Source organism: Gallibacterium genomosp. 3, from assembly GCF_001678475.1.
Classification (GTDB): Bacteria; Pseudomonadota; Gammaproteobacteria; order Enterobacterales; family Pasteurellaceae; genus Gallibacterium; species Gallibacterium faecale.
Genome location: NZ_JTJR01000017.1, coordinates 1 through 57,671 on the forward strand (window position 1 = coordinate 1; position 57,671 = coordinate 57,671).

60 protein-coding genes, 2 tRNA genes and 1 pseudogene (1 of these 63 running past the window's edge) are annotated in these 57,671 nt (G+C 35.3%); 36 read left to right on the top strand and 27 right to left on the bottom strand.

Going from position 1 to position 57,671, the window contains the following annotated elements; genetic code table 11:
- The 6 genes and pseudogenes from QV06_RS04435 to rplM all read right to left on the bottom strand — a co-directional run.
- Positions 1–334: HNH endonuclease (locus tag QV06_RS04435; RefSeq protein ID WP_245174247.1), on the bottom strand; the 334-nt coding region annotated here is incomplete at its 3' end.
- Between the two features lie 245 nt (positions 335–579).
- The gene (locus QV06_RS04440) at positions 580–1,062 is read right to left on the bottom strand and encodes a hypothetical protein (RefSeq protein WP_065237116.1); all 483 of its coding nucleotides are present in this window, start codon (positions 1,060–1,062) and stop codon (positions 580–582) included.
- A gap of 201 nt (positions 1,063–1,263) precedes the next feature.
- Positions 1,264–2,232: pseudogene (gene ltrA, locus QV06_RS04445) on the bottom strand (group II intron reverse transcriptase/maturase); the annotation flags it as partial.
- Between the two features lie 33 nt (positions 2,233–2,265).
- Positions 2,266–2,538 carry a reverse transcriptase N-terminal domain-containing protein gene (locus tag QV06_RS11940; RefSeq protein ID WP_245174248.1) on the bottom strand — a complete coding sequence of 91 codons (273 nt, stop codon included), beginning with the start codon at positions 2,536–2,538 and terminating at the stop codon, positions 2,266–2,268.
- 1,825 nt (positions 2,539–4,363) lie between these two features.
- Entirely contained in the window at positions 4,364–4,753 is a 390-nt protein-coding gene (gene rpsI, locus QV06_RS04450) for a 30S ribosomal protein S9 (RefSeq protein WP_065237117.1), read from the bottom strand.
- 16 nt (positions 4,754–4,769) lie between these two features.
- Positions 4,770–5,198, bottom strand: coding sequence for a 50S ribosomal protein L13 (gene rplM / locus QV06_RS04455; protein WP_065237164.1), 429 nt, complete (start codon positions 5,196–5,198; stop codon positions 4,770–4,772).
- Positions 5,199–5,462: 264 nt separating this feature from the next.
- Between rplM and arsC the strand changes: the two genes are divergently transcribed.
- The 5 genes from arsC (at position 5,463) to QV06_RS04480 (ending at position 7,996) form a co-directional block, all read left to right on the top strand.
- Entirely contained in the window at positions 5,463–5,825 is a 363-nt protein-coding gene (gene arsC / locus QV06_RS04460; protein ID WP_065237118.1) for an arsenate reductase (glutaredoxin), read from the top strand.
- A 79-nt stretch (positions 5,826–5,904) separates the two neighbouring features.
- Positions 5,905–6,087 carry an alternative ribosome-rescue factor A gene (locus tag QV06_RS04465; protein ID WP_065234836.1) on the top strand — a complete coding sequence of 61 codons (183 nt, stop codon included), beginning with the start codon at positions 5,905–5,907 and terminating at the stop codon, positions 6,085–6,087.
- A gap of 147 nt (positions 6,088–6,234) precedes the next feature.
- Positions 6,235–7,344: a transglutaminase-like domain-containing protein gene (locus QV06_RS04470; protein WP_065237119.1), complete on the top strand. Its 1,110-nt coding sequence runs from the start codon at positions 6,235–6,237 to the stop codon at positions 7,342–7,344.
- The gene (locus QV06_RS04475) at positions 7,316–7,669 is read left to right on the top strand and encodes a mercuric transporter MerT family protein (protein WP_065237120.1); all 354 of its coding nucleotides are present in this window, start codon (positions 7,316–7,318) and stop codon (positions 7,667–7,669) included. Before QV06_RS04470 ends, QV06_RS04475 begins: the two co-directional genes overlap by 29 nt.
- A 15-nt stretch (positions 7,670–7,684) precedes the next feature.
- Positions 7,685–7,996 carry a heavy-metal-associated domain-containing protein gene (locus QV06_RS04480; RefSeq protein ID WP_065237165.1) on the top strand — a complete coding sequence of 104 codons (312 nt, stop codon included), beginning with the start codon at positions 7,685–7,687 and terminating at the stop codon, positions 7,994–7,996.
- 71 nt (positions 7,997–8,067) lie between these two features.
- On the opposite strand, the gene QV06_RS04485 is transcribed toward QV06_RS04480, so the two are convergent.
- The 3 genes from QV06_RS04485 to grcA all read right to left on the bottom strand — a co-directional run bounded on the left by QV06_RS04485 (position 8,068) and on the right by grcA (position 11,513).
- Positions 8,068–9,384: a surface lipoprotein assembly modifier gene (locus tag QV06_RS04485; protein WP_065237121.1), complete on the bottom strand. Its 1,317-nt coding sequence runs from the start codon at positions 9,382–9,384 to the stop codon at positions 8,068–8,070.
- A gap of 64 nt (positions 9,385–9,448) precedes the next feature.
- Entirely contained in the window at positions 9,449–10,906 is a 1,458-nt protein-coding gene (locus QV06_RS04490) for a transferrin-binding protein-like solute binding protein (protein ID WP_065237122.1), read from the bottom strand.
- A 223-nt stretch (positions 10,907–11,129) separates the two neighbouring features.
- Complete coding sequence (gene grcA, locus QV06_RS04495; RefSeq protein ID WP_065237123.1) at positions 11,130–11,513, bottom strand: autonomous glycyl radical cofactor GrcA; 384 nt, start codon at positions 11,511–11,513, stop codon at positions 11,130–11,132.
- Between the two features lie 294 nt (positions 11,514–11,807).
- On the opposite strand from grcA, the gene ung reads away from it, so the two are divergent.
- The 12 genes from ung to QV06_RS04555 all read left to right on the top strand — a co-directional run bounded on the left by ung (position 11,808) and on the right by QV06_RS04555 (position 23,624).
- Positions 11,808–12,476: a uracil-DNA glycosylase gene (gene ung, locus QV06_RS04500; RefSeq protein ID WP_065237124.1), complete on the top strand. Its 669-nt coding sequence runs from the start codon at positions 11,808–11,810 to the stop codon at positions 12,474–12,476.
- 12 nt (positions 12,477–12,488) lie between these two features.
- On the top strand, positions 12,489–13,268 hold the full coding sequence (yaaA, locus tag QV06_RS04505) for a peroxide stress protein YaaA (RefSeq protein WP_065237125.1): 780 nt from the start codon (positions 12,489–12,491) through the stop codon (positions 13,266–13,268).
- Entirely contained in the window at positions 13,261–13,833 is a 573-nt protein-coding gene (locus QV06_RS04510; protein WP_065237126.1) for a hypothetical protein, read from the top strand. The genes yaaA and QV06_RS04510 overlap by 8 nt, the downstream gene beginning before the upstream one ends.
- Positions 13,823–14,728, top strand: a complete 906-nt coding sequence (locus QV06_RS04515) for a cation diffusion facilitator family transporter (protein WP_065237127.1) — start codon at positions 13,823–13,825, stop codon at positions 14,726–14,728. Before QV06_RS04510 ends, QV06_RS04515 begins: the two co-directional genes overlap by 11 nt.
- Positions 14,729–14,849: 121 nt before the next feature.
- Positions 14,850–15,815: a 6-phosphofructokinase gene (gene pfkA / locus QV06_RS04520; RefSeq protein WP_065237128.1), complete on the top strand. Its 966-nt coding sequence runs from the start codon at positions 14,850–14,852 to the stop codon at positions 15,813–15,815.
- A gap of 213 nt (positions 15,816–16,028) precedes the next feature.
- Complete coding sequence (locus tag QV06_RS04525) at positions 16,029–17,363, top strand: NAD(P)/FAD-dependent oxidoreductase (RefSeq protein WP_065237129.1); 1,335 nt, start codon at positions 16,029–16,031, stop codon at positions 17,361–17,363.
- A 115-nt stretch (positions 17,364–17,478) separates the two neighbouring features.
- Positions 17,479–18,465, top strand: coding sequence for a 3-oxoacyl-[acyl-carrier-protein] synthase III C-terminal domain-containing protein (locus tag QV06_RS04530; RefSeq protein ID WP_065237130.1), 987 nt, complete (start codon positions 17,479–17,481; stop codon positions 18,463–18,465).
- On the top strand, positions 18,450–19,421 hold the full coding sequence (locus QV06_RS04535) for an NAD-dependent epimerase/dehydratase family protein (RefSeq protein ID WP_209435879.1): 972 nt from the start codon (positions 18,450–18,452) through the stop codon (positions 19,419–19,421). Before QV06_RS04530 ends, QV06_RS04535 begins: the two co-directional genes overlap by 16 nt.
- Positions 19,399–20,217, top strand: a complete 819-nt coding sequence (locus QV06_RS04540; RefSeq protein ID WP_065237132.1) for an MBL fold metallo-hydrolase — start codon at positions 19,399–19,401, stop codon at positions 20,215–20,217. Before QV06_RS04535 ends, QV06_RS04540 begins: the two co-directional genes overlap by 23 nt.
- Positions 20,192–21,436 (top strand): F390 synthetase-related protein, encoded by a 1,245-nt coding sequence (locus QV06_RS04545; protein ID WP_065237133.1) that lies wholly within the window; start codon positions 20,192–20,194, stop codon positions 21,434–21,436. Before QV06_RS04540 ends, QV06_RS04545 begins: the two co-directional genes overlap by 26 nt.
- The gene (locus tag QV06_RS04550; protein ID WP_065237134.1) at positions 21,433–22,536 is read left to right on the top strand and encodes an ATP-grasp domain-containing protein; all 1,104 of its coding nucleotides are present in this window, start codon (positions 21,433–21,435) and stop codon (positions 22,534–22,536) included. The genes QV06_RS04545 and QV06_RS04550 overlap by 4 nt, the downstream gene beginning before the upstream one ends.
- Entirely contained in the window at positions 22,536–23,624 is a 1,089-nt protein-coding gene (locus tag QV06_RS04555) for a hypothetical protein (RefSeq protein WP_065237135.1), read from the top strand. Before QV06_RS04550 ends, QV06_RS04555 begins: the two co-directional genes overlap by 1 nt.
- A 63-nt stretch (positions 23,625–23,687) precedes the next feature.
- Here the strand turns inward: QV06_RS04555 and QV06_RS04560 are convergent, their stop codons facing one another.
- Positions 23,688–24,350 (bottom strand): NAD(P)H-dependent oxidoreductase, encoded by a 663-nt coding sequence (locus tag QV06_RS04560; RefSeq protein WP_065237136.1) that lies wholly within the window; start codon positions 24,348–24,350, stop codon positions 23,688–23,690.
- A 171-nt stretch (positions 24,351–24,521) separates the two neighbouring features.
- Between QV06_RS04560 and QV06_RS04565 the strand changes: the two genes are divergently transcribed.
- Positions 24,522–24,896 (top strand): winged helix-turn-helix transcriptional regulator, encoded by a 375-nt coding sequence (locus QV06_RS04565; protein ID WP_348536857.1) that lies wholly within the window; start codon positions 24,522–24,524, stop codon positions 24,894–24,896.
- A gap of 31 nt (positions 24,897–24,927) precedes the next feature.
- On the opposite strand, the gene QV06_RS04570 is transcribed toward QV06_RS04565, so the two are convergent.
- From QV06_RS04570 to gpt, 5 genes are all read right to left on the bottom strand, one after another.
- Positions 24,928–26,259: a sensor histidine kinase gene (locus tag QV06_RS04570; RefSeq protein WP_065237137.1), complete on the bottom strand. Its 1,332-nt coding sequence runs from the start codon at positions 26,257–26,259 to the stop codon at positions 24,928–24,930.
- Complete coding sequence (locus tag QV06_RS04575) at positions 26,241–26,903, bottom strand: response regulator transcription factor (protein ID WP_065237138.1); 663 nt, start codon at positions 26,901–26,903, stop codon at positions 26,241–26,243. Before QV06_RS04575 ends, QV06_RS04570 begins: the two co-directional genes overlap by 19 nt.
- Before the next feature lie 82 nt (positions 26,904–26,985).
- Positions 26,986–28,530 carry a phosphoethanolamine transferase gene (locus QV06_RS04580; protein WP_065237139.1) on the bottom strand — a complete coding sequence of 515 codons (1,545 nt, stop codon included), beginning with the start codon at positions 28,528–28,530 and terminating at the stop codon, positions 26,986–26,988.
- A gap of 75 nt (positions 28,531–28,605) precedes the next feature.
- Entirely contained in the window at positions 28,606–29,193 is a 588-nt protein-coding gene (lpcA, locus tag QV06_RS04585; protein WP_065237140.1) for a D-sedoheptulose 7-phosphate isomerase, read from the bottom strand.
- Between the two features lie 29 nt (positions 29,194–29,222).
- The gene (gpt, locus tag QV06_RS04590) at positions 29,223–29,681 is read right to left on the bottom strand and encodes a xanthine phosphoribosyltransferase (RefSeq protein WP_065234819.1); all 459 of its coding nucleotides are present in this window, start codon (positions 29,679–29,681) and stop codon (positions 29,223–29,225) included.
- A 137-nt stretch (positions 29,682–29,818) separates the two neighbouring features.
- Here gpt and QV06_RS04595 point away from each other — a divergent pair, with 137 nt between their 5' ends.
- The 9 genes from QV06_RS04595 to QV06_RS04635 all read left to right on the top strand — a co-directional run bounded on the left by QV06_RS04595 (position 29,819) and on the right by QV06_RS04635 (position 37,628).
- Positions 29,819–31,279 carry an aminoacyl-histidine dipeptidase gene (locus QV06_RS04595; RefSeq protein WP_065237141.1) on the top strand — a complete coding sequence of 487 codons (1,461 nt, stop codon included), beginning with the start codon at positions 29,819–29,821 and terminating at the stop codon, positions 31,277–31,279.
- Positions 31,280–31,288: 9 nt separating this feature from the next.
- Complete coding sequence (gene ubiE / locus QV06_RS04600) at positions 31,289–32,068, top strand: bifunctional demethylmenaquinone methyltransferase/2-methoxy-6-polyprenyl-1,4-benzoquinol methylase UbiE (RefSeq protein ID WP_065237142.1); 780 nt, start codon at positions 31,289–31,291, stop codon at positions 32,066–32,068.
- Positions 32,069–32,077: 9 nt separating this feature from the next.
- Positions 32,078–32,710: a ubiquinone biosynthesis accessory factor UbiJ gene (locus tag QV06_RS04605; protein ID WP_065237143.1), complete on the top strand. Its 633-nt coding sequence runs from the start codon at positions 32,078–32,080 to the stop codon at positions 32,708–32,710.
- Positions 32,707–34,347 carry a ubiquinone biosynthesis regulatory protein kinase UbiB gene (gene ubiB, locus QV06_RS04610; protein WP_065237144.1) on the top strand — a complete coding sequence of 547 codons (1,641 nt, stop codon included), beginning with the start codon at positions 32,707–32,709 and terminating at the stop codon, positions 34,345–34,347. The genes QV06_RS04605 and ubiB overlap by 4 nt, the downstream gene beginning before the upstream one ends.
- Positions 34,348–34,425: 78 nt before the next feature.
- Positions 34,426–34,656 carry a Sec-independent protein translocase subunit TatA gene (tatA, locus tag QV06_RS04615; RefSeq protein ID WP_065234814.1) on the top strand — a complete coding sequence of 77 codons (231 nt, stop codon included), beginning with the start codon at positions 34,426–34,428 and terminating at the stop codon, positions 34,654–34,656.
- 2 nt (positions 34,657–34,658) lie between these two features.
- Entirely contained in the window at positions 34,659–35,198 is a 540-nt protein-coding gene (gene tatB, locus QV06_RS04620) for a Sec-independent protein translocase protein TatB (RefSeq protein WP_065237145.1), read from the top strand.
- 23 nt (positions 35,199–35,221) lie between these two features.
- Complete coding sequence (gene tatC / locus QV06_RS04625; protein ID WP_065234812.1) at positions 35,222–35,953, top strand: twin-arginine translocase subunit TatC; 732 nt, start codon at positions 35,222–35,224, stop codon at positions 35,951–35,953.
- Positions 35,954–36,061: 108 nt separating this feature from the next.
- The gene (hemB, locus tag QV06_RS04630) at positions 36,062–37,078 is read left to right on the top strand and encodes a porphobilinogen synthase (protein ID WP_065237146.1); all 1,017 of its coding nucleotides are present in this window, start codon (positions 36,062–36,064) and stop codon (positions 37,076–37,078) included.
- Between the two features lies 1 nt (position 37,079).
- A complete protein-coding gene (locus QV06_RS04635) occupies positions 37,080–37,628 on the top strand; it encodes a uracil-DNA glycosylase (RefSeq protein WP_065237147.1) in 549 nt (182 codons plus the stop codon).
- On the opposite strand, the gene aphA is transcribed toward QV06_RS04635, so the two are convergent.
- The 4 genes from aphA to QV06_RS04655 form a co-directional block, all read right to left on the bottom strand.
- The gene (gene aphA / locus QV06_RS04640; protein WP_065234809.1) at positions 37,625–38,338 is read right to left on the bottom strand and encodes an acid phosphatase AphA; all 714 of its coding nucleotides are present in this window, start codon (positions 38,336–38,338) and stop codon (positions 37,625–37,627) included. The two genes, QV06_RS04635 and aphA, sit on opposite strands and share 4 nt — an antisense overlap.
- Positions 38,339–38,354: 16 nt before the next feature.
- A complete protein-coding gene (fbpC, locus tag QV06_RS04645; RefSeq protein ID WP_065237148.1) occupies positions 38,355–39,410 on the bottom strand; it encodes a ferric ABC transporter ATP-binding protein in 1,056 nt (351 codons plus the stop codon).
- A 14-nt stretch (positions 39,411–39,424) separates the two neighbouring features.
- Entirely contained in the window at positions 39,425–41,479 is a 2,055-nt protein-coding gene (locus QV06_RS04650) for an ABC transporter permease (protein ID WP_065237149.1), read from the bottom strand.
- A 119-nt stretch (positions 41,480–41,598) separates the two neighbouring features.
- A complete protein-coding gene (locus QV06_RS04655) occupies positions 41,599–42,633 on the bottom strand; it encodes an ABC transporter substrate-binding protein (protein ID WP_065234806.1) in 1,035 nt (344 codons plus the stop codon).
- Between the two features lie 292 nt (positions 42,634–42,925).
- Here QV06_RS04655 and QV06_RS04660 point away from each other — a divergent pair, with 292 nt between their 5' ends.
- Entirely contained in the window at positions 42,926–43,987 is a 1,062-nt protein-coding gene (locus tag QV06_RS04660; protein ID WP_065237150.1) for an NADH:flavin oxidoreductase/NADH oxidase, read from the top strand.
- Positions 43,988–44,144: 157 nt separating this feature from the next.
- Here QV06_RS04660 and QV06_RS04665 read toward each other — a convergent pair whose 3' ends face one another.
- From QV06_RS04665 to gloA, 4 genes are all read right to left on the bottom strand, one after another.
- Positions 44,145–44,552 (bottom strand): hypothetical protein, encoded by a 408-nt coding sequence (locus tag QV06_RS04665; RefSeq protein ID WP_156541963.1) that lies wholly within the window; start codon positions 44,550–44,552, stop codon positions 44,145–44,147.
- A 106-nt stretch (positions 44,553–44,658) separates the two neighbouring features.
- A complete protein-coding gene (locus QV06_RS04670) occupies positions 44,659–46,017 on the bottom strand; it encodes a Na+/H+ antiporter family protein (protein ID WP_065237152.1) in 1,359 nt (452 codons plus the stop codon).
- A 52-nt stretch (positions 46,018–46,069) separates the two neighbouring features.
- Positions 46,070–46,759, bottom strand: coding sequence for a ribonuclease T (gene rnt / locus QV06_RS04675; protein WP_065237153.1), 690 nt, complete (start codon positions 46,757–46,759; stop codon positions 46,070–46,072).
- Between the two features lie 91 nt (positions 46,760–46,850).
- Complete coding sequence (gloA, locus tag QV06_RS04680; protein ID WP_065237154.1) at positions 46,851–47,258, bottom strand: lactoylglutathione lyase; 408 nt, start codon at positions 47,256–47,258, stop codon at positions 46,851–46,853.
- 96 nt (positions 47,259–47,354) lie between these two features.
- Here gloA and QV06_RS04685 point away from each other — a divergent pair, with 96 nt between their 5' ends.
- Positions 47,355–48,158 carry a hypothetical protein gene (locus tag QV06_RS04685; RefSeq protein ID WP_065237155.1) on the top strand — a complete coding sequence of 268 codons (804 nt, stop codon included), beginning with the start codon at positions 47,355–47,357 and terminating at the stop codon, positions 48,156–48,158.
- A 3-nt stretch (positions 48,159–48,161) separates the two neighbouring features.
- Here the strand turns inward: QV06_RS04685 and QV06_RS04690 are convergent, their stop codons facing one another.
- Positions 48,162–48,575, bottom strand: coding sequence for a hypothetical protein (locus QV06_RS04690; RefSeq protein ID WP_065237156.1), 414 nt, complete (start codon positions 48,573–48,575; stop codon positions 48,162–48,164).
- A 291-nt stretch (positions 48,576–48,866) separates the two neighbouring features.
- Here QV06_RS04690 and mpl point away from each other — a divergent pair, with 291 nt between their 5' ends.
- Positions 48,867–50,255, top strand: a complete 1,389-nt coding sequence (mpl, locus tag QV06_RS04695; RefSeq protein ID WP_065237157.1) for a UDP-N-acetylmuramate:L-alanyl-gamma-D-glutamyl-meso-diaminopimelate ligase — start codon at positions 48,867–48,869, stop codon at positions 50,253–50,255.
- A 136-nt stretch (positions 50,256–50,391) separates the two neighbouring features.
- Here the strand turns inward: mpl and QV06_RS04700 are convergent, their stop codons facing one another.
- The 3 genes from QV06_RS04700 to folD all read right to left on the bottom strand — a co-directional run bounded on the left by QV06_RS04700 (position 50,392) and on the right by folD (position 54,060).
- Positions 50,392–50,805 carry a DUF417 family protein gene (locus QV06_RS04700; RefSeq protein ID WP_065237158.1) on the bottom strand — a complete coding sequence of 138 codons (414 nt, stop codon included), beginning with the start codon at positions 50,803–50,805 and terminating at the stop codon, positions 50,392–50,394.
- Positions 50,806–50,949: 144 nt separating this feature from the next.
- The gene (locus tag QV06_RS04705) at positions 50,950–52,884 is read right to left on the bottom strand and encodes a PhoX family protein (RefSeq protein ID WP_065237159.1); all 1,935 of its coding nucleotides are present in this window, start codon (positions 52,882–52,884) and stop codon (positions 50,950–50,952) included.
- Between the two features lie 318 nt (positions 52,885–53,202).
- Positions 53,203–54,060: a bifunctional methylenetetrahydrofolate dehydrogenase/methenyltetrahydrofolate cyclohydrolase FolD gene (gene folD / locus QV06_RS04710; protein WP_065237160.1), complete on the bottom strand. Its 858-nt coding sequence runs from the start codon at positions 54,058–54,060 to the stop codon at positions 53,203–53,205.
- A gap of 160 nt (positions 54,061–54,220) precedes the next feature.
- On the opposite strand from folD, the gene QV06_RS04715 reads away from it, so the two are divergent.
- The 6 genes from QV06_RS04715 to QV06_RS04740 form a co-directional block, all read left to right on the top strand.
- A tRNA-Pro gene (locus QV06_RS04715) sits at positions 54,221–54,297 on the top strand.
- Between the two features lie 29 nt (positions 54,298–54,326).
- A tRNA-Arg gene (locus QV06_RS04720) sits at positions 54,327–54,403 on the top strand.
- Positions 54,404–54,664: 261 nt separating this feature from the next.
- Positions 54,665–55,327 carry a uridine kinase gene (gene udk / locus QV06_RS04725; protein ID WP_065234713.1) on the top strand — a complete coding sequence of 221 codons (663 nt, stop codon included), beginning with the start codon at positions 54,665–54,667 and terminating at the stop codon, positions 55,325–55,327.
- A 14-nt stretch (positions 55,328–55,341) separates the two neighbouring features.
- Positions 55,342–55,929 carry a dCTP deaminase gene (dcd, locus tag QV06_RS04730; RefSeq protein WP_065234714.1) on the top strand — a complete coding sequence of 196 codons (588 nt, stop codon included), beginning with the start codon at positions 55,342–55,344 and terminating at the stop codon, positions 55,927–55,929.
- Positions 55,926–57,188, top strand: coding sequence for a hypothetical protein (locus QV06_RS04735; RefSeq protein ID WP_065237161.1), 1,263 nt, complete (start codon positions 55,926–55,928; stop codon positions 57,186–57,188). Before dcd ends, QV06_RS04735 begins: the two co-directional genes overlap by 4 nt.
- A gap of 15 nt (positions 57,189–57,203) precedes the next feature.
- Positions 57,204–57,671, top strand: the 5' portion of a protein-coding gene (locus QV06_RS04740; protein WP_065237162.1) for a hypothetical protein. 153 nt of this gene lie beyond the right edge of the window; the window shows 468 of its 621 coding nt (coding positions 1–468); its start codon is at positions 57,204–57,206; the stop codon falls past the right edge of the window.

Consider the following 57,671-nt stretch of genomic DNA (forward strand, 5'->3'; position numbering starts at 1 on the left):
AGCAACCACTTTGTCCACTTGGTGTAGTTTTTTTAAAATCAACAACCATTTTGTCTACTACACCCGGCTTTACAACTTTCAAATTTAAGGCGTGTATTTTTGTATGGCAATTTGGGTGTACCAGACAACGATTACTTAACGTATCATTGCCACCAAACATTTTGTACACGATATGGTGATCGTGCCAACCTGTTTCTTTGGTAATTGGTAACCTGCATAAAGCACATTTTCCATCTTGGTTTTTATATAAAGCTTGCCATTGTTGTCTATGAGATTGTTCATCATATAAACGATTTTGACTAAGTTTTTCTCCATATAATTCCCATTCGGGCAAGAACGGATTATATTCAGACTTTATTTTAATATGCCGTTTTATTTTAACATTTCCACAATAAAACAAATTTAATGGATATGTTTCACCTTTATCATTGGTATATATCGTGCCAAATATCCAATTGCGGGTCGCATTGGTACAAAAGTATTTCTCCTTTATCCACTTGATCCCTTGTATGTGATGATTTGAGTAATTTTATGAAATTTCATATTTCATAAAATGAATGAAGAATTTGACCGCTTGTATTATTCCTCTGTTGGTAAATCATCTAGACTTGGAACGACAGGGCCTAACTCAAATTCGATAAGTTCGTAAAAAAAATTATTATCCAGTTCTTCAGTGGAGCTTAAAGTAAAATTATTAACATAAAGAATTGGAATGAATTCCGACATTTCCTTATCATAACCTGTAAGAAAATATAAGCCATAATTCATGTTTTTTATATTTTCAAGCCCAATTGTCCAATATGCCTCAGGAGCAAGTCGTCTAAAAACCTCACCTAAATAAATCCAACAATTTGCAAAGTCGGATATATGTTCTTTATCATTAAGAATTTTATTTTTTCTAATATATTTAGCCAGTTCAATAAGACTATCTAAAGAGTAATCCAGATGAAATCCTTGAGCTTCTGCTTTTTCAATTAGCTCATCTAGATAGTCATCGATGTGAAATAAAAACAAGTTAAAGTCTTCAGTTGCTTGTTTTTCATCTACTATTTTTTTACTCATAATTTTGATCCTATCGTGTATTTAATATTGTTTTGTTCTAAAGCTTTTAAGAAAGGCAGGGAGGCTCCTTTTTCCAGTATATATTCAACTTTATACCCTTTCTTTTGCAATAAAACATCCTTTGCTATATCTATTTTAGCTTGTTTGGTTAGAGAGACTTTTCCTGTTTTTAATTGTCCTAGGTATCTCCCTTTACTAATATCAATTATTGTGATGACGCCGCTTACACCATTTCCATAAGGCTTTCCAAACTAAAGCATCCATCCGTCCAAATATTTTACTTGCCACTTGGCTTTTATGATAATTTGCCCATCCTCTTAACATTGGATTTAGCACCATTATTAAGTCTTTCTGTTGAGCCATTTTCATTACAGAGATTGTTGATTTAACCTTATTGTAGAATGCTTTTACATTCTTTTGACTTGGTCTAACCAAAATCTTGGATTTGAAACGTCTAACAGTCCAACCTAGAAAATCAAAACCTTGTTCAATATGCACAACCTTTGTTTTTTCTGCCGACAAGGTTAAACCTCTTTCTGCTAGAAAATCTTCAATTAAAGGAATGACTTTTTCCTCAAGCAATGCTTTTGTTTTACCTGAGATAATAAAATCATCTGCATATCTTACTAGATACGTTTTGTTTTTTCGGATTTTTCTACTTCCTTTTTTCCCAAAATGGTTTTCAAGTAAGCATTCCAATCCATCTAATGTCATATTTGCCAACGTTGGCGAAATAATACCGCCTTGCGGTGTACCTTCTGTAGTCTGTTTTAATTGACCAAATTCAACAACACCTGATTTTAGCCACTTCCGCAATATTCGCTTATTGATCGGAATATGCTTTATTAGCCAGTCGTGGTTTATATGGTCAAAGCAACCTGCAATATCCGCATCCAGTACCCATTCAACAGCTTGATTGGTTTTCTTTCCTTTATGCGAATAAATTTGGTGTATATGAGTAATAGCGTCTGCCGTTGAACGGTTTAGTCTAAACCCATACGAACCTTTGTCAGCGGTTGTTTCTGCTACAGGCTGTAATGCTAATAAATGTAAGGCTTGCATTGCTCTATCTTTCATTGTTGGAATACCTAATGGACGTTTCTTTCCATTGGTTTTGGGAATATAAACTCGTCTTAATGGGCGAGGTTTATATCCTTTGTCCGTTAAAGAGAGTGCTGCTTGCCATTTTGCTTCAGGGGTATTTCAAAGCACTTTATCAACACCACTTGTCTTTTTGCCTTTATTTTCAGTTACTCGCTTTACCGCCACCAATTTGGCGTAATGCGAGTGGGTGAGCATTCGTTGTAAGTTTTTCACTTTACGCCAATCGCTCTCCTGCGTAGCCTTCGCAATCCGAATTTGCATTCCTTTCACATACCTTTCTGCTTTACGCCATTCAACGTAATGCCATTGTGAGATGTGCGAGGTCTCTGGATTGCAAGCTACTTTTTCAGTATAATGCTTACGCTCTTTCATACCTACCTCTGATATTACAAGGTAAGTTAAAAGGTCTCGGTAAGTGGGTAAATTCCTCGCTGTAAACTTGGTCGTGTACAAGAGGAACTACCGAATACCGATAGTTTTAACCGCTCTTGTAACCGATTGGGTTAAAGAGTACGGGCGTTAGGTGTGATGGGATTTCCCACCCATCACAATGAGCTAATCAAGTTAATTAGCTAGCAAGCCCAACGCTCGCCTTTCTTTAAATAGTTTACATTTGTTATTAGTTTGTTTCCCTTCCATTAGAGTAAGAAAACTTTAAATTGCCCCAATGGGACAAACTAACACTAATAACCCTTAAAGGCATTGCTACTCATCTTGCGATGAAAGACCAGTTGGAAGTCTGCATCCTTTCGGATTAGGTTATGTTTCATACCCTATCTACATCATTACAATGTAGCCTTCGCTTTTTCCAACCTCCCTTACCTGCATTTTCAACAGTATTGCTTACGCTTTACCTGCCTTGTTTGTTTTACTCAATCATTCTATTTCAAACGGTTTGAGTATTGTGGACAAGACGAAAATACAGGCTTACCAAGTTCCGTTATCATCACACGAATAGTGAAGATACAACCTGTTCCCCGACAGTGCTTAAGATGGCGTATTCCCACGTTAAAGAGGAATAACCGACTGCCTACCTTTTGGTTAAAGCCTATCAATAGCTTTGGCTTTGTCTCAATAACGAGGTTTATCAGTTGTTCACTTTCATTTATCTTTCTATTCAGTCTAGCCCCTCAAGAACTTGCTATTAGTTCTCTCTCAATAATTTCTCACGATTTTATTGACTGATTGCTCAGGAGTTCATTGTCAGGAAGCTCTGCACAACACCGTTGCCAGTGATGCACTATCCCTAGACTACTGTTAGCCATATAACAGGTTACCTCATCAATACTACTGCACTACTTATATCTTCAGTTTTATTGATTGTAACAATGATGATAACAGCTTACGCATACTTACTAAGTTGGTACGCCCTATACTGCAATAAATAAGCCTTTACTGTTACTTCCAAATTCACTTCTGCTTTCTATTCGCAATGTTTAAACTTACCCTAAATACAATCCCACTCTTCTTTATCTAATACAAAATACAAAGTGATTAAACTTTCTATTCCCAGATTAGAAGAGTAATTAATAAATTATAGGTGTAGTAAAGCCTAGCTCCTGAAATCTTGAGAACTTATTTATTCCATTCTTTCATTTGCTATCGAAAATACTCCATATCAAGAGTATTTAGTGAATAGATAAATGTATATACTCAGATATACATAAAGTGAAAAAGTAAATGTATATTCAACGATATACATAATGTGAAGTAAGTACTCCCTCCCTAAGATTTACCAGATCTTAGTTCTGATAGTTTTTCTGAGTACTGAACTATCTTTGGGCTTTCTTTATAGTAGGTGTGTAAACTTTTCTCCTCTCTGGGGTATGGGTAACCCAACTAATAATTCCAGTTTTCCCTGAAGTTATTGTCTTAATACTCTTAATAGTATTAACGGGAAGTATGGGTAACTTCGAAACGGGATCTTGCTTACTTACTCTTCTTAATATTTTGTTAAACAGGGAATATCAAGTACATCAAAGTGAAGATCATACCTCTATCCTTTAGAGATGGTCTGTTTACATTGACCAACTTAGAACCAAGTCTTGAGCAACGCTCCGTTCTTGGTCTGCCTTCCCAAGCACCTCCGAGAGGTGCTTGAAAAGTTGGAAATAACTGGTCGGTGCAACCAGTATTTCCTGCAATAAATCCTTGATATATAAGGAAATATTGCCATAAGTACGACACCTTGTCGCACTTAACGTTTTGAGTATTGTGGACGACGACGTGATTTGCGAAGACCAACTTTTTTACGTTCAACACGACGAGCATCACGGGTAACAAAACCAGCTGCACGTAATACTGGACGTAAAGTTTCATCATACTCAATTAACGCACGAGTAATACCGTGACGAATTGCACCTGCTTGACCAGAGATACCACCACCTTTAACAGTGATATATAGGTCAAATTTTTCTGCCATATCCACTAATTCTAAAGGTTGACGAACAATCATACGTGAAGTTTCACGACCGAAATAAACATCAAGTTCACGTTGATTGATAGTAATTTTACCTGTGCCCGGTTTAATAAATACACGAGCTGAAGAGCTTTTGCGGCGGCCTGTGCCGTAGTTTTGATCTGCCATAGTCTAAACCTCGTGATTAAATATCTAAAATTTGTGGTTGCTGTGCAGCGTGATTATGTTCGCTACCTGCATACACTTTTAATTTACGGTACATTTGACGACCTAAAGGACCTTTAGGCAACATACCTTTAACTGCGATTTCAATCACACGTTCTGGACGACGAGCAATCATTTCAGCAAAAGTCGCTTGTTTGATACCACCAACGTAGCCAGTGTGCCAGTAATAAATTTTATCAGTTTTTTTACGGCCTGTTACAGCAACTTTATCAGCATTGATAACGATGATGTAATCACCTGTGTCAACGTGTGGAGTATATTCAGGTTTATGTTTACCACGTAAGCGGCTTGCGATTTCTGTAGCTAAACGACCTAAAGTTTTACCAGTCGCATCAACTACATACCAGTCGCGTTTTACTGTTTCTGGTTTTGCTACAAAAGTTTTCATTAATTCATTACCAAAATAATAATTTAACACCCTGTGTCCAAGTTTTGAACACACCTTTTCGCTCTCAATAGCACCCCTTCAAGTGTATTTTAAGCATAAAAAAATTACATGGTGGGAAAAACCAATGTAATTAACAGGGTCGCAAGATTATACAGTAAGCAAAATGAAAAAACTATGCAAAATTGTATTTTTCGTAATTTATTTTTGATTTTTAGTTAAGCGTGATAGAGTGATAAAACTTAATCATTAAGTAAGGAGAAAAAGATGACAATTAAAATTTTACATAATCCTCGTTGTTCTAAAAGTCGTGCCACTTTACAGTTATTAGAGGAACACAAAATTCAACCCGAAGTCATTTTATATTTAGATTGCAGATTTCCATTATCAGAATTAAAAATTTTAATGGGAAAATTAGGCATTGAAGATCCTCGTCTGATGATGAGAACTCAAGATGATTTATATAAATTACTTGCTTTAGATCAATTAGATCCAATGATTCCAGAACAAAAAGAAAAATTGTTACAAGCTATTGTTGATAATCCAGCATTATTAGAGCGTCCAATCGTGATTAATGACAATCAAGCCAGAATTGGTCGTCCGCCTGAAAATGTGTTAGAGATTTTATAGTCAGCCGAGTATAAATTTGTCATAATACACGCCGCCAAAATTTGGCGGTTTTTTAGTATTATGAAGAAAGGAAAAATTTATGAAACAATCTTATCAACACCAGCGTGGTGAAATTCAAGAAAGTGCGGTGAAAGCACTAGTGACAGATAAATTATTCAGACAACGTATTGAACGCCAACGTAAAGGAAAAGGCAGTTATCAACGTAGAGCAAAACACGTTAAACGTGATTACCAAAGTGCAACGATAAGCGTTTTATTTTAAAATTTTTATCGTTGCATTTTTTATTGAGAAAATAGATTTATAAAAAATATTGCTTTCTTTTTTCATCAATCCGAGTATCCTTACCAAGTTCACTGCAAGTGAACATTCAAAATATAGCAAGTTATGTTTATTTTAAGGTTACACAATATGAAAAAACTTCTGTTAGCATCAATTCTCATTTCTGGCATGGCCTATGCCACAACACCTGTTACTCAAGTTAATCCAAATACAACAACACATACTTACGAATTTACCAATTCTTATGATCTTGTTGCACCAAAAGGGGCAGCCGGCGAAACCAATTTATGGGTACCATTACCATTCAATAGTGACTACCAAACATTGAAATCAATTGAATTTGAAGGAAACTATCGTAATGCGTATATCACAGAAAATAACCAATATGGCGCAAAAACACTTTATGCGAATTGGGGAGAAAAAGCAGATAAACGTATCCTTAAAGTAAAAATGGTTATTGAAACTAAAGACCGTGAACCAATGGTAACGAGCGCATTAAAAGATTATAAGATGCCGGAAAAAATTAATTATTCGGTTGATGTTCAACCTTACCTCAAAGCAACACCACATATTAAAACCGATGGTATTGTAAAACAGTTTGCTGACAAAATTGTGGGTAATGAAAAAAATCCACTAAAAAAAGCAGAGCTGATTCACCAATGGATTGTCAACAATATGGAACGTGATAATTCTGTTTTAGGTTGTGGGGATGGTGATGTTGAGAAGATTCTGACAACAGGTGTATTAAAAGGAAAATGTACTGATATTAATTCAGTATTTGTTGCGTTAGTGCGTGCTTCCGGGATCCCTGCGCGTGAAATTTTTGGTATCCGTTTAGGTGCTGCACCAAAAATGGAGAAATATTCAAAGAAAGCTTTTGGTAGTGCTAAAGATGGCGTAGCTAATGAAGATGGTGGTCAACATTGCCGTGCTGAATTTTATTTAGCTGGATTTGGTTGGGTACCAGTGGATTCAGCGGATGTTGCGAAAATGCGTTTAACTGAGAAAAAATCGGTAGAAGATCCTGCAACTCAAGCAGTTGCTAAATATCTATTTGGTAACTGGGAAGCAAATTGGGTTGGTTTTAATCATGCGCGTGATTTTGATCTTTATCCTGCACCAGAATTAAAACCAATTAATAATTTTGGTTACCCTTATGCAGAAATTGGCGGTGATCCGTTAAATTCATATAATCCGAAAGAATTTGGTTATGAGTTCATTTCTAAAGAAATCAAATAATCAATTTTTTGCTAGTTGTGTTACTGCTGTCATTGCAGCAGTAACCTCAACTTTGTGCTGTATTGCACCATTGATCTATCTAGTATTTGGTGTTTCTTCTACTTGGCTAATTGAACTCAATCGCTTTGATTATTTGCGGATTCCGATGTTAATTTTGTCATTAGGTGCATTTGGTTATGGATTTTGGTTGTTAATTTTCTCAAAGAAAATTATTTGTACTAAATATTTATCGCGCAAATGGCTGATTGCACTTTATTGGCTGGTTTTTATTGTCATTTTATTTTTCCTTACTTATCCGACAGTGTTACCTTGGTTTTTAGAATAATAAGAGGATTATATGTTGAAAAAAATTATCTATGTCTTATTAATGGTGTCGGCATTTTCTCAATCAGTTTATGCTGCAACAGCAGCTCAGCCACAACTGACCTCACAGACTGCAGAACGTGAAGTTTCGTTTTATGTTAAGGAAATGACTTGTCAGCTTTGTGTTTATTTAGTGAATAAAGAGTTGCGTGCGCTTGATGGCGTGATTAAAACTAAAGCTAATATGAATGAACATACTGTAAAAATTATTGCGAAACCAGAAGTGACTAACCAACAACTTATTCAAGCTATTGAAAAACTCCACTATACGGCAAAAGTAATAGAATAAAAAAATGCCGGAGTAAGCCGACATTTTTTAATTAACTATTTTAGTAATCTATTTAATCTCAAAATACTCAGTCAAAATTGTTTTTCAAATAATAGGTTGATGTTCTTATCTGTATAAGAATACATTGATGGAATATTACTCACTTGTTGTTTCCAATTAAGTTGTAATTTTGGGGTAATATTCCACCATTGCCAGTCTCGCTTCCATAGGGTTAAGCTACTTTGATAAATATTGTCTTGTCTGGTTTTATTAAGCGGTAAAATACCACCCAGTACAGCTTGATCCTGATACTTACGTTTTGAGATAGAAAAATTTATCTGACTGGAAATCCCTAACTTCCATTCTTGTTTCCAGCCTAAGCGTAGGCTATTTGTATGGTATGAATATTGTTTTTCTCGTGTATTTTCCCACAGTGCATCAATCCCTATATAGAAGAATTGAGTACTTGTTGGCAACCACAATAAAGTACTAGATGCTAATTTGCTATCTCCATCTAATATTGTTGCTTGTGGATACCTATTTTTTGCGTATTCAAGTGTATTGGATATTTGAAAATGATTATTTAGCCAGCGCGACCACTCCAAAGTAACACCATAGCTTTGCTGATATCTTTGATTTGCTACCCAGCGCCACTGATAAAAAGGTAAAATTGCGAGTTGTTGAATTGCATTTTTATATTTATAGCCTAGATTAAGACGGTTTTGAATATCAGTATAATCATGATTATCCCAATAATATTTACCATTAAGCGTATTTTCTAAGGCAAGATAATGGGCATATATTAGATTGAAATCTTTCCCAATACTGCTATTAAAAGCGATACCATGTGCCGATTGTGGCAGCATACTTGGATTTTTGCGAAATCCCGTGTTCTCAATATTTATATCAGAAGAAACGTTATTCACATTATCGGCTTGGGTGTAATACACATTAAAGCGACTATACCAACGATTACGCTGTTGAATCGCTTCAAGATATAAATCAATTAATTGTTCAATGGCTGGAGGCAAGTTATCTGATTTGACAAGCTCAAATTGTGTTTGGGCTTCATTATTTTGTTGATTCAAAAAGAGAGCTTTTGCTAATTCGATCCGTACTGGATTCAATTTAGGATTAATTGCTAGGATTTGGCGTAATAAATGGATAGTTGTGTCATATTCCTTTTTTGATTTGGCTATTACACTTTCCACAAATAATACTAAAATTGGATCATGATCTTTAACTAAGCGATACTGTTTGAGCAAATAGCCAATGGTTTGATATTGTTGTTGATAGATTGCTTGGTTAAGCTTCTGTTCTAGTATTAGTTGTTGTTTATGATGTGGTACACCTGCTAATGCAGGTAAACAACTTAAGATAAAGAGATAGAAAATAAAAAATTTTTTCATAGAGAGTGAAATGTTGATGGGTTAAATAATCCCCTAACAGAAGCTAGGGGGATAATTAAATGAATTATTGTTTTTCTGCAGTAAATACACCTTTTTCAGGTATATAAGAACCTAGAGATGGGGCAGGTAAGACAATTGAACCAGCTATCTGTTCTGCATGTTTTCCCATAAAGATCCCTTGATAGGAACCATTAGTTTGAGATGGACCTATAGGAGGATTATTATAGGGATCAGTAACTGTCCTGGATGCAGTTCCAGAAAATTCCATCATGCCACGATTAGTTGTGATTGGTGCTGGATGTAATGTAATCGAAGAAGCATAAGGACCATCAGATGAATGAGCATCTACAGTTCCTGAAATTGATTGATCAGTAAAATTAGCATTAAGAGTAATATTTTTATGACCATATGATGACATAGAAGAAGTAGTGATATTTTGTGCAGTATGAATCTGTCCCCGATATTGAGCAGACCCTTGAATACGTTGCAATTCTGATAAATATTGTGCACGAGTTGGGTTACCACCAAAGCTATAAACAATCTTTTCCTGTCCATTGCTTAAGTCTTTTTGAATTAAAATAGAGTTACCTGCTTCTTCTAGATTATAGTTATAAGAAACATATACGACATTCGATGAAGAAAGAGCACTTATGATATTTTTCTCATGTCGAATACCATCTGCTGTAATATTTACATCAAAGTTATAATCAGAATTAATACTAGGATTTTCTTGATCAGTATATTGAACAAATTTAGGAGCAACAAAATTTTCTCTTTCTTTTTCTCTAGCTAAGCGGAGTTCTCGTTGTTCGGTTGTTTCTTGGTAAGGATTTATTTGTTTTGTTAGATTATTAAGTTGTTCTGTTAGTGTTGTTACCTCATTCAATGTATTTTGAATTTGACTATCTTTATTCCAAAGTTGATTTTCCAGATCGCTAATACGACTATATAACTCACTAATTTGTCGATCTTTATCGTTACTTGCCTCTATATGTGCTGTAAGAATATTTTCTTTTTCCCTGATAACATTCTCTTTTTCAATTAATGCTTGTTCTTTTTCTTGAATAAGTTTCTCTTTATTATCTGCTAGTTGACTTAGTTCATTTCTTTGTTGAATCAATTTCTCTTTTTGTTGTTTAAGCTCAGTAAGTTGGTCTTTTAACTTTTTCTGCTCTTCTTCTAAATAGGTTTTTTGAGTTTGTAATTCGGCAATTAACGCATTTAGTTGAGCATTATTGTCAGTTGGATTTGCGATAAGTGTATTTAATTGTTTTTCAATTGTTTCGAGTCTGGTTTTTAATGTATTAAGCTGAGTAGTGTCTGTGGAAGAGTTGTTTGTAGAAGAATTTTGAGTGTTGGTTTCTTGGGGAACTTGATTAGAAGTTGTAATATCTTTTTCTGTTGTAGGTTTTTCTGCATTGGTCGTAGCTGGTTTTGTTCCACCACTAGAACTACCGCAAGCAACAATACCTAATGAAAGAAGAGTGATAAGTGCAATGGGTTTGAAAGGAAGTTTTTGCATATAAAGCTCCATTAAGATAACAATACAAGATATAAAAGCCCGTTAAACCTATTGTTTTGCTACCAAACTATTTTGGTAAGCAAAAACTTCCTTAGTTTAAAAAAAAAACAAGTGGTTAGCTTCAAAAAACTAAAAAATTTGAGAGTGTGAATAGCAACAGAAGAAAATTTTTGTAAAAAAAAACGGCGATCCTTTTGATCGCCGTTTGATTAGGAAAATAAGATTATAGGCTTTCAGTGAAAGTACGAGTGATTACATCGCGTTGTTGTTCTGGAGTTAAAGAGTTGAAACGAACTGCATAACCAGAAACACGGATAGTTAATTGTGGATATTTTTCTGGGTGTTTTACAGCGTCTTCTAAAGTTTCACGACGTAATACATTAACGTTTAAGTGTTGACCACCTTCAACTTTTACAGTTGGTGCAACGTCAACTGGTAATTCACGATATTCAATGTTGCCTAATTCGTTGATTGCAACGATTTGATCTTCAGCATAATCACCTTTTGCACATAAACAACGTGCTTCACCTTTCTCATTATCTAATAACCAGAAAGAGTTAATTAAATTGTCATTTGCTGCTTGTGTAATTTGAATACCTTTAATCATGATTGCCTCCAAAAGCATCTATTAATAACCTAATGAACTGACGAAAATTTTATCAAAATATTTTATATTTTCAAATTAAATTACAATATTTTGGCTATCTCAATAATAAAAAATTTTCCTTAGAATGGTTATTTTGATTTTAATCAAAAAATTATTAGGCTAAATAATTCGAGGTAGATTTATTTTTACGTTTTAATAATGAAATTGTAACAATCGGTGATGTAATTTTTATTTGTGATCTTAGAAAATGTTTTTTTATAATTTAGCGTCTTACACGATAACAAGGATAATGCCATGAGAACATGGAAAGAGATGATTGGGCATGAAAAAGCTGATCCTTATTTTCAGCAGATCTTGCAACAAGTCCAACATCAACGAGATTTAGGCAAGATTATTTACCCACCAAAGGCAGATGTATTTAATGCATTTCGTTATACTGAATTTGATCAAGTTAAAGTCGTTATTTTAGGGCAAGATCCTTATCATGGGCCTAATCAAGCGCATGGACTGGCTTTTTCAGTGCGACCTAATGTGCCACCACCGCCTTCATTATTAAATATGTATAAAGAGTTAAGCCAAGATATTGAAGGGTTTCAAATTCCAAATCACGGCTATTTAGTGAATTGGGCAACACAAGGGGTACTGTTGTTGAACACAGTATTAACGGTTGAGCAAGGAAAGGCACATTCACACGCAAATTTTGGCTGGGAAACCTTTACCGATCATGTGATTGCGACACTAAACCAACATACATCAGGTTTGGTTTTTTTGTTGTGGGGAAGTCATGCACAAAAGAAAGGACAGTTTATTGATCGACAAAAACATTGTGTATTAACTGCACCGCACCCATCGCCGTTATCTGCACATCGAGGTTTTTTTGGTTGTCACCATTTTTCACGAGCCAATCACTATTTAATCCAACAAGGAAAAACACCGATTGATTGGAAACTCGCCAATATTTAAAGAAGGAACAATATGTTAGCAATTATTTCACCAGCAAAAACGCTGGATTTTACTACGTCTGCACCAATAAATACGGTTACGCAGCCAAGTTTGACTGCGTATAGCGAACAGCTAATTAATCTTTGCCGTCAATTAACTCCAGCAGACATCGCCTCTTTAATGAAAATTAGTGATAAGTTGGCGGGATTAAATGCAGCCCGTTTTGCAGAATGGCAAGTAGAGCATAATCAAAATAATAGTAAAGCAGCAATCTATGCATTTAAAGGGGATGTCTATACTGGTTTAGATGCAGAGAGTTTATCAGTGGCAGACATTGACTTTGCACAGACACATTTACGAATGTTATCAGGGCTATATGGTTTATTACGTCCTTTAGATTTAATGCAACCTTATCGTTTGGAAATGGGAACTAAGTTGGCGAATCCGCATGGTAAGGATCTGTATCAATTTTGGGGAAATATAATTACTGATCATCTACAACAAGCGATTGATCAACAAGGCGATAATCTATTGATTAACGCTGCATCAGATGAATATTTTAAAGCAGTGAATAGTGATCGTTTAAAAGCAACCATTGTGAAGCCAATTTTTATGGATTATAAAAATGGTCGGTATAAAATTATCAGCTTTTATGCGAAGAAAGCACGAGGCTTGTTTTGTCGTTATCTTGTACAAAATCAAGTGACTGAAGTCGAACAGCTCAAAGCATTTGATTTAGCAGGATATTGGTTTGATAAAACAGCTTCAACTGCAACAGAGTTAGTGTTTAAACGGGAGTTAAGTGATGATTAAACGTTTATCGTGGTTGGTGATTTTGTTCTTAACAGGATGTGTATCGCATCAAGTAAGCCAACATAAAATTGCTGTACCAACAAAATTAAGCTTTGCACAACAGCAGTATCAATTAACCAAAACAGATGATTTAGGAAGTGTGGTGAAATATACCTATCAATTAATTGATACCAATAGTGCAAAACATTCACATCTAGAGATTTTTCAAGATTTACAGCAAGATTTTGCAAAGACTGATCCAACTTATCTGCAACGTATTGCATTACGAGAAAAAATGTATTCTCGTTCAGACATTCAAGTATATAGCAATCAAGTAAAAGATAATCAGTTGTATAGTTATGTGGTCTATCCGCCAGCAGAACAATTTACTGATTATCAAGTTGATGTGGCGAAAGGTGAAAATTTGGCAGCGTGTGGATTTGTTCAAGTGCAATATAGCGAACAATTTGCACCAGTAAAAAGTAGCACAATGGCAGTATTGAAAAAGTTAGAACAACAAAAAGCGAAACCGTTAGTGGCAGAAATGATGAAATACCCACTAACTTGGAGCTGTAATGAAAAATAATTATTCAATTTACGTAAAACGTGCAGCCTGTTTTGCCATTTTTACCGCCTTGTTTTTGGTATTAATTAAGGCAATCGCATGGTGGAAAACGGGCTCAGTTAGTATTTTAGCCGCTATTACAGATTCTTTATTGGATCTGCTAGCTTCTTTTACCAGTATGTTGATTTTACGTTTTGCCTTAATGCCAGCAGATGATAACCATTCATTTGGGCATGGTAAGGCAGAGTCGCTCGCTTCGTTAGCCCAAGGAATGTTTATTTGTGGTTCAGTTGTTTTCTTATTTCTTCAAGGCATCCAACGTTTAAATTCTCCAGAGATTACAGATCATAATATTTGGGGGATTGCGGTGACTGTGATTTCAGTAGTAATGACAGGTATTTTGGTTGCTTTCCAAAAATATACGATCAAATTAACAGATAGCCCCGCAATTAAAGCGGATAGTTTGCATTATCAGACAGACTTATTTATGAATTTGGGGATCTTAGTAGCATTAGTGCTTAGCTATTATGGTTTTATCATAGCTGATGCAATTTGTGCATTAATTATTGCGGTCTATATTTTAGTCAATGCACTGAAAATGGTCGCCGAAGCCATACAAATGTTACTAGATGTTGCTTTACCAGATGAAGAAATTGAATTAATCAAAATGATCGCTAAACAGAATAAACACGTATTAGGAATTCATGATATTAAAACTCGCCGAGCGGGTGCGGTACGTTTTATTCAATTACATCTAGAATTAGAGGATCATTTACCATTAGTCGTTGCTCACGATATTACAGAAGAGTTGGAACAAGCCTTACTGAAAGCATTTCCTCATTCTGACGTAATAATTCATCAAGAACCTACCTCAGTTGTTAAACAGGAAATGGCGGAACAACAAGCGAATTCCTGATTAGATCAAAAATTACGAAAGTAATCAAAAATTTCACTAGAGGATAGAGAGTGAATAGTGTAATCTTAGCGCGGTTTTGATTTATTTTTAGCTTTAAAATATTTCCGAATGAGGACGAATTATGATTAAGAAAATTGCCGTATTAACAAGTGGTGGTGATGCGCCAGGAATGAACGCTGCAATTCGTGGAGTTGTGCGTGCAACGTTATACGAAGGCTTAGAAGTATATGGTATCTATGATGGTTACCAAGGACTTTATTTCAATAAAATTAAAAAATTAGAACGCTATCATGTATCTGATGTGATTAATCGTGGTGGTACTTTCTTAGGTTCTGCGCGTTTCCCTGAGTTTAAAGATCCGGCTGTTCGGGCAAAATGTGTGGAGAACTTACGTTTTCATGGTATTGATGCACTAGTTGTAATTGGTGGAGACGGTTCCTATATGGGAGCAAAGTTATTAACGGAAGAACATGATTTCCCATGTATTGGTTTACCAGGTACGATTGATAATGACGTAGCAGGAACAGATTATACGATTGGATATCAAACCGCATTAGAAACAGCATTAGATGCGATTGATCGTTTACGTGATACCTCAAGTTCACACCAACGTATTTCCATTGTAGAAATTATGGGACGTCATTGTGGTGATTTAACCTTAGCTGCGGCTATTGCTGGTGGTTGTGAGTTTATCGTTGTGCCAGAACGCCCATTTGAACGTGAAGCACTGATTCGTAAAGTAGAGTATGGTATTGAAAAAGGAAAACGCCATGCAATTATTGCGATTACTGAACATATGTGTGATGTCAATGAATTAGCGAAAGAAATTGAAGAACGCGTAAAACACGAAACTCGTGCGACAGTATTAGGTCATATTCAACGTGGTGGTGCACCTTGTGCATTTGACCGTATTCTTGCGTCAAGAATGGGAGTATATGCGGTTGAATTATTGTTACAAGGAGAGAAAGGTCGTTGTGTGGGTATCCAAAATGAGAAATTAGTTCACCACGATATTATCGATGCAATTCAAAATATGAAACGTACCTTTAAAGAAGATTGGTTCAATACTTCAAGAAAACTTTATTAATATACAATAATTAATCTTCCTTGAATTGATGAACGCATACTGTCATTTGGCAGTATGCGTTTTTTTATGTTGCGTTATGTTGTTGTTTAAAAAATGTTATAACTAGTAGTATTAATAATTCATTTGATAATAATTTTTTTCTATTAAATAAATGAAATAAAGTGCGATATACTTTCACTAAAATTTTACAATTATCTTAATGGAGAAACATTTATGCAAAAAATCGTGATTGTTGGCGGTGGTGCTGGTGGACTTGAATTAGCGACCTTTCTTGGCCATAAATTAGGACGTAAAAAGAAAGCAGAAGTGATTTTAGTCGATCGCAATCAGACTCACTTATGGAAACCGCTATTACATGAAGTTGCGACAGGATCATTAGATGATGGTGTGGAAGCGGTAAGTTATCGTGCTCATGCAAGAAATCATGGTTTCTTATTCCAACAGGGCTATATTACAGGTCTTTCTCGGAATGAAAAAAATATTACTTTAGCCCCGATTCATGATGAACGAGGCAAATTATTAGTTGCTGAACGTAAGATTAATTACGATATTTTGGTATTAAGTATTGGCAGTAAGTCTAATGATTTCAATACGAAAGGTGTTAGTGAGAACTGTATTTTTCTAGACAGTCCTGATCAAGCACTGTATTTCCAAAAACGGATGATGCAACTCTTTTTAAAGTTTGCTGAGGATAATCTTGCCGCTGATGATGTTGTGGTATCTGAAAAAATTCAGTTAGTTGAACCAAATAAAATCAATATTGCGATTGTTGGTGCAGGGGCAACGGGTGTAGAACTTTCAGCGGAACTTTATAATGCAGCACAATATTTATCAGGCTATGGCTTCGGCAAAATTGATAATCGTTGCTTAAAAGTGACTCTAATTGAAGCGGGAAATAAAATTTTACCTGCATTATCAGATCGAATTATTAATTCAGCGCACAAAGAGTTAGTAGCACTTGGGGTGGATGTTCGTACCAATACGCGCATTATTGAAGCAACTGAAAACAGTTTAAAAACGCATGATGGTGAAGAGATTAAAGCGGATTTAATGGTTTGGGCTGCAGGAATTCGTGCTTCTGATGTAACTAAGCAATTTGATGGTTTAGAGATTAATCGTATCAATCAATTACAAGTGAAAGACACATTACAGACAACGCTTGATGATCATATTTTTGCGATTGGTGATTGTGCGGCATTATTACAGAAAGATGGTAAACCTGTGCCTCCTCGTGCTCAAGCTGCACATCAAATGGCAACGACTTGTGGGAAAAATATTTTAGCCTTATTAGAAAATAAGCCTTTAAAAACATTTACTTATTATGATCATGGTTCATTAGTTTCGCTATCCCGCTTTAGTACAGTGGGTAACTTAATGGGCAATTTAGTTAGAGGATCGATGACAATTGAAGGACATATTGCCCACTTTATCTATGTTTCTTTATACCGAATGCATCAGGTCGCTTTGCATGGTTGCTTTAAAACAGCTTTATTTATGTTAGTGGGACGCTTAAACCGTTTTATTCGTCCATTAATGAAGTTACATTAGTTTTAAAATTAATTTTTAGAAGTGTGAAATCTGCCACACTATTGTGGCGGATTTTTTTTATTTTCAATGCTATATTGTTCTAAACAAATTAGATAGTAAATAGGCAGGAAATAAAATGGTGAAGCAAGGTATCAATATTCTTGGGATTGGTAAGGCGTTACCGACAAAAGTTGTGTTATCAACGGATATAGATAAGCGTAATCATCTTTCGTTAGGGACAACAGAAAAAGTAACAGGATTAGCAAAAAGGTGCTTTTTAGCGGAAGATCAGACAGCAGAATCTTTACTGGATCAAGCAATTAGAGAAGCATTAGCAGAAGCTAATCTCCAAGTTGATGATATAGATTGTATTATTAATGCTAGTGCGATTGATCAACAAGCTATTCCCTTTAACGCTGCTTCAACCCACCGTTTATTAAACCCTAGCAAACCTATAGCTGGGTTTGATATTAATATGACTTGTCTTAGTGTCCTTAGGGCTTTTGATATTGCTTCTCGACTATTAGACGATTATAAGCATATTTTAATTGTTTCTTGCGATATTGTGTCTGCTGGATTGGATTGGTCAAATATCCGAACGGCAGGTATTTTTGCAGATGGGGCAACTGCAATGGTAGTGACTTCTAGTCAAACTGGAGGAATTATTTTATCTAATTTTGAAGTACATTCTGAAGGTTATGAATATTGTAGAATTCGTGGTGCAGGTCATAAAATTACCCCTCATAATTATGCGGGTAATTATCAAGATGTTCTGTATTTTGAAATGAATGGCAAAAAACTTTATAAATTAAGTTCAACGATATTACCTCGTTTTATTGAAGAGAGTTTAGCATCTAAAAATTTGACACTAGATGATATTGATTGGATTGTACCTCATCAAGCGAGTCAATCGTCATTAGATCATGTGGTCAAACTATTAAATATTAAAAGAGATAAGTTTATTGATATTTTCAAAACACATGGCAACCAAGTTGCATCATCTATTCCAAGTGCGTTACATACCTTATTCCGTACACAGCAGCTCAAAAGTGGGCAAAAAATTATGCTAGTTGGGACAAGTGCTGGTGTTGGATTAGGATTAGTTGTGTGGCAGGTGCCATAATGAAAGCGATTATTACTGGTGCAACAAGCGGTCTAGGTCGGAATCTGTTAGAGTTTTTAGTCGCAAAAAATTGGCAAATAATTGCCTTTGGTAGAAATGAAACGATTGGGCGGGAGTTAGGCGTTGAGTTTTATGCGTTTGATCTTAGTGATAAAGCACTAACGAAGAAGTATTTTCAAAAGGCAGATGTTGTTTTCCATTGTGCAGCGTTATCTTCTCCTTGGGGTGAATATGATAATTTTTATCAAGCTAATGTAGTTGCTACAGAGAATGTACTAGAGGCAATGTCTGACTATGGTATAAATAAAATTATACATGTTTCCACACCAAGTATTTATTTTAATTTTCAAGATCAATTTAATATTCAAGAAGAATTTATTAGCCCTCATTTTGTTAATCATTATGCAGCAACCAAATATATGGCTGAACAGAGGGTATTAAATAGCTCAATTCATTCCGTTGTTATTAGACCAAGGGCAATTTTTGGTGAGTATGATAATGTTTTATTACCGCGATTAGAGAAAATTGCACGTAAAGGATTTATGCCATTAATTAAAAATAAGCAGACGGTAGTTGATGTAACTTATGTCGGTAATGTGGTATATGCCTTATATTTAGCAGCAATTAATGATGTTCCGACTAAATCTGTGTTTAATATTACTAATGATCAGCCGATGGAAATAAGTCAAATTTTTTCGATGGTGATCAAAACATTAAAGCTAAATGCTAAGTTTAAATATGTGCATTATCCGCTACTGTATAGTGTAGCGACATTGTTAGAAGGAATTGCAAAATTAGGTTTAATCGCCGAACCGTTTTTAACTAGATATAGTATTGGCGTAATTAGTAAGAGCCAAACCCTTGATATTTCTAAGGCTAAGAAAATTCTAGGTTACCAACCAATTTACTCAATAGAGGAAGGTTTAGAGAGATATGCAAAACATAGAAATCTTTGAGGTTGGATATTGCGTGCATCCTGAATTTGTGGTGTTAAAAGGAGGACGTTTTAAGCATATTCAATTCCCTGCGATGGTGGCGTTAATTGAACATCAACGAGGAAATCTTCTGTTTGATACTGGGTATTCTGAACATTTTTTCACAGCAACTTCTCACTTTCCTGAGAAACTATATGCATTAACTACGCCAGTAACATTAGATCAACCATTAGTGAAAAGAATTAATAAACAAGTTGATTTTATTTTTCTTTCACATCTACACGCAGATCACATTGCTGGAATTAAGGATTTTCCAAATATTCCAGTGTATTGTTCAAAAGAAGCTTATTTATTTAGTCAAGATAAAACCATTTCTGTTTTTAATAAAACCAAAAAGGGAATTTTACCTGCTCTATTAGATCAAGAATTTGCACAAAGAGTAATGTTTATTGAAGATTTACCAGAAGTTGTTTTACCAGAGAAATTAAAGCCATTTGAAAAAGGGTATTTATTATTTGATGATATTTATATCATTTCATTACCAGGGCATGCAAAAGGGCAATATGGCTTATTTTATAGTAATTACTTCTTTATTGCGGATGCGGTATGGAATATGAAAACTATCACCGAAAATAGAAGACCCAATATTTTAAGTGCTATTGTAATGGAAGATTGGAAAAGTTATCACGAAACAATAGATAAACTACAACTATTATATAAAAATTCTCCAGATATTCAGATTATTCCTACTCATTGCTCATCAACATTAAAGCAATATTCTAAGGATAGCTATGTTAAAGAAACTAAAAATTATTAAACAGTTTTTAAAAACAAAAAACTTTTATGATCGAGAAGGTTTAGTTAAACATCAGCAACAGGCTATTGTTAAATTACTCAGTCATCTGAATAGTGATTTTTATCCAAAGTCGCTACAACTAGAAGATTATCTAGTTATTAATAAAAGTATTTTTATGCGTAACTTTGATAAGATTAATACCGTAAATATTACCGAGCAAGAGGCTTATCAAATTGCGATAGAGAGTGAAAAAACAAGAAATTTTTCTAAAAAACTAAATAAGATAACTGTAGGTTTATCTTCTGGTACTAGCGGGAATAGAGGAATATTTTTGGTAAGTGAAGAGGAATCTGCATTGTGGGCGGGCTATATTTTAAAACGAATGTTACCTAAGCCTTATTGCCAAAAACATAAAATTGCTTTTTTCTTACGTGCAAATAGTAATTTATATGAAAGTATTAATAGTTCTTTAATCTCTTTTGTTTTCTATGATTTATTGATTCCAATTGAAAAACATATTGATTCACTTAATACATTTCAACCAACGATCATTGTCGCACCAGCCCAAGTTTTAAAATTATTAGCCTTAAATCAAGAACTGAAAATTAAACCGAAAAAAATTATTTCAGTTGCAGAAGTATTAGAAGATGATGATAAGATAATTATTGAACAACGCTTCTCAAATAAAGTTGATCAAATTTATCAATGTACAGAAGGATGCTTGGCTCATACTTGTGAGGCAGGTAATTTACATCTCAATGAAGATATTGTTTATATTGAAAAAGCGTGGATTGAGAAAGAGAGCGGAAGATTTTCACCGATTATTACTGATTTTAATCGTACCTCTCAACCTATTATTAGATATAAGCTAGATGATATTTTAATTTTAGATGAAACACCATGTCCTTGCGGTAGTGTATTTACCCGAATAAAAAAGATTGAGGGGCGATGTGACGATATATTAAAAATGAAAACGATAGCCGGTGAAGATTATCTGTTATTCCCGGATTTTGTCAGAAATACGATTATTTCATCTTCTGCCAAAGTAGAAGAATATCTGATTAGGAAACAAAAAAATGAGTTGAATATTTATCTAAAACCGCTAAGTGCAAAGGATGAAATTGAGGTTGCGTTATTAGATTTATATCAAAGACATCATTTACAACCTTTAACACATTATTATTTTGCCTATCAACCTGAACAATTAGATAAGAAAAGAAGACGAGTACAAGAGTTATGAAAGTACTAATTACTTCACCAAGAGCCCCTATTAGTATTGAGTGGATAAAAATTGCTATCAGATCTTCGTATGAAGTGATTTTAGTTGATTCCCTTGATTACCCAGTTGGTAAATTTTTTGATCATCATATTACTTATATCAAAATACCTGCACCTCGATTAGATTTTACGGGATATTGTGAGCAGATGAAGATTTTGTTATCTCAAGTTGATCTCGTTATTCCTAATTGTGAAGATATTTTTTTCTTATCGAAAGTAAGAGAGATATGCAAAACAGAAGCACTATTTTTAATGCCAGAACACACGTTATTACTAGAGTTGCACAATAAATTTTTATTTCAGAAATTTTTAAATAACTATGTTAAGTTTCCAGAAACAGTGTTGATTACTGATAAAAAAGAAATTAAAGAAGATGCTAATACAGTATTAAAGCCAGTATTTTCTAGATTTGGTAGAAATGTTGTTCGTGGAGTTACAGCAGAAAAAATAAAAGATATTGTAATCAATGAAGAATATCCTTGGGTTCAGCAACGATATATTCAAGGAAAACCTTTATGTAATTATGCAGTATGCCAAAATGGTAAAGTTATTTCTCAAGTGGTTTATTTGCCAAAGTATTTACTTAACCAATCGGCTTCAACTTATTTTGAATATTATGAAGATAGGCGGATTAACGCTTTTACTGCACTATTTGCTGAACAAACAAATTATACTGGGCAAATAGCTTTTGATTTTATTGATGATGGAAAAGATCTTTATATTTTAGAATGTAATCCTAGAGCAACGAGTGGCTTACATTTAATTTCTGCTAATATTAATATTTCTATGAATAGAACCCTTTATAGTGTAGGTAAGATAGAAAAATGTGCTTATAGAATAGGGAAAACATTATTTTTATTTTTTGTGTTACCTGCTTTATTTAAAGGCAAGTTCAAAGCATTATTAAATGATTATAAACAGGCAAAAGATGTATTGGCGGAAGTTCCAGCATCTGCACAACTCTTTTCATTTTATGAAATGATTAAATATATGTTGAAATATAAAAAATCATTAACAGATGCAACAACCTTTGATATTGAATATGATGGGAAATACAATTAATGTTTAAGAATATATCATCAAAACTTTTTGATATATTTAAGAAATATCATTCAAAAGAGATGATTGCTAATTTAGATGCTAAAGTTATTAAATATAAACTGAATGAAGTTGAGATTATCACTACTGTAGTTGATGACATTAAGCCTAACTGTTATGTTGCTTCGATATATAATGCAACCGTAGCCTATGCAGAAGATGAGTTAAGTAAAATAACGATAAAATATCAGAAAATAATTTCAATAATTCTTATTAAATTGTTTAGCTTTATTTTAAAAGTTATCAATATAGATAAAATACAAATGTTGAATAATTATATGTTATCAACAAATTTTTATCCTGAATCATTTAATAGTATTGATTTACAAAAATTGAGAGAAATGGCAATCAATGACTATCCAGCTCATACACTGCTATTGCGTAGTGTGAATAATATACAAAATCATAGTTTGTATTGTAATTTGTTAAAAGATAATTGGTTACCCATTACATTTAGGCAAGTTTACTTATTTAATGATTATTCTGAATGTGATAAACATATTAATTATCGAAGAGATAAAAAATTAAGGGATGATAAACGTTATGAATTTATAGAAGTAGGTATAGAGAATTTTTCTTTATTTGAAAGAGCAGTAGCGCTTTATAATCAACTTTATCTAGATAAATATTCTCAACACAATGTGCAGTTTACCCCATTATATTTACAAGAATTAGTAAAAAAAGAGATTCTACATTTAAGGATGCTTTATGATCATAAATATAATAAATATGTTGGTGTGGTAGGCTTGATTGGAGAAGATAATATAGTGACCGCGCCTATTGTTGGTTATGATTTTAGTTATTCTAAAAAAGAGGCGCTATATCGTAGGGTGATTGCTTATGCGATTGAATATGCTAGAGATAATAAGTTACAACTGAATTTAAGTTCTGGCGCCGGGCAATTTAAAGTAGGACGTGGAGCAACAGCAGAATTAGAATATATTTTTGTTTATACAAAACATTTATCATTAGTAAAAAGAGTAATTTGGTATCTAGTGAGTATTATCTCTAATCACTTTTATGCAGGATTATTGAAAAAACTAAAACTATAATTTAGGAATATTTTAAAGTTATAAAGGTTAGGGCAGTTCAACTACCCTAGCCTTATTGATTGATTATTTAACCCATTGAACAATATCTTGGAGTGCTTGACGAGTTTTAGCCGGTTGTTCTTCATCACGATAACCAAAGCCAACCATCACAGATACACCAAAGTGTTGCGGATCTAAAACACCTTCTTCGATTAAAATATTTTCAACTGCTTCACGATTAAATCCTTCGATTGGACAAGAATCAATTCCCATCATAGCTGCCGCAGTCATCATATTTGCCATAGCAATATATGTTTGTTTACTTGCCCAGTCAAATAAACTGGTATCGCTGCTTGCGATAGCAAAGTCTTTGGTTTGCCACTCTTTGAATAAACTGCTCATTTTTTCAATAATTTCACGTGGTTTATGCTGAATATCGGTCATGATATGCTCTAAATAAGCTGAACCATAACGAACGTCATCTTGTTTACGCGCTAAGATAATGACAAAGTGACTTGCTCCCTCAAGGCTTCTTTTTGCACCCCATGCTACGGGAGCAAGTTTATCTTTAATAGCTTGTTTTTCAATGACGAGGAATTTCCAAGGCTCAAATCCAAAAGAACTTGGAGAAAGGCGAGCTACTTCTAGAAGTGTTTGGAAATCTTGTTCACTAATAATTTTATTAGGATTAAATTTTTTACAAGCATAACGAAATTGGAAAGGTTTAAGTACATCTACATTATTCATCTTATTATCACCTTTTGTGTTTAACAAATTAGGCGGGCACTATATCACCATATAACAATAATGGAAAGTACGTACAGAAGTAATATATAATATACTTAATTTTACTTAAATATCATTTTTATACTATTGGGTTTGCCATTAATGATGAATAAAAAGTTTGGAGCACAGACTATGCAATCAGAAGAAATAAATGCACATACTATGACCCCTAATTGTTCGGATCAACCTTGTCCTATTGAAATTGCATTAGACATTATTGGTGGAAAATGGAAAGGGGTGATTTTATATCGGCTATTAGGTGGGACTAAACGATTTAATGAATTACAAAAACTGTGTCGAAATATTACGCAACGTACTCTTACTTTACAGTTACGCAGTTTAGAAAATGATGGCTTAGTGAAACGGACAGTGTATGCAGAAGTACCGCCACGTGTAGAATATACTCTGACACCATTAGGTGCATCTATGGAGCCAATTATTCAAGCGTTATTTGATTGGGGTGTGGAATATAAGCAAAAGATTAATAATCAGAATGTAATGGAATAATTATAAGTAAGGGGAATTTTGTTTAAATTCCCTATTTCTTCTCAAGAAATGTAATTTCAATTCTCAAGCCATGTTCATATTGTAACGCTGGTTTTAATTGGATAGTTCCTTGATAATGTTGAACTAAAGTATTAGCAATCGCTAATCCTAAGCCAGTTCCCTGCTGTTGGGTACCTAGTATGCGATAAAAAGGTTTTAGCACTTTATCGTATTCTTCAGCAGGCATACCCAAGCCATTATCTTCAACACTAATTACAATTTTTTGATCGGTTTTTGTTACTGCAAGATCAACAAGACTACCGACTGGGGAATATAAAATCGCATTTTCAACAAGAATTTTTATAATCGTAAATAAATCAGTTTCACTAATTTTGAGCATATAGTCTTGTTCTGTAATGACCCCAATATCAATGTCTTTTTGTTCAGCGAGAGGTAATAACGTTTCAATTACTTGTTTAAATGTATTTTTAATTGAGATTAGCCCGATATCTGAAGATGATTGTTGTGCTTGACTACGAGCAAAAGAGAGTAATTGATCCAATAGATGGCGATTGCGTTGAATAGCTATGACAAGCTGTTCAATTTGTTGTTTAGTTTCTGTTGGAACGGTATGGGCGGTAAGGCGTTCTGCCTGCAAAGAAAGTACTGTCATTGGAGAACGTAATTCATGGGCTGCATTGGCAATAAATTGCTGTTGTTCTTTCACTGATTTATCTACTTTTTTCAGTAGGTGATTGATAGCATTAATAAAACTATGCACTTCATAAGGTGTGTTAGCTAATGGAATGACACTGAGATCATTTTCATTACGCTGTTTGATTAATGTAGATAAACGGCGTAAAGGGATAAAAGTAAAGTTAATGACTAAAATACCCAATAAGATAACTAAAGGAATAAAAATTAAAAATGGCAATATGGTTTCCCACGTGGACTCAATCGCTTTTTTGGTTCTGAATTCAGTTTCTTGCATCACTGCGATACGTAAGGTCTTAATTTGTCTTACATAAACACGGAACTCTTTCTTATTAATTCTGATGGTATAGAAACCTTCATACATTTGATTTAAGAATGGAATAAAATACTTATCACGAGGTGGAGTTAATGAAGTTTGCACATAGATTTGGTTATCATCGTTATTTAATGGCATTTCTTCAGCTAATGCACTACGCAAAGAAACGAAACGAGCTGTTTGAATCAGCCAATCATCTTGTAATTGATAGGCAGCATAAAAAGCATTATATGCGGTAGTAATGCCTGTAATTCCTGCAGTTAATAAGGTAACAATGACCAACGTAACGGTTAACTTCGCCTGAATTGAAGAACGCCATTTACGTAGGAGATTGGTTATTTTGGAATAGTCCAACCGACACCTCGAATATTTTTAATTGCTTCTTTGCCGAGTTTTTTTCTTAATGAATGAATTAAAAAATCAACGGCATTACTCTCTACCTCTTCACCCCATCCATAAATTTTATCTTCCAAATCACTACGAGAATAAATAACACCTGGATGTTGTAATAAGACTTGTAGAATCGCAAACTCTTTGTTGGTTAATTGGTGAATATCATTGGTTGTTAATTGCTGCACTTGATAGGTTTTCAGATTAAGTTTTAATGTGCCGTAACAAAGCTCTGAAGTAAGGTGTTCGCTTTGTTTACGTAGTGCTACACGGATACGAGCGAGTAATTCCGCCATATCAAATGGTTTGATAATATAATCATCTGCTCCACCGTCTAATCCCTGCAATCGACTAGGTAGATCATCCCTTGCAGTGAGAATAATAATTGGAAAACGGTATTGCTGTTGGCGTAATTGGGCTAAGACAACTAATCCATCTTTTTTAGGTAAACCTAAATCTAACAATACGAGATCATAAGGTTGTGCCTTGACAGCAGCTAATGCTAATTCACCATTTTCTACCCAATCGACTGCATAACTGGCATCTTTTAGGCTTTCTGATAAAGCGTTGGCAATCATCGGGTCATCTTCAACTAATAGAATTCGCATTGTATTATCCTCTAAACAATGAGTTAGATTATTTAGTTATTCGCAGTAAATTGATACATCGAAATTTACTGCGAAGCAAAGATTATTTTCCACGAATATCAATTGCAGGATCACGTTTTGTTTTTGGTAAACGGCCTTCTAAGCCGTAGTCATCAGGATCATCTTTGCAATTAAATAAATCAAATTGTGGGGAAACTTTTTCATTAGTAATTTGCATCCAATTCGCAATAGATTCTGTAAAGTTTAATCCTGATTTAAAGCTCTTACATTTAGTATGTTGTTGGCTATCGGATGAGGTCATAAATAGCGGAACATCATGGTGTAATGGGCTTCCTGCATTATTAAAGAACAGAATTTCTCCATCAATGGTTTTATGAGCTAAGCCATGATCAGCAAAATAGATCATTGTGAATGGTTGCTGTTCAGTTTGATATTGCTGTTGTAAAGCTTGATAAACTTGAGCCAAAAGATCATCTGTTTTCTTAATCGAAGAAACATAACAGCTTAAATATTGATATTTTTTATTTTTCACTGGTGCAATATTTTTATAATCTTTAATTCGATCACACGCTTTAGGATGAGAACCATAAAGATGCAAAACAATAAATTTGGCTTGATCGGTTTTTTGTTGTAAGACCTGTTTAAAAGGGGCTAATAATTCGAAATCGCTAGAATCATTATGAATAGAGTCATTATTAGCAATAAAATATCTTTCATCATTTAAATTGGCAATGGCGGTGATTGGCGTATCAAATTCACCTAAGAAGCCTTGATTTGAAATCCAATAAGTTTTGACACCTGAGGCCTTAATTAGATCGATCAAAGTGAGTGAATAATTTGGTGCCCAACGTTTAGTATCTGGTTTTGTCAGCATCAAACGTAGTGAGGCAATAGTATTACTACCGGCGGATTCGAAACCATCCACTAATACACCATTTGTTTTTTCAATAAATGGAGTATTTTCGATCGGATAGCCATAAGCATGTAAGTAATCTCGTCTGACACTTTCCCCAATAACTAAGACATAATTTTTATATTTACCTGAGAATTTTGCTGGTCCCCATTCACTTTCTAACTGTAATTGATTAAGTTTGAATAGTTCATCTTTCACTTGACCCGCAGCAGTGAAAAAAGTATGGAAAAAGGCAAATGGCGTTTGATTTACCAAGGCAAAGAAAAGGATTAGACAGAGTAGAGTTTTATTCCGATAAAATTTGAGTTGGAAACGTTGTGTGAGATAACGAAAAAAGAGCAATAACGGAATAATAGCTATCGCCATCGCATAATATTTAAGTGGAATTTGTTGTAAAAATTCAGTACCTTCAGCGATATTTGTTGCTAATACAGAAGCCAGATATTGATAATTCGGTTCGCCAAACATTAATCCAACGGGGGCATAAAGGGTATAGGCTAAAGCAATAGGAATTACAATGGCGTAAAAAGCAATCCGTGAAGCATTAAAAATTAGGATTAATGCTGCGAGCAATAAAACATCTTGTAGTTCTACTTGCTTACCACTGCCCATCAGCATAAAGAGTGAGGCAAAATAGAGAACAACTAGGGCAAGAATAATGATAAAGAATTGTCTTAATGTAATACGTTGCAATAAAGAGGAAAAGACTTTCATTATGGTGTGCCAACTCAAACAATCAATAGACAAAAAATTAGGGGAGAACTTCTCCCCTAGATACAGATAAATTAATTAGGCGTTATCTTTCGCCATTTCAAACTCAATTAACATCATTAAGATATGAATTACCTTAATGTGAATTTCTTGAATGCGATCAGCATAGCCAAAATGAGGAACTCGAATTTCAACATCAGCTAAACCTGCCATTTTACCGCCATCTTTACCAGTTAAAGCAATAACTTTCATACCTTTGGCTTTGGCTGCTTCAATAGCATTTAATACATTTTTAGAGTTACCAGAAGTGGATAAACCAAATAACACATCGCCTTGCTGTCCCACTGCTTCTACATAACGTGAAAAGACATAATCATAACCAAAGTCATTACTTACACAGCTTAAATGGCTAACATCAGAAATTGCAATGGCAGGATAACCTGGACGATTTTCACGATAACGCCCCGTCAATTCTTCAGCAAAGTGCATCGCATCACAGTGTGAACCACCATTACCACAGCTTAACACTTTCCCGCCTTGCTTAAAGCTATTAGCAATTAATAATGCGGCATCTTGGATGAGTTGAATATTTCTATCATCAGATAAAAATTTATCTAATACATCAGCAGCTTGCGTAAGTTCTGCTTTAATTTGTGCTAAATACATAAGCAACTCCAAATATCTTTTGCTTAAAATTATTTACGAGAGAGAGGTGGAACAAAGGTAATACCCATATCCCAAGGTTGTTCGATCCAAGTATTTTGTGGAATATCAACAATATAATCATCAACTAATGGTGCACCAGTTGGTTTAGCAAACACAGTAACAAATTTTGCTTTTGGATACATTTCACGAATTGCACGTGCAGTATTACCTGTATCAACTAAATCATCTACTACAATAAAACCTTCGCCATCACCTTCTGCACGGTGTAATACTTTTAATGTACCTTGTTGATCATGATCATAGCTTGCAATACATACAGTTTCGACTAAACGAATACCTAATTCACGTGCAATAACAGCAGCAGGGAATAAACCACCACGACTTACAGCAATAATACCTTTCCATTGAGATGCCGGAAGCAAACGTTCAGAAAGTTTGCGTGCGTGCATATGAAACATATCCCAAGTAACAACGTATTTTTCGCTCATAATAACTATACCTTATGTTTTTGATTTGAAGTGATAAATAAAATTGCGTAAGGATAACCTGAAATTGTTTTTCGTGCTATCATTTAACGCAATTTCTTTTTATTTTGGATAAAAATTACGATATTCGAGGGAGTTTTATGTCGTCAATTACTGAATTATCACCAAAACTTATCTGGAAATGGTTTGCAACCATCTGTTCAATTCCACATCCATCTCACCATGAACAAGCACTCGCAGATTTCATTATAAATTGGGCAAAACAAAAACAACTCTGGGTAGAACAAGATCAAACCGGCAATATCTTAATTCGTAAACCTGCAACACCAGGTATGGAAAATCGTCAGCCAGTTGCATTACAAGCACATTTAGATATGGTGCCACAAGCGAATAAAAATACACCGCATAATTTCCTTACTGATCCAATTATTCCTTATGTTGATGGTGATTGGGTAAAAGCAAAAGGAACAACGCTAGGGGCTGATAATGGGATTGGAATGGCATCTTGTTTAGCGGTATTAGAGAGTGAAGATCTTGCCCATCCAGCATTAGAAGTATTACTTACAGCAACAGAAGAAACAGGGATGGTAGGTGCATTAGGGTTGCAACCAAATTGGTTACAAAGTAGCGTGATGATTAATACCGATACTGAAGATGAAGGTGAAATTTATATTGGTTGTGCAGGTGGCGAGGATGTTGATATTCGTTATCCTGTGCAATGGCAATTTGTTAGCGAAACTGAACAAGCCTTACATTTAGCATTAACTGGCTTAAAAGGCGGTCATTCAGGCGCAGAAATTCATCTTAATCGTGGTAATGCAATTAAATTATTAGGAAGATTATTAGAACAACTTGCCACACAACAAGTAGATTTCCGCTTAGCTGACATCTCTGGTGGTTCAGTTCGTAATGCGATTCCGAGAGAAGCCTTTGCGACAATTATTGTGCCAACGAATTCGGTAGCATTGTGTAAACAAACCTTACAACAGTTAGTAGCTGGATTACAGTCTGCTTTATCACAAGCGGAAACCAAATTGCAATTTGAGGTTTCTGATGCTAAAGCGACACAAGGGATTTCAAACACACAAACACTTGCCTTACTAGATTTAATTAACAGCTTACCAAACGGCGTGGTACGTTATAGTGATGCGTTACCAGATGTGGTAGAAAGTTCGATTAGTTTAGGTGTATTAGAAACGAGAGAACAAGAAGTTAAATTTACCTTATTAGCACGTTCATTAAATGAACATGGACAAGATAGTGTGGTTAGTTTAGTTCGTTCTGTTTGTCGTTTAGCTGGAGCAGAAGTGAAATTTTCTGGACGTTATCCAGGCTGGGAACCGCAAGCAGAATCAGCAATCGTACGCCAAACTAAAGCGCTTTATGATCAAATTCTTGGTAAGGAGAGTGTGATTAAAGTAATTCACGCTGGTTTAGAGTGCGGTTTGATTAATAAGGTCTATCCACAAATGGAAATGGTGTCGATTGGACCAACAATTTTAGGAGCGCACTCACCAGACGAGCGTTGCCATATTCCAGCAGTATCAACTTATTGGCAGTTATTGACTCAACTGTTAGCAACGATACCAGAAAAGAAATAAGGATCGTCAATGGAACAACTTAATAAAAATCAACAAACTGAAATGGGAGAAGATGTTACCCATTTTGGTTTTAAAACAGTGGCAAAATCAGAAAAACAAAAACTGGTTGCTAATGTTTTTCATTCTGTGGCAGATAAATATGATTTGATGAACGATCTTTTATCATTTGGTATTCATCGTGTTTGGAAGCGTTTTACCATTGATTGTAGTGGGGTAAGAAAAGGGCAAAAAGTGCTAGATCTGGCTGGTGGAACAGGCGATTTTACAGCAAAATTCTCTCGATTAGTTGGGGAAACTGGTCAAGTCATTTTGGCTGATATTAACGATTCTATGTTACAAGTTGGCCGTGAAAAATTACGTAATTTAGGCGTAGTGGGGAATGTGGAGTATGTGCAAGCAAATGCGGAAATGTTGCCGTTTGCAGATAATACATTCGATTGCATTGTAATTAGTTTTGGGTTGCGTAATGTAACGGATAAAGATAAGGCCTTACGCTCGATGTATCGTGTGTTAAAACCGGGTGGTCGTTTATTAGTATTAGAATTTTCTAAACCAATTTTAGAGCCATTGAGTAAAGTGTATAACTTTTATTCATTCAATATTTTGCCAAAAGTGGGCGAAGTCGTAGTGAATGATGCAGACAGTTATCGTTATTTGGCAGAGTCTATTCGGATGCACCCTGAACAATCTGTATTAGAACAGATGATGATTGATGCTGGATTTGAACAAACACAATATTACAATTTAACCGCAGGGATTGTAGCGTTACATCGTGGTTATAAGTTTTAAAGGCAGCCTATGACACTCTCATCAATTAAACAACAGCTTATGTTGCCACAATTTGCGAATGGCTTATTTGAACAAGGGCTAAATTATTTGATGCAACGTAGTGAGGGAATCGAACCTCATCTACGTAAATTGAATGGAAAAGTGCTATCGATTTCTTTTAAACAAGGTGGTCATGCGTATCTGATTTTTTCTCATCAACGTATTGATGTGTTAGCCAATTATGAAGGTGATGCAGATTGTGTTGTAACAGCGGATGCGAATGTATTGTGGCAACGACCGCAAAAAAGCCAATTAGCTGATTTTATCAATCGTCAACAAATTGTTTTTCAAGGGGATTTACAAGTGTTACAAGAAACAGTAGCACTATTTGAACAATTAGAAAAAGATCCCGCGGAATTGTTGTCACCTTACCTAGGTGATGTGGCTGCACATATGTTGACCCGAGGTGTACAACAATTACAACAACAGTTGACAAAACAGTTGCAAACTAGTGAACGCCATTGGGGAGAACGTTTAACAGAAGAGTGGCAACTTATTGCTCCAACACTCGCCTTAGTTCATTTTTATGATCAAGTTGCCAGTTTAGAACAGGATCTACAACGTCTTGAAGCTAAAATTAATCGCTTGACAGGAACAGTATGAAATTAAAACAGTATTTTCGTTTCTATCAAATTATTCGGGTCATGTTGCAATATGGATTAGATGAAGCATTACCTGAAATTTCATTAACCCGTCCAATCCGTTGTGTAAGTAAACTATTTTTTTGGATCAAAAATGAACATACTGATAAATCTTTAGGTTTACGGTTACGGTTAGCGTTCCAGACCTTAGGACCAGTATGGATTAAATTTGGTCAAATGCTTTCGACACGTCGTGATCTGTTTCCACCAGAAATTGCAGATGAATTGGCTTTATTACAAGATAAAGTAGAACCTTTTTCAGGTGATTTAGCTCGAGCAGAAATTGAGAGGGCATTAGGCGGTAAAATTGAACAATGGTTTGATGATTTTGATGAAAAGGCATTAGCTTCCGCTTCAATTGCTCAGGTCCATACAGGGCGATTTAATGCGAAACAAGCTTTGGCAGGAAAAGAGGTCGTATTCAAGGTTATTCGCCCAGATATTCAACCTGTGATTGCCTTAGATATTGGATTAATGTATCGGATTGCAAAATGGATTCCTCGTTTAACCAAAGAAGGATATCGATTACGTCCAGTAGAGGTTGTGCAAGAGTATGAGAAAACCTTGTTGGCGGAATTAGATTTACGCCAAGAGATGTCAAATGCAATTCAATTACGACAAAACTTTTTAGATAGTTCAATGCTTTATGTGCCAGAGATGTGTCCTGATTTTTGTCATAAAAATATGATTGTAATGGAACGTATCTATGGTATTCCTATTTCTGATATTGCTGCATTAGAAGCCAACGGAACAGATATGAAACTATTAGCGGAGCGTGGAGTACAAGTCTTTTTTACCCAAGTTTTTCGTGATAGTTTTTTCCATGCAGATATGCATCCAGGCAACATTTTTGTGAGTTATGATCATCCTGAATCACCACAGTATATTGGTATTGATTGTGGTATTGTCGGCACATTAAATAGTGAAGATAAACGTTATTTAGCCGAAAACTTTTTAGCCTTTTTTAACCGAGATTATCGTCGCGTTGCACAATTACATATTGATTCAGGTTGGGTGCCAGAAGATACGAATTTAGATGAGTTTGAACAGGCTTTCCGAATTGTTTGTGAGCCAATTTTTTCTAAACCATTAGCCGAAATTTCTTTTGGTCATGTGTTATTGAATTTATTTAACACTGCACGTCGTTTCCAGATGCAAGTACAACCGCAATTAGTATTATTGCAAAAAACTTTATTGTATATTGAAGGCTTGGGACGCCAACTTTATCCGCAATTAGATTTATGGCAAACAGCAAAACCGTTCCTGCAAAACTGGATGAATGAGCAAATTAGTGTGAAGAAAATGTATCGTGATTTTCAATCACATATTCCTTATTTACGAGAACATTTTGCTTCTTTTCCACAAACGTTGCATCAGGCATTGCTGGAACAGAAAGAGATTAAACGTGAACTGGTGTTGATTCGCCGAGAATTTAAGTTACAGCAACGAAAAAATACCCAACGTGTGTATGGCGTTATTGTAGCGAGTTTGCTATTCTTTGGCGGTTTGTTTGGTTATCCTTTTTTGCCAAGTTGGTTAAGTCTGAGTTTATTAGTGATTGCAACTGGCTTATTGGTAAGAACGGTTTTACAGAAATAATGCAATGATTATGGCTAGTCTCTAGGTAAGAGTAGCGGTATAATTTGACGAAATTTTTTTACTTATCGAGGTATCATTATGGGTGGAATTAGTATTTGGCAACTGTTGATTATCGTATTAATTGTTGTATTACTTTTCGGAACAAAGAAATTAAAAACATTAGGTTCAGATCTTGGTGAATCAGTCAAAGGCTTTAAAAAAGCAATGAGTGATGATAATGAAAAAGATGCTGAATTTAAGAAATCTATTGAATCACAAACCAGCTCGACTAGCGAAACAGCAAAAAGCAAAGATAAAGAGCAGGCATAACCGTGTTTGATATAGGTTTTTCAGAACTTGTTCTGATTTTTGTCATCGGTTTAGTTGTATTAGGGCCACAGCGTTTGCCTGTGGCTATTCGTACCATAGTCAGTTGGATTCGTACACTCCGCAATCTAGCGAATAATGTACAATCAGAGCTGGCACAAGAATTAAAACTACAAGAGCTGCAAGAAAGCATCAAAAAAGCTGAACATCTTAATCTATCATCTCTTTCCCCTGAGTTAAGCAAAACGGTCGAAGAGTTAAAAGCGTCAGCAGCGAAAATGCAACAGCAGTTGGATCAACAAACACAAGCAGCAAATCAAACGGTTGAACAGTTAAAATCATCTGTTGAATCAGCGTCTTCAGCTTCTCAAACAGCTAATGAACAATCAGCAACGGAAGTGTTACCTGATGAACAAGCGGAATTAGCTGAAATTGATGAAGAAAAGTTGATTTTAGAACAGCATAGTGATGATTTAGCTACTTATGATCCAATGACCAGTGCTGAGCAAGCAAATATTACCAACAAAGAGAAAAAAGATTCATAATTGTCGTTCAATGAGGGAAGGCTATGCCGAGTGTTGATGAATCTCAACCGCTAATTACCCATTTAGTTGAGTTACGCAATCGCATTTTAAAAAGTTTTATTTGTGTGTTGATTGTGTTTATTGCATTAGTTTATTTTGCTAATGATATTTACCACATTGTTTCTGAGCCTTTAATTAAGGAATTACCAAATAACTCAACAATGATTGCAACTAATATTGTTGCACCATTTTTTACACCAATTAAATTAACCGCAATTACAGCAATCTTTTTGTCTGTGCCTTATATCTTGTATCAAGTGTGGGCATTTATCGCCCCAGCATTATATAAGCACGAAAAACGTTTAATTTATCCATTGTTAGTATCTAGTACATTACTGTTTTATATTGGTGTTGCCTTTGCTTACTATGTTGTATTCCCATTGGTGTTTTCATTTTTAACCAAAACAGCACCAGAAAGTGTTGCGATTGCAACGGATATTAGCAGCTATTTAGATTTTGTATTAACCCTATTTTTAGCTTTTGGGATCTGTTTTGAAGTACCCGTAGCGATTATTTTATTATGCTGGAGTGGTGTTGTTAGCGTAGCTAGCTTAAAAGAAAAACGCCCTTATATCTTAGTTGGTGCGTTTGTCATCGGGATGTTATTAACACCACCAGATGTCTTTTCTCAAACATTACTTGCAGTACCTATGTACCTCTTATTTGAGGTCGGCGTATTCTTTGCTCGATTCTATCAACCGAAAGAAGAAGAGTAGTCAATTATTTTGATTCATTTTTGGATAACCGCCAACTTGTTTGGCGGTTATGCCATTATCAGTAAAGAATAATTTTGTAGAACAATTAATTAAATAAGGAAGGTTGTGATGACTCAACAAATTTTTTCAGCATTCCCTGTACGTCGTATGCGTAGAATGCGTAAACAGGATTTTAGTCGTCGTTTAATGGCAGAAAATAAATTAAGTGTAGATGATTTAATCTATCCAGTATTTGTGATCGAAGGTGAAAATCATCGTGAGGCAGTACCATCAATGCCGGGAGTGGAACGTTTAACTATCGATCAATTACTGATTGAAGCAGGTGAATTAGTCAAATATGGCGTTCCAATGATTGCTTTATTCCCAGTAGTACCACAAGAGAAAAAGTCACTAATGGCAGAAGAAGCTTATAATCCACAAGGCTTAGCACAGCGTGCAGTGCGTGCCTTAAAGAAAGCTTATCCTGATTTAGGGGTAATGACTGATGTGGCATTAGATCCATTCACTACCCATGGTCAAGATGGCATTATTGATGAAACAGGTTATGTATTAAATGATATTACAACCGAAGTATTGGTGAAACAGGCTGTTTCTCATGCGGAGGCTGGTGCTGATGTTGTTGCACCAAGTGATATGATGGATGGGCGTATTGGTGCAATTCGTGCAGCACTTGAAGAAAAAGGTTTTATTAATACGTTGATTATGGCGTATTCTGCAAAATATGCGTCTTGTTTCTATGGTCCATTCCGTGATGCAGTGGGCTCATCAGCTAACTTAAAAGGTGGTAACAAATTTACTTATCAACTTGATCCAGCCAATAGTGATGAAGGTTTGCAAGAAGTTGGTTTAGATTTGCAAGAAGGTGCAGATATGGTGATGGTAAAACCAGGGATGCCATATTTGGATATGGTATGGCGAGTTAAACAACACTTTGGTGTGCCGACATTTGCTTATCAAGTATCAGGTGAGTATGCAATGCAAATGGCTGCCATTCAGAATGGTTGGTTAAAAGAAAAAGAAAGTATTATGGAAGGCTTAGTGTGTTTTAAACGTGCTGGAGCCGATGGCATCTTAACCTATTTTGCGAAACGCGTTGCACAATGGTTAGCTGAAGAACAGAAATAATATGACGAACGAATTCAGTATTGAACAACAGCGAACAGCTTTACAACAACAGTTCCCACAATATCAACTGGTATCTGGGTGGGGCAATCCACAAGCAGAAATTATGTTTATCGGCGATGCACCGGGTAAAGATGAGTGGGAGCGAGGACCTTTTGCTGGTACAAGCGGTAAATTTTTTGATCAAATGCTGAATTCAATCGGTTTAGTTAGAGAGAATATTTATTTAACGAATGTGGTTAAATTTCGCCCAGAAAAGCGAGATCCTAATCAACGAGAAATTGCAGCTTTTGCAGATTGGTTACAGGCAGAGATAAGGTTAGTACAACCAAAAATTATTGTTCCTTTTGGACGCATTGCTTTATCAGTATTCTTGCCTGATCTAAAAATTAGTGAAGTACATGGGCAATTATTATCTCTAACTAAAAAAGAGCAATCTTTTTTATTATTGCCGATGTATCACCCAGCAGCGGCAATGCATAATGGAAAAATTCGCCCAATGTTGAAACAAGATTTTCTTACATTGGGCGAAGTATGGAATGAGTTAGATTAATAACTTGAGTTAATTAATACTTCTTCACCATAGCCACCGAGTGTTGGCATTGGTAAATAAGTAGAGTTCGGGGCACGCATAATACGAATACCACGAATTCCTGCTTCTTTCGCTGCTAACACATCATCATCACTATCACCATAATGAATACTGATTTTATGAGCTAAGATAGCTGGTGTTTTGTTGTATTTTGTTTTGCGTGGACGATCACCCATAAAATCAACTGGGTGCATATTTTTAACGCCAAGAGCTTTTTCTAGAATTGGTGTTACGCCATCAACTTTACCTGCTGTTCTACCGGTAATAAAGTAAACACTGTCACCACGTTCTTGGTGCATCTTAATCAACTCTTTAGCCGCTTCTTTTGGAATAGAATATTTATCGCAACCTGCATTAACTTCATCCCAAAATTCTTGTTTTTTCAAATATTCAAAGCCATTTGGCGAATATTTTTGTTGGCCATAATAGAAACAAGGGCTAGAAAATAACACGGTATCATCGATATCAAAGCTAACATTAATCGGCCCTTTTCCTTCCAAGCTTTTTTTGATTTGTTCGATTGATACCCAATGAATTGGTGCTTGTTGCAACATTTCACGTGCATTTGTACCTGGTTCTGTATAAGGTTCGACTTTTGCCGCAGAAACGGTCATTGCTGTTGAAGCAAGTAATACAGCAAGTGAAAGTTTCTTCCATGTTATAGACATCATTACAACTCCTTAATGATTATTGTTGTTTGTTTAATAAGAAAATACCTGTGCTTGCGAACTGAAGATATGCTTCTTTGGTTTGTGCATTAAAATGTTCAGGTGCAAGATTAACAAGTAACTCATCGTTACCCCAAGTAATAATAATTTCCCAATGGTTACCCATATAAACGGCTGATTTAATTTGACAGCGAGTTTCAGGCGAACCTTGTTCGGTTAGCATTATTGCTTCAGGACGAATACCTACCAGACATTCTCCATCTGGTACATTAAAGTCAGCAGCTTGTTCAAGGGATAGTGTATATCCATTGATTGTCACTTGGTTGCCTTGCAGGTTACCATTTAAGATACTGGCTTCTCCCATGAATTTAGCAAGGAAAAGAGAATTTGGACGTTGGTAAAGCACTTTTGCAGGTGCTTTTTGCATAATTTTTCCTTTATTCATAACGATAACTTCATCAGAAACCGCAAAAGCTTCACTTTGGTCATGGGTAACGTAAAGTGAAGTAATATTAAATTTTTGCTGCAATTCACGAATCTTTTCACGCATACTACGACGCAAGTTTGCATCTAAGTTACTTAAAGGTTCATCAAATAACAATACTTTAGGTTTTAAGACTAAAGCTCGAGCTAAAGCAACACGTTGTTGTTGGCCACCTGAAATTTGATCGACATAACGATCGCCAAAGCCCGCTAAGTCAACTAATTCTAGTGCTTCTTCAACGCGTTGTTTACGCTCTTCAGGAGCAACGCCTAACATTTTTAAGCCATAACCAACATTATCGGCAATCGACATATGTGGGAAGAGGGCATAGGATTGGAAAACAATACAAATATCACGGCTTTGAATAGATGATTTTGTCACATCTTCACCATCAATAAAGATCTGGCCTGTTGTTGGACGTTCTAAGCCAGAAACAAGACGGAGAATAGTAGTTTTACCGCAACCAGAAGGCCCTAATAATGTTGTCATGGTACCTCGTTTGATAGTTAAACTGAGATCATCGATCACAACAGATTTACCAAAACGTTTAGTGACATTTTTTAATACAAGAAAGTTATTATCGTTATTCATAAAACAACCTCAATTTAAATCATCTGTTTAGCTTTTGAACGAGAGATACGGGTATCGCCCACTAACCAGTCAAAGAAAAGAATAATCGCCATCATCACCACAATCAGTAATGAACCATAAGCAATAGCAATACCATATTCACCATCTTCAACACGATTTAGGATATACGCTGTTGCCACACGGGTATCGGCGGTAACCAAGAATACGATTGCACTTACTGTTGTCATTGCACGAACGAAACTAGTAATTAATGCTGACAATAAAGCGGGTTTTAATAAAGGTAAGGTGACATACAGTAATGTCTTCCAAGAACTACCTTTTAAAGAAAGTGATGCTTCATCTAAAGATTTGTCTAATTGCCCTAAACCAGCGATTGCTGCACGCATACCGATAGGGAGATCACGCATTACCATAGAGATAATGATAATAATGCCCGTACCTGTAATGTAGAACGGTGCATCATTGAATGCGAGAATATAGGAAACCCCAGCAACAGTACCTGGAACAGCAAAGCAGAGCATCGTTAAGAACTCTAGTGTTTTCTTACCAGCAAAATCTTTTCGTACAACGATATATGCAATTAATAAACCAAAGAGTGCTGTAACAGGAGCAGCAATACCGGCATAAATAATGGTATTGATTAATGATGGCCAAGCCCCATCACTGAAACCTTGTCCGAATAGAGAGGCGTAATTCTCTAAGGTTAAGGTGTAATCAACACCCCAGTTCACAGTGAAGCTACCGTAGAAAATACTACCGTAAAGCGTTGCGTTAAAGATAACCCAAATTGCTAATAGGGCAATAATGGCGTTTTTTAAACCAGCAGGTAAATCTTGAACATCACCGCGATAAGATTTACCTGATACAGTGACGTAAGACCGGTTACCAATCCAAATATATTGGATAATAAAAATACCTAAAGAGAAAAGTAAAAGAATCGTACCCAAGGTACTTGCTGAAGCATAATTTAATTGTGAACCAGCAATATAGAAATAGATTTGGGTAGCAATCACGTCAAAGCTTCCGCCAAGTACTAATGGATTACTAAAGTCAGCCAAAGATTGAATAAATACTAATAAGAACGCATTTGCTAAAGCTGGTTTTAGTAATGGGAAAATTACTTGAAAGAAGGTTTGATAGCGGTTGGCTCTTAATGTATAAGATGCTTCTTCAATAGAGGGATGAACGGATTTTAATGATCCTTCCAAAATCATAAAAGCTAATGGGGTAAACGCAAGAATTTGTGCGATAGCAATCCCATTAAAACCATAAAGCCAGTTGGTATTAGTAAAGCCAAAATGTTCTACTAAAAATTCAGTTAAATAGCCAGAACGACCAAGCATTAAGGTTACCCCTAAACCGACGACAAACGGTGGTGTAACAATAGGAAGAATAGAGAAAATCTTACCAATAAAGGCGGTACGTCTAGCAATTCTTGTGGTGTAAAGTGCAAAGGCTAAACCGAATACAGTAGAGATAAAACCAACAAAAGCAGATAACCACACTGAGTTTGCAATAACCCGAACAATATAAGATTGTCCAACAATATCAATGATTTGTGCTGGCTTAAATTGATCGCCATCATAGAACATAGATACAAAGATAGCGAGTGTTGGATAAACAATAAAGAAGAAAATAAGCAAAATAATGCTGAGTAAAGAAGCAATGATAAATTTATCACCTTGCATAATTTTTAATGCAGCAAGGGCATTGGTGGCTAAAGCAGTCAAGGTAATTACCATGACAATAATAGAGTAGCCTAAACTAAGATGATAAATATTGGCTGAAAAGAACGTAAATAAGCCAATTAAGCAAATAACGGCTAATTCTGTTTTAGCTTCTATTTCAGTTGATAAGCCTAAACGTGGCAAAAGCCAAAAAATAATCAAAGAGCCAAACCAAAACCAGCTAAGGTTAAATGAGTGCCAACCCATTGCAGCAAGAAATTCATCTGCTGTTGATTCTAAAAGACCATAATCTAACGCAAAGGTTGGCAATACAATAAAAGCAATTAGGCTAAGTAAAATCCAGGTTGTGGTGGTATTTATTGAAAATTTTGTTGAGTTCATACAACCTCTCAAAATAGAAATAGGGAATATAGAGATTCCCTATTAAGTTAGGAAAATAAGTAAATGGGTAAAAATAGCTATGATAAGAAAAATTCATAGCTATTTTATTGATTTACCTTTTATTTATTCAATTTAACGTCATTGACCCATTTATCAATTAGACGTTTTCTTTCATCACTAGAACCATATTTTTCAAAATCATAATTGATTAGATTAAGTTTGGTTGGATCGAAAGCATTTGGTGATTGTTCAGCAGTAGTATTGGTTAAGGTTTGTAAAGATTGACCTTTCTTCCATGCCAATTCTTGACCTTCTTTAGATAATACCCAGTCAACAAAGAGTTTTGCATTATCTAAGTTTCTTGCACCTTTCAAGATACTTACACCACCAAGTTCATAACCAGTACCTTCGCAAGGCACGATAAGCGCTAATGGTGCACCTTTTTCTTTTTCTAAGGCATAATCGTGTAAGAATCCGATACCAATAGTTGCTTCACCACGTGCAGCATTACGAGATGGTGTAATACCTGATTTAGTATATTGAGAAATGTTTTTATCTAAAGATTTGAAATAATCAAAGGCTTTTGGTTCGCCCCATAATTGAACGAAAGTTGCGATAGCAGTATAAGCGGTACCAGAACTTTGTGGGTCGGCGATTTGAATTTCTCCTTTAAGACGAGGATCTAATAAATCGCTCCAACATTTAGGTACTTCTTTAATACCAAGTTTTGCTAAGCGTTCAGTATTTACGCCAAAACCTAAAATACCCATATAGATAGCAGATGATAAATTACCTTTAATTTTGCCTGGGTCACGGAATTTTTCTACGATTTGAGAAAGATTTGGTGATTGATAAGGTTGTAATAACCCTAATTCGCCAGCTTGAGATTGAGGATCAAATGTACCACCATACCAAACATCAGCTTGTGGGTTATTTTTTTCTGCTTCTACTTTTGCAAAAGTACTACCAGAACCGTTACGAATGAAAGAGGTTTTTACATCATATTTTTTAGAAAACGCTTGAGTTTCTGTTTCACATAATTCATTAGTCGCACTACAGTAAACAACAAGACGACCAGCTGCTTGAGCGGTTGAAGCTAATAACACAGCACTCACTGCAACTGCAGAAAGTTTTAATGAAGTAGATAAACGCATAATCATTACTCCTTAATGTAGGTAAAAATACCGGTGGATTATAAAAAAACTCTCTGCAAATAAATGTGAATAGATTCACAAAAATAAAAAATAAATGGATGAAATGAATAGATTAGCTAAAAAAATAACCAAAAAACGGTATATTTTTTCTTTTTCGAAGGCAATCTAGAGCGTAACGAAAATCCATATATAAAAACAATTATAACGATAAAGAAAGATGATTAATGTTAAATTAGTTTCTTATTATATAATAACGCACGTTATTAATTTGCTTATTATATAGGAGAGAATTATGGCAAAGTTTCGTTATTTTACTCAACCGTTCTCAATTAAAAATCTCACATTACGCAATCGTATTGTTATGCCACCAATGTGCCAATATAGTGCAGTAGATGGCGTACCTAGTGATTGGCATTTAGTACATTATGCATCACGAGCGGTTGGTGGTGTAGGATTAATTATTGTTGAGATGACAAATGTTGCGCCAAATGGACGTATTACACCTAATTGTTTAGGTTTATGGAATGATCAACAACGCGATGCCTTTAAACGTATTGTGGATGTAGTACATTCACATGGTGCAAAAATCGGAATTCAAATAGGTCATGCTGGACGTAAAGCACAAGACTGTGATGATGTGGTTGCACCATCTGCAATCCATTATGGTGATTTAGATTATCCTGGACAAAATTTAAAAACACCAAGAGAACTTACAAAACAAGAAATTCAACAAGTTATTCAGGCTTTCCAAGATTCTGTAAAAAGAGCGGTGGAAGCTGGTTTTGATTTAATTGAATTACATGGCGCACATGGTTATTTAATTCATCAATTTTATTCACCAAAATCAAATCAACGCCAAGATGAATACGGAAAAGACAGAATGTTATTTGGTGAACAAGTGATTAAAGCAGCAAAAGCGGTTATGCCAGCAGAAATGCCACTAGTCATTCGTATTTCAGCACAAGAATATTCTGCGAATGGCTTTGATAGTGATTATGGGGTTGAAGTGGCTAAACGATTCGCTGCTGCTGGTGTGGATATGATTCATGTAAGTGGTGGCGGTAATGGTGCATTGGTTGAAGGAAAACACCCACAATTTGCAGCAGGATATCAAGTCTATTTAGCTCGTAAAGTGAAAGACGCTACTGGCTTACCAGTTATCGCAGTAGGTATGCTAGATAATCCAGGATTAGCTGATTTTGTGATTGGTAATGGTGATGCGGATTTAGTTGCTGTAGGACGTGGTTTATTACGTGATCCTTATTGGGTGTTAAATGCACAATATGAGCAAAATGCAAGTGATAGCACACCAATTAATGATATTCCTCGTCAATATCAACGCGGTTTTGCATAGTTATGAATCTAGGTCGGATACATTTGTATCCGACATTTTTTAACCAAAGTATTTTTAAACATAGACAGAAGTAACAAAAGTAAAAGAGAGATTTATATGAATAGATTCTATGGTGAAGCATAATTGAGATGAAGGTATTGTATATTTTGAGATGAGATTATGCTGGTGATTTTAGTTTTTTCCACTTGCGATAGCCATACACCATTACACCATAAATGCAAAAGCATGTTAGACTAGTAAATAGCCAAAAATATTGTTTATCAGATTTTCCATCATGAATGATGATCGTAGGTTGATTGACCAGATAAGTGATTTCCATACCTTTTCCCTCTCTTAAGATTTTTGCTTGCCAATTAGTTAAGTCTGTGTGTTTTGTAATAAATACTTCTCCATTTGCCTGATAGATCAAATCAGCATAGTAACAATTTAATCTTTTCGATTTTCCACATTTCTCAACTTCAACTTTATTGGTATAAGCTAAGGTTTTTGCACTTGGTTCAATATAGAAACGTAAGTAATTTGAGCCAGTGAATATAGCACCAAATATAATTATGATAAATCCCAATAGATATGTTATGACTTTACAACATTTCATAAGTATTAAAGTGGCTCAAGCGGTAATTAAAAAAATGAGCCATGTAAAATAGCTCATTTTTCTTTTCTTATTTTAATTAAAGCACCATCGCTGCAATCCAACCAAAGATTAACAATGGAATATTATAGTGAATAAAGGTTGGTACCACAGAATCCCAAATATGATCGTGTTTCCCGTCCATATTTAAACCAGAAGTTGGACCTAAGGTTGAATCTGAAGCGGGAGAACCTGCGTCACCCAGTGCTGCGGATACACCAATAATTGAAGCAGTAGCTAAAGGTGAGAAACCAAAACTAATACAAATTGGTACATAAATAGAAGTAATAATTGGCACAGTTGAGAAAGAAGAACCAATTCCCATAGTGATAAATAACCCAATTAAGAGCATCAAAAAGACCGCTAAACCTTTATTATCTGGTCCAATAGTATTACTAAAGGATTGAACAAGTTCAGTTACCCCACCTGTTTCGTTAATTACTTTGGCAAAGCCAGAAGCAGCAATCATTACAAAGCCAATCATCGCCATTAAGCGTAAGCCTTGTTGGAAAACATCATTGCTTTCTTTTAGTTTGAAAATCCCGCCTGCTGCAAAGATGATTAAACCGACTAAACCACCAACAATAGTTGATTCAGTGAAAAGTTGTAACGTAAAAGCAGCAATAATTGCAAAAACACTGATCCAAACATGGAATGGCTTAATATTAGCAATACGTTGTTGTAAATCTTCAGATGTTGGTTCGTTAGTATGAACAATATATTCTCTTGGTTTACGATAACTAATAAATACTGCGGTTAATAAACCAATTACCATCCCAATAACAGGGATTAACATTGCTAATGAAACTTGAGCGGTAGAAGTTTGTAGTCCAAATTGTGCACCTGCTTCATTAATATTTTTTACTAGTACGTTTTCAATAAAGATTTTTCCGAAACCGACTGGTAATAACATATAAGTTGCAGTTAAACCAAAAGTCAGTACGCAAGCTACGGCACGGCGGTCAATTTTAAGTTTATTAAGAATGCTAAGGAGTGGTGGTACGACAATAGGAATAAATGCGATATGTACAGGAAGTAAGTTTTGTGAAGAAATCGCAAAAGCTAATAGAATCGCTAATAGAAAATATTTAAACCAAAAGAGGGTACGATTACTTGGCGTATGTCCTAAACGCATAATAACTTTATACGCAAGTAAATCGGTTACGCCAGATTTAGAAATTGCGATAGCAAATGCTCCCAATACGGCATAATTCATCGCGACAGAAGCGCCACCGCCTAACCCATCAGTGAAAACTGCGACAGTTTTATTGAGATCTAATCCACCAACTAATCCAGCAGTTAATGCCGAAATAATTAGCGCAATAACGACGTTGATGCGCATTAAACTCAGCGCAAGCAACACGAGAATTGAGATAACAACTTCGTTGCCAAATAACATAATGTTGTGTTCCTTAATGTTGTAATGAAAGAGTGGCAATCATCTATAAAAATTAAGAATTTGTCGAGCAATTTTTATCGTCTATTGCCAAAGGTGGAAAAAGATTTGCTTGTTTTAGTTTATTGACCATTAAGCAGAATAATTCTGCGGTTTTTTCTGTATCGTATAACGCAGAGTGTGCTTTGCTTGGTTCAAAGGGAATGCCAGCTGTATCGCAAGCGGTACGCAATACAGTTTGCCCAAACATAAATCCTGCTAATGTCGCAGTATCGAACGTGGCAAAAGGATGAAATGGATTGCGTTTAATTCCAGTACGATTGATTGCTGCCATCAAAAAGTTATAGTCAAACATAGCGTTATGTGCAACTAAGATTGAACGTTTACATTCTGCGGCTTTTTGTCCACGACGTACCATTTGAAAAAATTCAGTTAGCGCAGTTAATTCATCAACGGCTTGACGTTCAGGATCGTGAGGATTGATACCATTAATCTTTAATGAATTAGGATCAATGTTGGCACCTTCAAAAAGTTGAATTTGAAAGTGGCATTTTTCATCAGGTAATAAGATCCCCTGTTCGTCCATTTTTACAGTAACAGCCGCTAATTCTAACAAGCCATCTGTTTGATGATTTAAACCAGATGTTTCTACATCAATAATGACAGGAAAATAACCACGAAAACGGTGTTTAAGTAAATGGTAATTAATTACTTCAGTTTCTTGTTCAGTAGCTGGTTGGTTCACATTCAATCCCAAATGAAAGTTGTTCTAAAATAACTCACTCCTCAAAAAAGAGGAGTGAGCTGAAATATAAAAGTGTGTGTTATAAATGAAATTATTGACCTAAGCCATCTTTAGCACTTTTGTTTTCAATAAATTCAATTTTATAACCATCTGGATCTTCAATAAATGCAATAACAGTAGTACCACCTTTTACTGGACCTGGTTCACGGGTAACTTTTCCACCAGCAGCACGTACCGCATCACAGGTTGCATAAATGTCATCTACACCGATAGCGATATGACCAAATGCACTACCTAAATCATATTCAGTGACGCCCCAGTTATAAGTGAGTTCGATTACAGCTGTTTTATCTTCATCATCATAACCAACAAAAGCGAGAGAATATTTGTACTCAGGGTTTTCGCTACGGCGTAAAACACGCATTCCTAAAATTTCTGTATAGAATTTGATAGAACGTTCAAGATCACCAACACGTAACATAGTATGTAATAAACGCATATTTCCTCCAACGAAAAATGAAATTTAAAGAAAAAACCGATTGATTATGCCATAATACGTGACATAAATCACAAATTTTCTCAAGGTAATTTTATTATGTCAGATCATGATCAATCCAAAACAAAGGTAGCAGTGCTTTCATTATTACCGATTGTTTTGCTTTTTGTTGCCGATTATTGGCTATTATTAGTAAAACCTTTTGGTGAATCGATAATTTCACATTTTGCTATTGCAGTATTAGCAGCACAGCTCATTTGCCAAGTGATATTTTTGCGTGGTGAAATTTGTAATGGACAGCGTAGTCGTTTAAGTCGTTGGAATCTTTATTTTCTTATATTTTGGTTAGGATGGTTATTAATAACTTGTTTTCAAATTAAGGTGTATTTACCAATTCGATTAGCTTATTGCTATGGTGCAGGTTTAACTCTGACTACGTGGCAACAGCCAAAAGAAGAGCAATTAAGACGTGGGGTATTATGGCTTGGCGTAATTGTTGGCTGTATTGGATTATTGCTAGCTGTGATTCCAGTATTTTTATTTCAAATGACGATCAGTCTAACGTTTAATCCATTATTACAAGTGGTATTAGGGATTGGTTTAGCTTATTGGGGATTATTGGTTTCACGAAATCGCTTACATGGATTAATGGATCTATTACCTTATTTTGCATTAATTGGTTTAGTGGCAAGCAGTGTAATGGCTATGGTGAGTCTTGTAATTATGTATTTGGATCACCATACAATGGCTTGGGATCCTTTCCACCTCTCTTGTTATTTTATTGCTCATTTATTATTGCTTGCGATCTGGAGCTATCCAATCATCAAAAGAACAAAACCTAATTATTGGTCATTGGTTGCTATTATTCTGTTGGCTGGCTTTTCACCTATCTTACTTTTCTAAATTTTATCTGGATACAATGGATCCATCATCAAATTGAATAAATTTGATGATGGGTTTAACACGAATACTTTTAGTCTCGTTAGTAAAAATATTTTTACTAAAGGCAGCCATCTCTTCTTCAGGGAGCAGTGTTGATAAATAATAGCGTTGTTGTGGTTTTAAAATATTAAATTGATTGAATTTTAAATTAATAAAGCGATTATCAATAATACGATCATTAAATGTATAGACAGCGTACCAAGCCACTTGCTGAATAGATTTTTTTGATTGATTTTGGATTGAGTAAGTTGTAGCAAAAGAGATGGTTCCATCAGGTTCACGTTGCATATTTTGTGAGATAACTCTAATTTCAGCAGAAAATGGAATTTGGATATTTGGCTTGATTGATGAATGAGGAAATACATCAGCTAAAGTCATCTGACTGTAACCAAAAAAAGTGATAAAAATTCCTAGTATTAAAGTAATTATCCGCATTAGAATATTAACTGACTGACTGACTGACTGACTATATTTTTCATTCATAAATCTAAACCTAATAACTAAATCATCATTAATTTATAAAAGAATTGAGTAATTATATTTGTGAATTTTATAAATGAGGTGATATCGAATTATTATAGTAAGAAAATTGGGTAAAAGAGAGTTGGTAATATAAATCATTGAAAAGATAGATCTAATATAAATAAATGTAAGTAAAGTGAGAAACTAATGAAGACAACAGAAAAACATATTCATATTTTAGGAATTTGCGGTACATTCATGGGGGGACTTGCAATTGTAGCTCGTGAATTAGGTTATAAAGTGACAGGATCAGATGTCAATGTATATCCACCAATGAGTGTATTTCTAGAAAAAAGTGGGATTGAGATTATTCCTAATTATGATGTTGCACAGTTACAACCTGCACCTGATTTAGTAATTATCGGTAATGCAATGAAACGAGGAAATCCTTGTATTGAATATGTGTTAGATAACAACCTACCTTATATGTCAGGACCACAATGGTTACATGATCATTTATTACGCGATCGTTGGGTTTTAGCTGTATCAGGAACACATGGAAAAACAACAACCACAGGGATGTTAGCTTGGATTCTTGATCAAGCTGGATTAGAACCAGGCTTCTTAATTGGTGGTATTTCAGGTAATTTCGGTATTTCTGCTCGATTAGGCAAATCGCCTTTTTTTGTAATTGAAGCAGACGAATATGATACGGCATTTTTTGATAAACGTTCTAAATTCATTCATTACAACCCAAAAACATTAATTATCAATAATATTGGTTTTGATCATGCAGATATCTTCGATAATTTAACTGCGATTCAACGCCAATTCCATCATATGATTCGTACTATTCCATCTAAAGGTCGCATTTTGTCATTTGCTGATGAAACTAGTGTAAAAGAAACTTTAGCGATGGGATGTTGGAGTGAGCAACAGTTTATTGGTAAAGATAAAGAATGGTATGCACAACGTTTGCGTAATGATTGCACTGAGTTTGAAGTGTTCCATAATCAGCAAAAAGTAGCTGAAGTAAAATGGAATATCGTTGGGCAACATAATATGTTTAATGCGTTGATGGCCATTGCTGCAGCATATCATGCTGGGGTAAGTATTGAAACTGCTTGTCAAGCATTAGCGACCTTTGTCAATGCAAGTCGTCGCTTAGAAGTAAAAGGTGAAGTAAACGGGATTACTGCTTATGATGACTTTGCCCATCACCCAGTTGAGATTGCAGCAACATTAGCTGCTTTACGTGATAAAGTGGGAGGTGGTGTGCGAATCTTAGCGGTATTAGAGCCACGTTCTAATACGATGAAAATGGGCGTACATACCAAGGAACTCGCACCCGCACTGGTGCGTGCAGACTATGTCTTTTTATTACAACCAGATAATTTGCCTTGGGAAGTGGTTGAAATTGCTAATCAATGTGTGCAACCAGCAACCTGGACGGCAGATTTAGATTTATTAGTGACAAAAATTGTAGAAGAAGCGAAACCAACGGATCATATTTTAGTGATGAGTAATGGTAGTTTTGGTGGTATTCATCAGAAATTATTAACTAAATTAAAAGAAAAAGCAGGTGCAAAAAATTAAGTAATTGCTATAAAAAAGAAAAGACCTTACATTCTTGTAATGTAAGGTTCTTGAGTTATTATTTATTACATTAGTATTAATTAATATATTTAAAGAATAACGTGTTGTTTACATTTTATTCTTTATTGCTAATATGCTAATTAATTCGTCTTAAATCGTATTTTAATAATACAAGTGTTGCACCAATTAGTAGTAAGTCCTTAAAAATAAAGCCATTAAAACCAAGATTTACTAACAGACTTACTGTAATTAAAGCTGTGCAAAGTATTAATAAGCTACCTAATATTCCTATCTTAGGTTTAAAAAATCCAATAGCTAAACTTAAATAAGCAAGGCTTTCTATTATTCCTAATAAATAGGAAGTATAATAAAAGCCGAACCAATCATATAAGAAACTTAGCCAACTTTTAGATATTAAAGGTTTTAATAACTGAACTTCAAACTCAAACCATTTTGTATTTGCAAAAACAGCAAATATTATGATAATTATTAGACGCAATATAATAATATCGACTGATGACTCTCTGAATTTTTGTATAATTTTTGACATAAAACACCTTCTTTTTTAAAGAGGTGTATAATAAATAATAAAGTTTAGTATGGCAATTATTAAAGAGGCATATATAAAATTAATTTTTAAGGTCTTACATTATAGAAAGTAATTTATGTAAGACCTTTAATCCTTTAATAAATTTTATGAACCAATCATACCGCCATCATCTTTTTGAATTACCACTGTTCCTGAACGTGGGCGAGATTTTCCAGAAGCATCTGGCCAGGTTGAAATAGCAGTTACTTGTGTTGGATCTGTAACGCCTGAATCTGGTTCGCCAGGATGTTGAATATTAATAAACATTGTTTTGTTGTCAGGAGTAAAAGCAATACCTGTAATTTCACATCCATTTGGCCCAGTTAGGAAACGTTTAAAACGCCCTTCTTCTGGAATAACAGCGAGCATTTGGTTATTACCCATACCCTCATACGCTTTTTTATTAATGGTACTAGAGGAAACATCAGTCTGTACCCATAATACGCCATTTGGTGCAAAGCGTAAGCCATCAGGACTACCAAACGCATCGCCTTTAATATTGCCTTGTCCTTTTTCATTATTACCGGCTAGTGCGAAAATATCCCAAGTAAATTTCTCCGCAGTACCTTTACCTTCAGCTTCTTGCCAGCGAATAATATGACCGAATTCATTTTTATCCCATGGATTAGCCTTATCTGTTCCTGGTTTGCCTTCTTTACCGCGTTGTGAGTTGTTGGTTAAGGTACAATAGACATTCCCTTTCACGTAAGGATCGGCAGCAATCCATTCAGGACGATCCATTTTTGTTGCGCCAAGTTTATCCGCCGCCATTCTTGTTTTTACGAGTAGATCACCTTGATTTTCAAAGCCATTTTCAACAGTTAAACCATTCTGACCAAAGATTAACGGCAACCAATCACCAGAACCATCGTCATTAAAACGTGCGACATAAAGGGTACCTTCACTTAAAAGACGCATATTGTGAGTGCGATCATTTTCACGATATTTTTCTTTTGACACAAATTTATAGATATATTCAAACCGCTGATCGTCACCCATATACACCACAGCATGGCCATCGTTACTAATATCTAACATCGCCCCTTCATGTTTAAAACGACCGAGTGCAGTATGTTTTACTGGCGTAGAAGAAGGATTAAATGGATCAATTTCTACAACCCAACCAAAGCGGTGTGGTTCATTAGGGGTTTTATCGGTATGAAAACGATCATCAAATTCAAACCAACGATATTTATCCTCTTTCTCTTTTTGCATAATACCGTAACGCTTATCGAGAGCTGTGAAATTACCGCTATCACGCACAAAAATATCGCTCCAGTTTTCTTCGCAAGTGAGATAAGTTCCCCACGGAGTTTCACCATTAGCACAGTTTTGCATTGTACCTAAAACCATTTCGCCTTTTGGATCGGCAGCTGTTTGCATTAATTTATTACCACGAGCTGGGCCAGTGAGATGCATTGGCGTATGTGGCGTAATTCGGCGTGCATATTTTGATGGACGAACGACTTCCCATTCGCCATTATTTTTCTTCACTTCAATAATCGAAATACCCATCGCATTTTGCGATTTTTTAACTTTATCTGCATTCCAAGTTTTATCACCATCAGGGAATAATAGCCCATTATCAACATATTCATGATTCATCACTAATAAACCATGCTCATTGCCATTTTCGAGAGGAAAATAAGCCATACCATCATGATTCATACCTGCTTGTGCAGCTTGTTCTTCCGCAGTATTTGATGCATCTGGTTTAAATGCAGGGCTATTACCATCAATCCCTACGGGATCTCCCCACAAATAGAAAGGTGACGCGCGATAACCTTTTGGTACAACAACAGTATCCGTTGTAGAAAAAGGAACAGCCGTAAAATCTAAAGAGGTCATTCGACGAGGGAGCGCTGATGAAGCGGCAAATAGATTAGGTGAGATAAAGGCAGAAGGAAGTAACGCGATTGCACTAGCGATGCCACCCATTTTTAATATCTTACGGCGCGATAAGTGAACATCTAATACTTCAGAAATTGAAGGATTATTCGAGGGATTCATATTAACATTTTCTTGTAATGAACGAGTCATTGCGATTCTCCTTGCATGATGAAAGTAATTTGCGCAATGAAGTATATTGGGGAAATATGACAAATTGATGACGAAGATTCACTTTATAAAGGTATAGGGGAAAACTTTATCTTTTAGAAAGGATTTAGACTGTATTTAAATACTCCATTTAGTGACAAAGTTTAAGTCACTCTAGAAAGTGTTAAATAGTGATTAAGTTTTATGTTTAAGTATAGGTTATTGTTGATAATCTAAATTTCGCCCTTTAGCAAGGGCGAAACCTAAATGGAAGAATAGAATTAAACAATGTATTTGTTACCAAATACAAACAGTAATAGCTTACTCTAAACCCAAATGTTGTCGATAAGCAAGCAATGTATTTTCCATTAACATTGCTACGGTCATTGGCCCAACACCACCTGGAACAGGCGTAATATAGGCTGCACGTTGTTGCGCAGTTTCAAACACAATATCACCAACGACTTTGCCATCCACACGATTAATTCCCACATCAATCACAATCGCCCCTGGTTTTACCCATTCACCAGGAACAAGATGTGGCTTACCAACAGCAACGACTAAAATATCAGCTTGTCCAACCAATTCAGCTAAATTTTTTGTGAAACGGTGAGTAACGGTAACGGTACAGCCTGCTAATAACAATTCCATTGCCATTGGGCGGCCAACGATATTTGATGCACCAACAATAACAGCGTGTTGTCCGTGTAAGTCAATGCCTGTGGTGGCAAGTAATTTCATAATGCCATAAGGTGTACAAGCTCGCAGCGTTGGAATACGTTGACACAATCTACCAACATTGTATGGGTGGAAACCATCAACATCTTTAGCGGGATCAATTCGTTCAATTACTTTCACACTACTGATATGTTTTGGTAGTGGTAATTGGACTAAAATGCCGTCAATACTATCATCTTGGTTTAGTTGATCAATTAAGTCGAGTAACTCTTGCTCAGAAATGGTGTCAGGAAGATTAAATGATTTAGATTGGATACCGACTTCAAGACAACTTTTGCGTTTGTTTTCTACATAAATTTGTGAAGCAGGATTTTCACCAACTAAAATAACGGCTAGACCGGGTGAACGATGACCTTGCTGCACAATAGCTTGGATTTTTTGATTAAGTTCAGCCTTGATTGATTTAGCCAGAGCAGTGCCAGAAATAGTTTGAGCTTGCATTGATTTCTCCGTAGGTGTGTTGCATTGATTATTCGGGGCTAGATTTTCTCAAAAAAAAGCCTGTTTGATAAGGGTATGGATTAATTTTAAGCGGTTATTTTTAAAATTAAAAAAAATGATTGACGGGGGAGAAATAAAAACTATAATGCACCTCACACGTCGGCGAGTAGCGCAGTTTGGTAGCGCAACTGGTTTGGGACCAGTGGGTCGTAGGTTCAAATCCTATCTCGCCGACCATTTTTTTATCTTCACTCAGCTATTCCTATGCGCCCTTAGCTCAGCTGGATAGAGCAACGGCCTTCTAAGCCGTAGGTCATTGGTTCGAATCCAATAGGGCGTGCCATTAATCCATTATATATCAATAATTTAAGTTACTAAGTTTTAGCAATTCAGGTTATTTTTCCGTAGCCTATGAAGATAAAATCAAGTCATTGATTATTCTTTACTGATCAGATAAAAACTTCCGATTCATTTCGTTCCTTTATTAGTAAAAATTGCAAAATAGTTGAAAGAAAAAGAAAATTTATCTTGTTTCTGCGGTTGTGGTGACTAGAGAGCTTCTTTATAATAAGCAGAATTTTATCTAGCTTATTGGCGAACTATTATGTCTGAAACTAACCATTCAACAGCACACGAACCTTCTATTATTATCGGTATTGCAGGCGCTTCAGCTTCTGGGAAAAGTCTAATTGCTTCTACAATTTATAAAGAGTTATGTGAAGAATTAGGGTGTGAAGAAATTGGTATTATCTCTGAAGATTCCTATTATAAAGATCAAAGCCACCTCGATTTTGAAACTCGTACTAAAACCAACTATGACCACCCAAACTCAATGGATCGTGAATTATTATTAGAGCATTTACGTACCTTAAAAGCAGGGCAAGCGGTGGATATCCCAGAATATAGCTATGTAGAACATACCAGAACAGGGAATACTAAGCATTTTGAACCTAAAAAGGTGATTATTCTTGAAGGTATTCTCTTGCTGACAGATGAGCGTATTCGTGATGAGATAAATGTATCTATTTTCGTTGATGCACCACTGGATATCTGTTTTATCCGCCGTTTAAAACGTGATATGGAAGAGCGTGGTAGAACAATGGATTCTGTGGTGGAACAATATCGTAAAACAGTACGTCCAATGTTTTTCCAATTTATTGAACCGTCTAAACAGTATGCTGATATTATTGTGCCTCGTGGCGGTAAAAACAGAATTGCAATCAATATTCTGAAAGCACAAATTTTGCAACTGTTACGTAAAAAATAAAGAAAGGTGAATTGATGAGATTATGTGATACCGATATAGAACGTTATTTAGATGAAGGGAAAATTGTGTTATCGCCTCGTCCAGATAATAGCAAAATTAATGGAGCAACAGTGGATGTACGATTAGGAAATTCATTCCGAGTTTTTCGTGATCACTCTGCGGCTTATATTGATCTTAGTGGGCCAAAAGAAGCAGTTTCAGCTCAATTAGAACAAGTGATGAGCGAAGAGATTATTATTGAAGATGGCGAACCTTTTTTCTTACATCCAGGCGTTCTTGCATTGGCTAGTACATATGAATCAGTCAAATTACCGAGTAATATTATTGGTTGGCTAGATGGACGTTCTTCATTAGCAAGATTAGGGCTAATGGTTCATGTCACAGCGCATCGCATTGATCCAGGTTGGGAAGGCAGAATCGTTTTAGAGTTCTATAATTCAGGAAAATTGCCGTTAGCGTTACGTCCTAAAATGGTGATTGGGGCATTAAGTTTTGAAGTATTAAGTGGCGAAGCCCAACGACCATACAATAGCCGTTCTGATGCAAAATATAAAAATCAACAAGGTGCTGTTGCTAGTAAGATTAATGAGGATGCAAAATGAACAAACGTTGGGTAATTGGCGGGAGTGTTGTTATCTTATCGGGGTTAGCGATCGCAGGGTATCAACTCTCTCAGCTTAGTAATACAATTACCCAGCAGTTAGCAACAGAATATGCAATCGAACTTCCTCCTCAAAATATCAAAATTTCCTATTTTCCATTTTCTCTCCATCTTAAAAATATTGCGTATCAACAAGATGCTTGGCACATCTCTGCACGAGAACTTAACTTAAAATTAAGTTATTTAGGATGGTTATCAGGGAATCAATGGATTAAACAAATTCGCCTGATTGATGGACAGCTCACCAATCAACAACAACTTTACTTAGATCAAGTAAATGCCATTATTGATTATCGGGATTCAGGTAAAGGGCAACAAGTACAGATACTAAAAGCAGAAAATCAACAAATTACAGATCTTCAGGGGCAATTTCAATTACACCGTACACCATCGCAAATTGACCTACAACAATTAGCATTGCAATGGCAGTGGCGTAAACCGATCGCACAAATGACATCAATGAAAGTCGCGGCTGATAAAATTAGTTGGCAACAGTCACCGCAATTGCAAATTAATGCTGAAAATCTCCAAATAAACCAAGCAATGTTTCCAGCGATAAAAGCGTTAATTCATAATGAACACACGGATTTGCAGATATTCACCCCAAATCAGGGCGAATTAGCACTAAGTAAACAAAATACGAATGAACAGCAAACGGTTTGGACGATCAGTGGTAGAAAAATTGCAGCAGAGCAGCTTTCTCAACTGTTAGGCTACCAACCTTTAGTTGTAGCTGATTTTGATTTACAAGGGCAAGTAACGCAAGCTGAGGGTGAATTGGCAGACGCTGAAGTAGCGTTTATGAGTGTCGGTGGCGGACAGATCAAAGGTTTTAACTTGCTTGGCTTAGTCGGTAATTCTTTACCTTTTGCGATTTCAGGTTTGGAACAATCGCTACAAGATACAACGTTTGAACATATGGAAGGTCATTTAGTTGGCAATCAAAAGCAGTGGCGATTACAGCAAGGAGAAATTGTCTTGCATGATCTCCGTTTAATTGGAGAAGGCAGCATTCATCCTGTAACTTCACAATGTGAATGGCAATTTGCGATTCAACCTACCAAAGAAAGATTTGAAGAATATCACCTTAACTTAGATTTAGAGGGAGATTGTCTTTCACCGACGTATCGTATTCGTTTAGATGATGCGATCAAAAATAAATTGAAATCGAAGTTGCAGGAATTATTAGACAAAATATAACCTGATAGGTGAAAAATGTGTCGTTGGTTAATAAAGAAAGTAAGTAAAAAATATAAAGATATTTATAATGTTTTTGCTTCTCGCTCTAAGTCTGAAGAACATTGTTGTATTGCTAATCATATTTGCTGTGTTGTGTTTATAATATTATTACTGCTTATCAATTATGATAGGATTATTGCTGAAATAACGACACCAATTCGTTGTGCAATAGCAGGCGATACAGTAAAGGTACTTATGCTAGTAGAAGAATGGCAAAAACAGCGAGGGATTGAGAAGTTAAAGCCAATTAAAGATGTAGATGAATCTATGCAGTTATTTAAACTGAGATACAATTTGACCCCTCTTGAAAAAAAACGAATTCCACAAACTATTAAGATAAATAATAGAGTATATGAACTTAATAGTATAAATTTACAAACGAAAACTGCATTTTATTTTAGTGAAAAAAATTACTTAAATATATTCATTACATATTATTTTCTT

What these genes read in the sequence shown, in the direction of transcription:
- QV06_RS04440 (WP_065237116.1), bottom strand. Translation starts at nt 1,062, where the DNA reads ATGAGTAAAAAAATAGTAGATGAAAAACAAGCAACTGAAGACTTTAAC.
- QV06_RS11940 (WP_245174248.1), bottom strand. Translation starts at nt 2,538, where the DNA reads ATGAAAGAGCGTAAGCATTATACTGAAAAAGTAGCTTGCAATCCAGAG.
- rpsI (WP_065237117.1), bottom strand. Translation starts at nt 4,753, where the DNA reads ATGGCAGATCAAAACTACGGCACAGGCCGCCGCAAAAGCTCTTCAGCT.
- rplM (WP_065237164.1), bottom strand. Translation starts at nt 5,198, where the DNA reads ATGAAAACTTTTGTAGCAAAACCAGAAACAGTAAAACGCGACTGGTAT.
- arsC (WP_065237118.1), top strand. Translation starts at nt 5,463, where the DNA reads ATGACAATTAAAATTTTACATAATCCTCGTTGTTCTAAAAGTCGTGCC.
- QV06_RS04465 (WP_065234836.1), top strand. Translation starts at nt 5,905, where the DNA reads ATGAAACAATCTTATCAACACCAGCGTGGTGAAATTCAAGAAAGTGCG.
- QV06_RS04470 (WP_065237119.1), top strand. Translation starts at nt 6,235, where the DNA reads ATGAAAAAACTTCTGTTAGCATCAATTCTCATTTCTGGCATGGCCTAT.
- QV06_RS04475 (WP_065237120.1), top strand. Translation starts at nt 7,316, where the DNA reads ATGAGTTCATTTCTAAAGAAATCAAATAATCAATTTTTTGCTAGTTGT.
- QV06_RS04485 (WP_065237121.1), bottom strand. Translation starts at nt 9,384, where the DNA reads ATGAAAAAATTTTTTATTTTCTATCTCTTTATCTTAAGTTGTTTACCT.
- QV06_RS04490 (WP_065237122.1), bottom strand. Translation starts at nt 10,906, where the DNA reads ATGCAAAAACTTCCTTTCAAACCCATTGCACTTATCACTCTTCTTTCA.
- grcA (WP_065237123.1), bottom strand. Translation starts at nt 11,513, where the DNA reads ATGATTAAAGGTATTCAAATTACACAAGCAGCAAATGACAATTTAATT.
- ung (WP_065237124.1), top strand. Translation starts at nt 11,808, where the DNA reads ATGAGAACATGGAAAGAGATGATTGGGCATGAAAAAGCTGATCCTTAT.
- yaaA (WP_065237125.1), top strand. Translation starts at nt 12,489, where the DNA reads ATGTTAGCAATTATTTCACCAGCAAAAACGCTGGATTTTACTACGTCT.
- QV06_RS04510 (WP_065237126.1), top strand. Translation starts at nt 13,261, where the DNA reads ATGATTAAACGTTTATCGTGGTTGGTGATTTTGTTCTTAACAGGATGT.
- QV06_RS04515 (WP_065237127.1), top strand. Translation starts at nt 13,823, where the DNA reads ATGAAAAATAATTATTCAATTTACGTAAAACGTGCAGCCTGTTTTGCC.
- pfkA (WP_065237128.1), top strand. Translation starts at nt 14,850, where the DNA reads ATGATTAAGAAAATTGCCGTATTAACAAGTGGTGGTGATGCGCCAGGA.
- QV06_RS04525 (WP_065237129.1), top strand. Translation starts at nt 16,029, where the DNA reads ATGCAAAAAATCGTGATTGTTGGCGGTGGTGCTGGTGGACTTGAATTA.
- QV06_RS04530 (WP_065237130.1), top strand. Translation starts at nt 17,479, where the DNA reads ATGGTGAAGCAAGGTATCAATATTCTTGGGATTGGTAAGGCGTTACCG.
- QV06_RS04540 (WP_065237132.1), top strand. Translation starts at nt 19,399, where the DNA reads ATGCAAAACATAGAAATCTTTGAGGTTGGATATTGCGTGCATCCTGAA.
- QV06_RS04545 (WP_065237133.1), top strand. Translation starts at nt 20,192, where the DNA reads ATGTTAAAGAAACTAAAAATTATTAAACAGTTTTTAAAAACAAAAAAC.
- QV06_RS04550 (WP_065237134.1), top strand. Translation starts at nt 21,433, where the DNA reads ATGAAAGTACTAATTACTTCACCAAGAGCCCCTATTAGTATTGAGTGG.
- QV06_RS04555 (WP_065237135.1), top strand. Translation starts at nt 22,536, where the DNA reads ATGTTTAAGAATATATCATCAAAACTTTTTGATATATTTAAGAAATAT.
- QV06_RS04560 (WP_065237136.1), bottom strand. Translation starts at nt 24,350, where the DNA reads ATGAATAATGTAGATGTACTTAAACCTTTCCAATTTCGTTATGCTTGT.
- QV06_RS04565 (WP_348536857.1), top strand. Translation starts at nt 24,522, where the DNA reads ATGCAATCAGAAGAAATAAATGCACATACTATGACCCCTAATTGTTCG.
- QV06_RS04575 (WP_065237138.1), bottom strand. Translation starts at nt 26,903, where the DNA reads ATGCGAATTCTATTAGTTGAAGATGACCCGATGATTGCCAACGCTTTA.
- QV06_RS04580 (WP_065237139.1), bottom strand. Translation starts at nt 28,530, where the DNA reads ATGAAAGTCTTTTCCTCTTTATTGCAACGTATTACATTAAGACAATTC.
- lpcA (WP_065237140.1), bottom strand. Translation starts at nt 29,193, where the DNA reads ATGTATTTAGCACAAATTAAAGCAGAACTTACGCAAGCTGCTGATGTA.
- gpt (WP_065234819.1), bottom strand. Translation starts at nt 29,681, where the DNA reads ATGAGCGAAAAATACGTTGTTACTTGGGATATGTTTCATATGCACGCA.
- QV06_RS04595 (WP_065237141.1), top strand. Translation starts at nt 29,819, where the DNA reads ATGTCGTCAATTACTGAATTATCACCAAAACTTATCTGGAAATGGTTT.
- ubiE (WP_065237142.1), top strand. Translation starts at nt 31,289, where the DNA reads ATGGAACAACTTAATAAAAATCAACAAACTGAAATGGGAGAAGATGTT.
- QV06_RS04605 (WP_065237143.1), top strand. Translation starts at nt 32,078, where the DNA reads ATGACACTCTCATCAATTAAACAACAGCTTATGTTGCCACAATTTGCG.
- ubiB (WP_065237144.1), top strand. Translation starts at nt 32,707, where the DNA reads ATGAAATTAAAACAGTATTTTCGTTTCTATCAAATTATTCGGGTCATG.
- tatA (WP_065234814.1), top strand. Translation starts at nt 34,426, where the DNA reads ATGGGTGGAATTAGTATTTGGCAACTGTTGATTATCGTATTAATTGTT.
- tatC (WP_065234812.1), top strand. Translation starts at nt 35,222, where the DNA reads ATGCCGAGTGTTGATGAATCTCAACCGCTAATTACCCATTTAGTTGAG.
- hemB (WP_065237146.1), top strand. Translation starts at nt 36,062, where the DNA reads ATGACTCAACAAATTTTTTCAGCATTCCCTGTACGTCGTATGCGTAGA.
- QV06_RS04635 (WP_065237147.1), top strand. Translation starts at nt 37,080, where the DNA reads ATGACGAACGAATTCAGTATTGAACAACAGCGAACAGCTTTACAACAA.
- aphA (WP_065234809.1), bottom strand. Translation starts at nt 38,338, where the DNA reads ATGATGTCTATAACATGGAAGAAACTTTCACTTGCTGTATTACTTGCT.
- fbpC (WP_065237148.1), bottom strand. Translation starts at nt 39,410, where the DNA reads ATGAATAACGATAATAACTTTCTTGTATTAAAAAATGTCACTAAACGT.
- QV06_RS04650 (WP_065237149.1), bottom strand. Translation starts at nt 41,479, where the DNA reads ATGAACTCAACAAAATTTTCAATAAATACCACCACAACCTGGATTTTA.
- QV06_RS04655 (WP_065234806.1), bottom strand. Translation starts at nt 42,633, where the DNA reads ATGCGTTTATCTACTTCATTAAAACTTTCTGCAGTTGCAGTGAGTGCT.
- QV06_RS04660 (WP_065237150.1), top strand. Translation starts at nt 42,926, where the DNA reads ATGGCAAAGTTTCGTTATTTTACTCAACCGTTCTCAATTAAAAATCTC.
- QV06_RS04670 (WP_065237152.1), bottom strand. Translation starts at nt 46,017, where the DNA reads ATGTTATTTGGCAACGAAGTTGTTATCTCAATTCTCGTGTTGCTTGCG.
- gloA (WP_065237154.1), bottom strand. Translation starts at nt 47,258, where the DNA reads ATGCGTTTATTACATACTATGTTACGTGTTGGTGATCTTGAACGTTCT.
- QV06_RS04685 (WP_065237155.1), top strand. Translation starts at nt 47,355, where the DNA reads ATGTCAGATCATGATCAATCCAAAACAAAGGTAGCAGTGCTTTCATTA.
- QV06_RS04690 (WP_065237156.1), bottom strand. Translation starts at nt 48,575, where the DNA reads ATGACTTTAGCTGATGTATTTCCTCATTCATCAATCAAGCCAAATATC.
- mpl (WP_065237157.1), top strand. Translation starts at nt 48,867, where the DNA reads ATGAAGACAACAGAAAAACATATTCATATTTTAGGAATTTGCGGTACA.
- QV06_RS04700 (WP_065237158.1), bottom strand. Translation starts at nt 50,805, where the DNA reads ATGTCAAAAATTATACAAAAATTCAGAGAGTCATCAGTCGATATTATT.
- QV06_RS04705 (WP_065237159.1), bottom strand. Translation starts at nt 52,884, where the DNA reads ATGACTCGTTCATTACAAGAAAATGTTAATATGAATCCCTCGAATAAT.
- folD (WP_065237160.1), bottom strand. Translation starts at nt 54,060, where the DNA reads ATGCAAGCTCAAACTATTTCTGGCACTGCTCTGGCTAAATCAATCAAG.
- udk (WP_065234713.1), top strand. Translation starts at nt 54,665, where the DNA reads ATGTCTGAAACTAACCATTCAACAGCACACGAACCTTCTATTATTATC.
- dcd (WP_065234714.1), top strand. Translation starts at nt 55,342, where the DNA reads ATGAGATTATGTGATACCGATATAGAACGTTATTTAGATGAAGGGAAA.
- QV06_RS04735 (WP_065237161.1), top strand. Translation starts at nt 55,926, where the DNA reads ATGAACAAACGTTGGGTAATTGGCGGGAGTGTTGTTATCTTATCGGGG.